Origin of the sequence: Nocardiopsis sp. FR4, from assembly GCF_009830945.1 — a bacterium.
Classification (GTDB): Bacteria; Actinomycetota; Actinomycetes; order Streptosporangiales; family Streptosporangiaceae; genus Nocardiopsis.
Window position 1 is genome coordinate 1 of the sequence record NZ_VWVV01000008.1, and the last position, 57,671, is coordinate 57,671.

At 72.5% G+C, this 57,671-nt stretch carries 43 protein-coding genes and 3 tRNA genes (1 of these 46 running past the window's edge); 35 read left to right on the top strand and 11 right to left on the bottom strand.

Translation table 11 applies throughout. The features are described from left to right. Positions 1-139: 139 nt before the first annotated feature. The 6 genes from FYW95_RS09405 (at position 140) to gatA (ending at position 8,688) form a co-directional block, all read left to right on the top strand. Complete coding sequence (locus tag FYW95_RS09405; RefSeq protein WP_159941858.1) at positions 140-682, top strand: DedA family protein; 543 nt, start codon at positions 140-142, stop codon at positions 680-682. Positions 683-794: 112 nt separating this feature from the next. Continuing rightward, a complete protein-coding gene (locus tag FYW95_RS09410) occupies positions 795-1,835 on the top strand; it encodes a methionine synthase (RefSeq protein ID WP_159941859.1) in 1,041 nt (346 codons plus the stop codon). Between the two features lie 52 nt (positions 1,836-1,887). Then, entirely contained in the window at positions 1,888-4,131 is a 2,244-nt protein-coding gene (gene ligA, locus FYW95_RS09415) for an NAD-dependent DNA ligase LigA (protein WP_160050274.1), read from the top strand. A gap of 575 nt (positions 4,132-4,706) precedes the next feature. Further along, a complete protein-coding gene (locus tag FYW95_RS09420) occupies positions 4,707-6,755 on the top strand; it encodes a putative bifunctional diguanylate cyclase/phosphodiesterase (protein ID WP_160050275.1) in 2,049 nt (682 codons plus the stop codon). Between the two features lie 131 nt (positions 6,756-6,886). Beyond that, complete coding sequence (gene gatC / locus FYW95_RS09425; RefSeq protein WP_159941862.1) at positions 6,887-7,186, top strand: Asp-tRNA(Asn)/Glu-tRNA(Gln) amidotransferase subunit GatC; 300 nt, start codon at positions 6,887-6,889, stop codon at positions 7,184-7,186. A gap of 2 nt (positions 7,187-7,188) precedes the next feature. Further along, complete coding sequence (gatA, locus tag FYW95_RS09430; protein ID WP_159941863.1) at positions 7,189-8,688, top strand: Asp-tRNA(Asn)/Glu-tRNA(Gln) amidotransferase subunit GatA; 1,500 nt, start codon at positions 7,189-7,191, stop codon at positions 8,686-8,688. A 492-nt stretch (positions 8,689-9,180) separates the two neighbouring features. Here gatA and FYW95_RS09435 read toward each other — a convergent pair whose 3' ends face one another. The 3 genes from FYW95_RS09435 to FYW95_RS09445 all read right to left on the bottom strand — a co-directional run bounded on the left by FYW95_RS09435 (position 9,181) and on the right by FYW95_RS09445 (position 13,748). After that, the gene (locus FYW95_RS09435; RefSeq protein WP_159941864.1) at positions 9,181-10,452 is read right to left on the bottom strand and encodes a thioester domain-containing protein; all 1,272 of its coding nucleotides are present in this window, start codon (positions 10,450-10,452) and stop codon (positions 9,181-9,183) included. A 437-nt stretch (positions 10,453-10,889) separates the two neighbouring features. Further along, on the bottom strand, positions 10,890-12,158 hold the full coding sequence (locus tag FYW95_RS09440; protein ID WP_160050276.1) for a thioester domain-containing protein: 1,269 nt from the start codon (positions 12,156-12,158) through the stop codon (positions 10,890-10,892). 408 nt (positions 12,159-12,566) lie between these two features. Beyond that, a complete protein-coding gene (locus tag FYW95_RS09445; protein WP_159941866.1) occupies positions 12,567-13,748 on the bottom strand; it encodes a Cys-Gln thioester bond-forming surface protein in 1,182 nt (393 codons plus the stop codon). A 296-nt stretch (positions 13,749-14,044) separates the two neighbouring features. Here FYW95_RS09445 and gatB point away from each other — a divergent pair, with 296 nt between their 5' ends. From gatB to FYW95_RS09510, 13 genes are all read left to right on the top strand, one after another. Next, the gene (gatB, locus tag FYW95_RS09450; protein WP_159941867.1) at positions 14,045-15,541 is read left to right on the top strand and encodes an Asp-tRNA(Asn)/Glu-tRNA(Gln) amidotransferase subunit GatB; all 1,497 of its coding nucleotides are present in this window, start codon (positions 14,045-14,047) and stop codon (positions 15,539-15,541) included. 478 nt (positions 15,542-16,019) lie between these two features. After that, the gene (locus FYW95_RS09455) at positions 16,020-18,725 is read left to right on the top strand and encodes a putative bifunctional diguanylate cyclase/phosphodiesterase (protein ID WP_159941868.1); all 2,706 of its coding nucleotides are present in this window, start codon (positions 16,020-16,022) and stop codon (positions 18,723-18,725) included. A gap of 431 nt (positions 18,726-19,156) precedes the next feature. Continuing rightward, the gene (locus FYW95_RS09460) at positions 19,157-20,917 is read left to right on the top strand and encodes an acetolactate synthase large subunit (protein ID WP_159941869.1); all 1,761 of its coding nucleotides are present in this window, start codon (positions 19,157-19,159) and stop codon (positions 20,915-20,917) included. 20 nt (positions 20,918-20,937) lie between these two features. Further along, the gene (gene ilvN, locus FYW95_RS09465; protein ID WP_159941870.1) at positions 20,938-21,462 is read left to right on the top strand and encodes an acetolactate synthase small subunit; all 525 of its coding nucleotides are present in this window, start codon (positions 20,938-20,940) and stop codon (positions 21,460-21,462) included. Positions 21,463-21,528: 66 nt separating this feature from the next. Beyond that, entirely contained in the window at positions 21,529-22,524 is a 996-nt protein-coding gene (gene ilvC, locus FYW95_RS09470) for a ketol-acid reductoisomerase (protein WP_201294787.1), read from the top strand. A 157-nt stretch (positions 22,525-22,681) separates the two neighbouring features. Further along, positions 22,682-24,271 (top strand): phosphoglycerate dehydrogenase, encoded by a 1,590-nt coding sequence (gene serA / locus FYW95_RS09475; protein WP_159941871.1) that lies wholly within the window; start codon positions 22,682-22,684, stop codon positions 24,269-24,271. A 667-nt stretch (positions 24,272-24,938) separates the two neighbouring features. Continuing rightward, positions 24,939-26,003 (top strand): 3-isopropylmalate dehydrogenase, encoded by a 1,065-nt coding sequence (locus tag FYW95_RS09480; RefSeq protein WP_159941872.1) that lies wholly within the window; start codon positions 24,939-24,941, stop codon positions 26,001-26,003. A gap of 205 nt (positions 26,004-26,208) precedes the next feature. Beyond that, positions 26,209-27,324 (top strand): branched-chain amino acid aminotransferase, encoded by a 1,116-nt coding sequence (locus tag FYW95_RS09485; protein ID WP_159941873.1) that lies wholly within the window; start codon positions 26,209-26,211, stop codon positions 27,322-27,324. Positions 27,325-27,420: 96 nt separating this feature from the next. Then, positions 27,421-27,966: a hypothetical protein gene (locus tag FYW95_RS09490; protein ID WP_159941874.1), complete on the top strand. Its 546-nt coding sequence runs from the start codon at positions 27,421-27,423 to the stop codon at positions 27,964-27,966. A 372-nt stretch (positions 27,967-28,338) separates the two neighbouring features. Continuing rightward, complete coding sequence (gene cimA, locus FYW95_RS09495; protein ID WP_159941875.1) at positions 28,339-29,949, top strand: citramalate synthase; 1,611 nt, start codon at positions 28,339-28,341, stop codon at positions 29,947-29,949. 283 nt (positions 29,950-30,232) lie between these two features. Beyond that, complete coding sequence (locus FYW95_RS09500; protein WP_159941946.1) at positions 30,233-31,174, top strand: carbohydrate ABC transporter permease; 942 nt, start codon at positions 30,233-30,235, stop codon at positions 31,172-31,174. Beyond that, complete coding sequence (locus tag FYW95_RS09505; RefSeq protein ID WP_159941876.1) at positions 31,171-32,073, top strand: carbohydrate ABC transporter permease; 903 nt, start codon at positions 31,171-31,173, stop codon at positions 32,071-32,073. The genes FYW95_RS09500 and FYW95_RS09505 overlap by 4 nt, the downstream gene beginning before the upstream one ends. Before the next feature lie 59 nt (positions 32,074-32,132). Beyond that, positions 32,133-33,533 (top strand): ABC transporter substrate-binding protein, encoded by a 1,401-nt coding sequence (locus FYW95_RS09510; RefSeq protein ID WP_159941877.1) that lies wholly within the window; start codon positions 32,133-32,135, stop codon positions 33,531-33,533. A gap of 79 nt (positions 33,534-33,612) precedes the next feature. On the opposite strand, the gene FYW95_RS09515 is transcribed toward FYW95_RS09510, so the two are convergent. Then, positions 33,613-34,470 (bottom strand): DUF3152 domain-containing protein, encoded by an 858-nt coding sequence (locus tag FYW95_RS09515; protein WP_159941947.1) that lies wholly within the window; start codon positions 34,468-34,470, stop codon positions 33,613-33,615. A 370-nt stretch (positions 34,471-34,840) separates the two neighbouring features. Here FYW95_RS09515 and FYW95_RS09520 point away from each other — a divergent pair, with 370 nt between their 5' ends. From FYW95_RS09520 to FYW95_RS09560, 9 genes are all read left to right on the top strand, one after another. Beyond that, positions 34,841-35,641 (top strand): fumarylacetoacetate hydrolase family protein, encoded by an 801-nt coding sequence (locus FYW95_RS09520; RefSeq protein WP_159941878.1) that lies wholly within the window; start codon positions 34,841-34,843, stop codon positions 35,639-35,641. Positions 35,642-35,715: 74 nt separating this feature from the next. Then, positions 35,716-36,732, top strand: a complete 1,017-nt coding sequence (locus tag FYW95_RS09525) for a GDSL-type esterase/lipase family protein (RefSeq protein WP_159941879.1) — start codon at positions 35,716-35,718, stop codon at positions 36,730-36,732. Between the two features lie 55 nt (positions 36,733-36,787). Further along, positions 36,788-38,233, top strand: a complete 1,446-nt coding sequence (gene gltX / locus FYW95_RS09530; RefSeq protein ID WP_159941880.1) for a glutamate--tRNA ligase — start codon at positions 36,788-36,790, stop codon at positions 38,231-38,233. A gap of 143 nt (positions 38,234-38,376) precedes the next feature. After that, a tRNA-Gln gene (locus FYW95_RS09535) sits at positions 38,377-38,448 on the top strand. 50 nt (positions 38,449-38,498) lie between these two features. Continuing rightward, positions 38,499-38,574, top strand: a tRNA-Glu gene (locus FYW95_RS09540). A 102-nt stretch (positions 38,575-38,676) separates the two neighbouring features. Continuing rightward, positions 38,677-38,749 (top strand) — tRNA-Glu (locus tag FYW95_RS09545). Positions 38,750-38,969: 220 nt separating this feature from the next. Next, on the top strand, positions 38,970-39,233 hold the full coding sequence (locus FYW95_RS09550) for a hypothetical protein (protein WP_159941881.1): 264 nt from the start codon (positions 38,970-38,972) through the stop codon (positions 39,231-39,233). Between the two features lie 154 nt (positions 39,234-39,387). After that, positions 39,388-40,305, top strand: a complete 918-nt coding sequence (locus FYW95_RS09555) for a helix-turn-helix transcriptional regulator (protein ID WP_159941882.1) — start codon at positions 39,388-39,390, stop codon at positions 40,303-40,305. Positions 40,306-40,626: 321 nt separating this feature from the next. Beyond that, positions 40,627-41,580 (top strand): GNAT family N-acetyltransferase, encoded by a 954-nt coding sequence (locus tag FYW95_RS09560; RefSeq protein ID WP_159941883.1) that lies wholly within the window; start codon positions 40,627-40,629, stop codon positions 41,578-41,580. A gap of 115 nt (positions 41,581-41,695) precedes the next feature. Here FYW95_RS09560 and FYW95_RS09565 read toward each other — a convergent pair whose 3' ends face one another. After that, positions 41,696-42,430, bottom strand: coding sequence for an IclR family transcriptional regulator (locus FYW95_RS09565; RefSeq protein ID WP_201294789.1), 735 nt, complete (start codon positions 42,428-42,430; stop codon positions 41,696-41,698). Between the two features lie 99 nt (positions 42,431-42,529). On the opposite strand from FYW95_RS09565, the gene leuC reads away from it, so the two are divergent. The 3 genes from leuC to FYW95_RS09580 all read left to right on the top strand — a co-directional run bounded on the left by leuC (position 42,530) and on the right by FYW95_RS09580 (position 45,205). Beyond that, positions 42,530-43,936, top strand: a complete 1,407-nt coding sequence (gene leuC / locus FYW95_RS09570; protein WP_159941884.1) for a 3-isopropylmalate dehydratase large subunit — start codon at positions 42,530-42,532, stop codon at positions 43,934-43,936. A gap of 29 nt (positions 43,937-43,965) precedes the next feature. Beyond that, positions 43,966-44,562, top strand: a complete 597-nt coding sequence (gene leuD, locus FYW95_RS09575; protein WP_159941885.1) for a 3-isopropylmalate dehydratase small subunit — start codon at positions 43,966-43,968, stop codon at positions 44,560-44,562. Positions 44,563-44,923: 361 nt separating this feature from the next. Beyond that, positions 44,924-45,205: an HU family DNA-binding protein gene (locus FYW95_RS09580; protein ID WP_159941886.1), complete on the top strand. Its 282-nt coding sequence runs from the start codon at positions 44,924-44,926 to the stop codon at positions 45,203-45,205. A 95-nt stretch (positions 45,206-45,300) separates the two neighbouring features. On the opposite strand, the gene cofC is transcribed toward FYW95_RS09580, so the two are convergent. Next, positions 45,301-46,011 (bottom strand): 2-phospho-L-lactate guanylyltransferase, encoded by a 711-nt coding sequence (gene cofC / locus FYW95_RS09585; RefSeq protein WP_159941887.1) that lies wholly within the window; start codon positions 46,009-46,011, stop codon positions 45,301-45,303. A gap of 222 nt (positions 46,012-46,233) precedes the next feature. On the opposite strand from cofC, the gene FYW95_RS09590 reads away from it, so the two are divergent. From FYW95_RS09590 to FYW95_RS09605, 4 genes are read left to right on the top strand one after another with little or no spacing between them, the layout of a single operon-like run. Continuing rightward, positions 46,234-47,037, top strand: a complete 804-nt coding sequence (locus FYW95_RS09590; RefSeq protein WP_159941888.1) for a lysophospholipid acyltransferase family protein — start codon at positions 46,234-46,236, stop codon at positions 47,035-47,037. Positions 47,038-47,045: 8 nt separating this feature from the next. Continuing rightward, a complete protein-coding gene (locus FYW95_RS09595) occupies positions 47,046-48,101 on the top strand; it encodes an NAD(P)H-dependent glycerol-3-phosphate dehydrogenase (protein WP_159941889.1) in 1,056 nt (351 codons plus the stop codon). A gap of 11 nt (positions 48,102-48,112) precedes the next feature. After that, entirely contained in the window at positions 48,113-49,324 is a 1,212-nt protein-coding gene (locus FYW95_RS09600) for a trans-sulfuration enzyme family protein (protein ID WP_159941890.1), read from the top strand. Between the two features lie 54 nt (positions 49,325-49,378). Then, entirely contained in the window at positions 49,379-50,503 is a 1,125-nt protein-coding gene (locus FYW95_RS09605; RefSeq protein WP_159941891.1) for a D-alanine--D-alanine ligase family protein, read from the top strand. A 203-nt stretch (positions 50,504-50,706) separates the two neighbouring features. On the opposite strand, the gene FYW95_RS09610 is transcribed toward FYW95_RS09605, so the two are convergent. The 5 genes from FYW95_RS09610 to FYW95_RS09630 form a co-directional block, all read right to left on the bottom strand. Next, positions 50,707-51,540, bottom strand: coding sequence for an EI24 domain-containing protein (locus FYW95_RS09610; RefSeq protein WP_159941892.1), 834 nt, complete (start codon positions 51,538-51,540; stop codon positions 50,707-50,709). A 99-nt stretch (positions 51,541-51,639) separates the two neighbouring features. After that, positions 51,640-53,409 carry a thiol reductant ABC exporter subunit CydC gene (cydC, locus tag FYW95_RS09615; RefSeq protein ID WP_159941893.1) on the bottom strand — a complete coding sequence of 590 codons (1,770 nt, stop codon included), beginning with the start codon at positions 53,407-53,409 and terminating at the stop codon, positions 51,640-51,642. Further along, positions 53,406-55,139, bottom strand: a complete 1,734-nt coding sequence (gene cydD / locus FYW95_RS09620) for a thiol reductant ABC exporter subunit CydD (protein ID WP_159941894.1) — start codon at positions 55,137-55,139, stop codon at positions 53,406-53,408. Before cydD ends, cydC begins: the two co-directional genes overlap by 4 nt. 131 nt (positions 55,140-55,270) lie before the next feature. Then, positions 55,271-56,353 carry a cytochrome d ubiquinol oxidase subunit II gene (gene cydB / locus FYW95_RS09625; protein WP_159941895.1) on the bottom strand — a complete coding sequence of 361 codons (1,083 nt, stop codon included), beginning with the start codon at positions 56,351-56,353 and terminating at the stop codon, positions 55,271-55,273. A gap of 13 nt (positions 56,354-56,366) precedes the next feature. Beyond that, positions 56,367-57,671, bottom strand: partial view of a cytochrome ubiquinol oxidase subunit I gene (locus tag FYW95_RS09630; RefSeq protein ID WP_159941896.1) — the 3' portion only. Its footprint extends 141 nt past the window's final position; 1,305 of the gene's 1,446 nt are visible here — the last part of the coding sequence; its start codon lies beyond the right edge, outside the window; its stop codon occupies positions 56,367-56,369.

Consider the following 57,671-nt stretch of genomic DNA (forward strand, 5'->3'; position numbering starts at 1 on the left):
AGTACTACGACGAAACCCACCTGGCCATCGCCGGCCTGGTCTCCGACCGCACAGCTATGCGGTAATCACCCACCAGCCGACTCGCTGGGCCAGCACGCCCCAACCTCAATCGCGCACCACGTCGTAAGGGAGCCTGCCCATGCCGGAGTTCGGATTTCTCGACGGCCAGCCGTTCTGGATCGTCTACTTCACCCTGCTCGGGGTGGTGCTGTGCCGCGCCCAGGCCACGTACTGGATCGGCCGCGGGCTGGGCGCCGGGGTCACCCGAAGCCGCCTGGGCGCCGGGCTCGGTCCGCGCCTGGACGCCGCCCGGCGGCGCATCGACCGCTACGGCGCCCCGGTGGTCACCCTGAGCTTCTGCACCGTCGGCGTACAGACCGCGGTCAACCTGGCCGCGGGCGCCATGCGGATGCGCTTCCCGGTCTACCTCGCCGCGATGTTCGTCGGCTGCCTGATCTGGGCGGGCCTGTGGGGCGTGGTCATCGGCGGCCTGGTGGGCACCTGGCTGACCCTGTACCTGGACTCGCCGTGGGCGGCGCTGGGCGTGGGCGCGCTCGCCGCCGCGATCGTGGCCGTACTGGTGCTGCGCTCCCGCCGGGCCGGGGCCGCGGGCCGGGAGGCGGCCCCGGCCGAGGGGGAGGGCTCCCCCGGTTCCCACTCCGCCCGCGCCGCGCAGGAGTAGCGCCCGCGCCCGCCGTCCGCGTTCCCCCGGAAGCCGCCCCCGCCCCGGGGCCGCGCCGGGGCGGTCCGCCGGTAGCGCCCGGCACCGCCGCGTTGCCCTAACCTTGGGCGATGTGAGCCAACAGCACTCCTACCCCTGGCCCGACGCCTCCGCCACCGGGGTCGGGTCCTGGCCCGGCGAGGACCCCGACGAGGCCGTGCGCACGGTCCTGGGCGAACTCCCCGGCCTGCCGCACCTGCCCGAACTGCCCGCGCGCGGCGTCGGCGCCGACATGGTCGGCCGCACCGGCGGCCTCCTGGTGGAGTTCCCCATCGAGGTCCAGCCCAGCGGGTGGAGGGTGGCCGACACCCCCGGCCGCGACCTGGGCCGCGCGGCCAGCCTCATGTCCTACGACCTGGACGCCCTGACCGAGCACGCCCACGCCTTCACCGGCACCCTCAAGGTGCAGGTCGCCGGGCCCTGGACCCTGGCCGCCTCGATCGAGCTCCGCAACGGTCAGCGCCTGGTCTCCGACCCCGGCGCCTGCCGCGACCTGGCCGAGTCCCACGTCGAGGGCGTCCTGGCCCACCTGTCCGAGGTCCGCCGGCGCGTGCCCGGGGCCCGGCTCCTGGTCCAGGTGGACGAGCCCTCCCTGCCCGCGGTGCTGCTCGGCTCCCTGCCCACCGCCAGCGGCTACGGCCGTCTGCCCGCCGTGGACCGGGTCCGCGTCGAGGCCTCCCTGCGCGTGCTGTTCGCCGCGATCGCCGACACCGGAGCGGTTCCGGCCGCGCACTGCTGCGCCGCCTCCGTGCCCATCGACCTGCTGCGGCGCAGTGGCGCCCGCGCGCTCAGCCTCAACGCCCTGCTGCTGGAACGCGCCCACGACGAGGCGGTCGGCACCGCCGTGGAGGCGGGGGCGGGGCTCCTGCTCGGCGTCGTTCCCCCCACCGACGGCACCTTCGCCCGGAACGCCCGAATGTCCGACCCCGCGGCTACCGTCGATCCTGTTCGCGAGTTGTGGAACCGGCTGGGGTTCTCCCCTGACCTGCTCTCCCGCGCGGTGGTCACCACACCCACGTGCGGGCTCGCGGGCGCCTCGCCCCGGCACGCGCGCGCGGCCCTGGACGCCTGCCGCGCCGGTGCCCGGGTGCTGCGGGACGAGCCCCGCCGGTAGGCGTCCCGAGTCCGCGACCGCAGCAGGCGAGCACGAGAGCAGAAAGGCACCAGTGAGCGCGCCCGACACCACCACCGACATCCCCGACGAGGTACGCGACCGGCACACCGAGCTGTGCCGGGAGCTGGACGACCACAGCTACCGCTACTACCTGGGCACCCCCGTCGTCTCCGACGCCGAGTACGACGCCCTCATGGGCGAGCTGCGGGGCATCGAGGAGTCCTACCCCGCCCTGGTCACCCAGGACTCGCCCACCCAGAAGGTCGGCGCGCCCATCAGCGTGGACTTCGCCGCGGTCGAGCACCTGGTGCGCATGGAGAGTCTGGGCAACGCCTTCGACATCGACGAGCTCAACGCCTGGGCCGACCGCGCCAACGCCGAGGTGCCCGTCACCGGCTACCTGTGCGAGCTCAAGATCGACGGCCTGGCCGTGGACCTGGTCTACGAGCGGGGCCGCCTCGTGCGCGCCGCCACCCGCGGCGACGGCCGGGTCGGTGAGGACATCACCCTCAACATCCGCACCATCGCCGTGGTCCCCGAGCAGCTCGACGAGAGCGTGCGCCCCGCCCCCGAGCTGCTGGAGGTGCGCGGCGAGGTCTTCCTGCCGGTGGAGGACTTCGAGAAGCTCAACGAGCGCATCACCGCCGACGGGCACGCCCCCTTCGCCAACCCGCGCAACGCCGCCGCGGGGTCGCTGCGCCAGAAGGACCCGCGGGTGACCGCCACCCGGCCGCTGTCGATGATCGTGCACGGCGTCGGCGCGTACACCCCGGCCGACGACGGCGGTCCGGACGTGGCCTTCACCAGCCAGTCGCAGGCCTACCGCCTGCTCGGGGAGTGGGGACTGCCGCTCAGCGACCGCTACAGGGTGGTCGAGACCATGGCCGAGGTCCGCGAGTACGTCGCCCACTACGCGGCCGACCGCCACGAGCCCGCCTACGAGATCGACGGCATCGTCATCAAGGTGGACGACTTCGCCCTCCAGCGCCGCCTGGGCTCCACCAGCCGCGCCCCGCGCTGGGCGATCGCCTACAAGTACCCGCCCGAGGAGGTCACCACCCGCCTGCTCGACATCAAGGTGGGTGTGGGCCGCACCGGCCGCGTCACGCCCTACGGCGTCATGGAGCCGGTGGTGGTGGCCGGGTCCGAGGTCGAGTTCGCCACCCTGCACAACGCCCGCGAGGTCGAGCGCAAGGGCGTGCTCATCGGCGACACCGTCGTGCTGCGCAAGGCGGGCGACGTCATCCCCGAGATCGTGGCCCCCGTGCTCGACCGCCGCGACGGCAGCGAGCGCCCCTTCGTCATGCCCGAGGCGTGCCCCGAGTGCGGCACGCCCCTGGGTCAGCAGAAGGAGGGCGACGTCGACCTGCGCTGCCCCAACGCCCGCTCCTGCCCCGGCCAGCTGCGCGAACGCCTGTTCTTCGTGGCCAGCCGCAAGGCCCTGGACATCGAGGCGCTGGGCTACGTCGCCGCCACCGCCCTCACCCAGCCTCTGGAGCCCGCCGAGCCGCCCCTGCGCGACGAGGGCGACCTGTTCGACCTGACCGTCGACAAGCTGCTGCCCATCCGCACCTACGTGCTCGACCCCGACACCAGTGAGCCCAAGACCGATCCCAGGACCGGCGAGCCCAAGGTGGTGTCCTTCTTCGCCAACAAGCAGGGCAAGCCCAAGAAGACGGTCGAGAAGCTCTTCGAGCAGCTGGAGGAGGCCAAGTCCAAGCCGCTGTGGCGGGTGCTGGTGGCGCTGTCCATCCGCCACGTGGGCCCGCGCGCGGCCGAGGACCTGGCCCGCCACTTCCGCTCCATGGACGCCATCCGCGCGGCCAGTGAGGAGGAGCTGGCCGCCGTCGACGGCATCGGCCCCACCATCGCCGCCTCCATCCGCGAGTGGTTCTCCGTGGACTGGCACAACGAGATCGTGCGCAAGTGGGCCGCGGCCGGGGTGCGCATGGAGGACGAGGACGACGGCTCCCGTCCGCGCCACCTGGAGGGGGTCACCGTGGTGGTGACCGGATCCCTGGAGGGGTTCACCCGCGACGGGGCCAAGGAGGCGATCGCCGAGCGCGGCGGCCGGGCCACCTCCTCGGTGTCCAGGAAGACCGGGTTCGTGGTGGTGGGCGACAGCCCCGGCTCCAAGTACGACAAGGCGGTCAAGCTGGGGGTTCCGGTCCTGGACGAGGAGGGCTTCCGGGTACTGCTGGAGGCCGGTCCGGACGCGGCCGCCAGCAGGCGGCTCAACCCCGAACCCGAGGAGCCCGGCACCGGGGCCGCCGAGGAAGCGGGCGACGGGGAGTAGGGGAGCCGGGGAGGCGCGGCGGCCGACCCCCGCCCGCCGCGTCCCCCGGTCCCGTGTCCGCGCCCCGCCCCCCGATCCCGCCCCCTGATCCGACCCCGGTACGCGCCTCACCACCGGGAATTCCGACGTCCTCCCGGTCGCCGGATCCCGCCCCCCCTTCCCGGAGCCGTCCCCGGGCGGGAACCGCACACGTATCCGCACCCCGTCCACCGCACTGACCAGCAGTTATCCCCGCTGCGCCGTGCAGGCGGGGCCGAAACCCCTCGTCCGAAACGCGGTACCCTCACCGCCACGGATCCGTGGCCGTGTCGGGCCCGGGTACCTTTTTGGCGATCTCTCCTCTCGCGAGGCCCTCACCTTGGTTAACTGATAGTCCTTGACACGCGACAGTTGGTAACGAAACCGCGTAAGGTGGACAGAGACGCTTCGAAATAGTGGGCGCACCTAAAAACCAGGATTCGGTCATGAGGGGTGGTCGGATTGTGGAGACGGCGGGTTATGGAGACTCCGAGCAAGCAGGACCAGGCGGTGCCGCAGGCGCCGCCCGGTCCGCGGCCCCCTCACGAGGACCACGTATGAAGGATCCGATCAGCACACGGGACATCGGTCCCCGGGCGGGAACACCGCTGTGGCTGTACATGCTCGGCGCCACGGCCGCGGGCGCCGGTGTCCTCGCGGCCTCCCTCCTCGGGCTGTCCGTGGACGAGGTGCGCGCGCTGTCCCTGGAACCGCTCACCTGGGTCCTGCTGTGCATGATGGTCCTCGGCGAGCTGCGGCCCGTCTCCCTCCCCGGACAGCCCCCCGGCAACGGGGTGCCCACCTCCCTGCCCTTCGCCTTCGCGCTCGTCATCCTGCACGGGCTCGCCGTGGCCGCACTCCTCCAGGTCGCGGCCACCGTCGTCGCCGGGTTCGCCCGCGGCCACGCCCCCCACCGCACCGCGTTCAACGCCGCCCAGTACACCCTGGCCCTCGGGGTCGCCGACGCCGTCCTGCGCCTGACCGCGCCCGGCCTGGTCCAGAACCTGTGGTTCCCCTCCGTGGGCGAACTGCTCGCCCTCATCCTGGCCGCGGCCGCCTACTTCGCCACCAACCGCGTGCTGGTCACCAGCGCCGTGGCCATGCACGAACGCGTGCCGCTCAGACAGGTCATGTTCAAGGGCGCGAGCCAGCAGGCCTACGTCAACGCGGTCCTGCTCAGCCTCGCCCCCCTCGTGGTCGTGGCCGCCAACCACTCGGTGCTGTTCGTCCCGCTGTTCGCCCTGCCCCTGTGGGCGCTCTACACGAGCGCGCTGCTCTCGGTCAAGCGCGACCACCAGGCCAACCACGACGAGCTCACCGCGCTGGCCAACCGCAAGCTCCTCACCCTCCGCGCACGCCAGGAGATCTCCCACGCCCAGCAGCGGGGCGGCGGCGTCGGCCTGCTTCTGCTCGACCTGGACCGGTTCAAGGAGGTCAACGACACCCTGGGCCATCCCACCGGCGACCGCCTCCTGCAGACCGTCGCCCGCCGGCTCACCCACAGCGTCCGCCCCGGCGACCTGGTCGCCCGGCTCGGCGGCGACGAGTTCGCCGTCCTGCTGCCCCAGGTCAGCGACGCCTCCGCCGCCCGCGAGGTGGCCTCGCGCCTGCGCGGCGCGCTCGCCGAACCCGTCCGCCTGGACGGTATGGACTTCGACCTGCAGGCCAGCATCGGCATCGCGCTCTATCCCGGGGACGCCCCCGACTTCGCGCTCCTCATGCAGCGCGCCGACGTGGCCATGTACGTGGCCAAGGCCGACCGCACGGGCGTGGAGTCCTACGATCCCGGCAAGGACCGCAACTCCACCGCCCGGCTGAGCCTGTACTCCGAACTGCGCCGCGGCCTGTCCGAGGGCGCCCTGGAGATGCACTACCAGCCCAAGGTCGGTCTGTCCGACGAGCGCGTCATCGGCCTGGAGGCCCTGGCCCGCTGGCGCCACCCCAGCCGCGGGCTGCTCACCCCCGACGAGTTCATGCCGGTCGTGGAGCAGTCCAACCTCTCGCGCGCCTTCACCTCCCAGGTGCTCGACGTCACGCTCGCGCACGCCGCCCGCTGGCACCGGGAGGGCCAGGACCTGCCCGTGGCCGTCAACCTCAGCGTGCGCGAACTCCTCGACCCCGAGCTGCCCGGGACCGTGGCCGCCGCCCTGCGCGAGTACGGCCTGCCGTCCCGGCAGCTGGTCCTGGAGGTCGGCGAGCACGCCCTGATCACCGACACCCACGCCGCCACCGAGGCCGTCCGGGTGCTGCGCGGCCTGGGCGTGGGCCTGTCCCTGGACGACTTCGGCACCGGCCACTTCACCCTCGCCCAGCTGGCCGGCCTGCCCCTGGACGAGGTCAAGATCCACGAGTCCTTCACCGCGCGCCTGGTCGACCGCTCCGACAGCGGCCACACCGTCGTCCGCGCCGCCATCGCCTTGGTCAAGGCGCTGGGCATGCGCGCCACCGCCGAGGGTGTCCAGAACGCCGAACTCGCCCGCGCCGCCCGCGACACCGGCTGCCACGCCGCCCAGGGCCACCACTTCTCCCCGCCCCTGAGCGCCGACGAGGTCACCGAGTGGCTCGCCGCCCACGACGGCGGGACGGCCGCGGGCACCCGGGTCTGACCCCGCCGCCCCGCCCCGGCCCTCCTCCGTCCCCGCCCGTGTCCACAGTCGGAAGGGACCGGCACCGGGAGCGGCGAGGGCGCCCTAGGATGAATGGGATAGTCCTTCCGCCGAAGAAACGGTTCTCATCCATGACCGCCATCACCCGCGATGAGGTCGCACACCTCGCCCGGTTGTCGCGGCTGGCGCTCGACGAGAGCGAGCTCGACACGCTCGCCGCCCAGCTCGGTGACATCCTCACCGCCGTGGCCAAGGTGCAGGAGGTCGCCCAGGGCGACATCCCGCCCAGCTCGCACGCCCTGCCGCTGACCAACGTCTACCGCCCCGACGAGGTCAAGCCCGGCCTCACACCCGACCAGGCCCTGGCCGGAGCCCCGGCGGTGGAGGAGCAGCGCTTCCGGGTTCCGCGGATCCTCGGGGAGGGCGAGTAGCCGTGAGCGACGTCATCAGCCTGACCGCCGCCCAGCTCGGCGCGGCCATCCGGGACGGACAGGTCTCCTCCGAGGAGGCGACCACCGCCTACCTGGACCGGATCGAGGCCGTGGACGGCGAGATCAACGCGTTCCTGCACGTGCGCCGCGAGACCGCGCTGGAGCAGGCCCGCGCGGTGGACGCCCGCCGCGCCGCCGGTGAGGCCCTGGGCCCGCTGGCCGGTGTGCCGGTGGCCCACAAGGACGTGTTCAGCACCAGGGACATGCCCACCACCGCCGCCTCCAGGATCCTGGAGGGCTGGCAGCCGCCCTACGACGCCACCGTCACCGCGCGCCTGCGCGAGGCCGGGCTGGTCATCCTGGGCAAGACCAACATGGACGAGTTCGCCATGGGCTCCTCCACGGAGAACTCCGCCTACCAGGTCACCCGCAACCCGTGGGACACCGACCGCATCCCGGGCGGCTCCTCCGGCGGCTCCTCCGCGGCGGTGGCCGCGTTCGAGGCGCCCCTGGCCACCGGCACCGACACCGGCGGCTCCATCCGCCAGCCCGCCGCCGTGTGCGGCCTGGTCGGGGCCAAGCCCACCTACGGCGGCTCCTCCCGCTACGGGATAATCGCCTTCGCCTCCTCCCTGGACACTCCTGGCCCCTTCGCGCGCAACGTGCTCGACGCCGCGCTGCTGCACGAGGCCTTCTCCGGGCACGACCCGCGCGACTCCACCTCCATCGACGCCCCGGTCCCGCCGGTCGTGGACGCCGCCCGCCTGGGCGACATCGACGGCCTGCGCGTGGGCGTGGTCCGGGAGCTGGACAGCGACGGCTTCCAGGCGGGCGTGCGCCAGCGCTTCCACGAGACCCTGGAGCTGCTGGAGTCCCTCGGCGCCAAGATCGTCGAGCTGTCCTGCCCGAGCTTCGACGCCGCCCTGTCGGCGTACTACCTCATCGCGCCCAGCGAGTGCTCCTCCAACCTCGCCCGCTTCGACGCCATGCGCTACGGCCTGCGGGTGGGCGACGACGGCACGCGCAGCGCCGAGGAGGTCATGTCGCTGACCCGGGCCCAGGGCTTCGGCCCCGAGGTCAAGCGCCGCATCATGCTGGGCACCTACGCCCTCTCCAGCGGCTACTACGACGCCTACTACGGCAGCGCCCAGCAGGTGCGCACGCTGATCAAGCGCGACTTCGACGCCGCGTTCGAGAGCGTGGACGTGCTGGTCTCGCCGACCACGCCGACCACGGCCTTCCCCATCGGCGAGCGGGCCGAGGACCCGATGGCCATGTACCTGGCCGACCTGTGCACGATCCCGTCCAACCTGGCCGGGAACGCCTCGCTGTCGGTGCCGTGCGGACTGGCCCCGGAGGACGGCCTGCCCGTCGGCTTCCAGATCATGGCCCCGGCCCTGGCCGACGACCGCACCTACCGGGTCGCCGCCGCGGTCGAGCGCGCGCTGTCCGAGCGCGACGGGGACCTGCTGGCCCGGAGCCCCTACGCGGTGAACGCCTAGGCGACCGCCCGGCGGTACCCGGGTGCCCGCCGCCCCCAGGGATGGCGGGCACCCGCGTGTCCCGCGTCCCTACTCGGGGGCGGCGGAACGGCGCCTGCGCGCCAGGTACACCAGCTCCACGCCCTCGGGCGCCTCCAGGGCCACCGGGACGGTCGGGGCGCTGGTCTCCACGGTGACCCCGCCCACCGCTCCGCCCGCGGGCCCTGCGTGACCTTGTCCAGGTCCAGGCCGTTGCTGAAGTCGATGCAGCTGGTGGTCAGGTGCTGGCCGCCCTCCAGGGCCACGTTGAACGTGCTCGTGGTGGTGCCGGCCTCGCCCCGCACGGTGTCCGACGCACTGACCTGCCACGTGCCGGAACCGGACACCGTGACAACCGAAAGGGTCCCCCAACCGACGTGCGCCGCCGTACGCGGACACGACGAGGGCCCGTCCCGCGGTCGACCGCGGAACGGGCCCTCAGGGCGCCGGCTGACGGGCCGGCCGGGGAGGAGCCTAGCCCTCCAGGTCCTGGCCGTTCGCGGTCCTGCGCCTGCGGCTCAGGTAGATCGCGCCGCCACCGGCGGCCAGGGCGGCCAGACCGGCGGCCACCAGGCCGGCGAGCGCGCCACCGGTCACCGGAAGGCTGGGCCGCGGGTTGTCGTCGGCCGGGCCGCTCGGCTTGTCACTGGGAGTGGGGGAGGGCGACGCCGGAGCGCTGGGCGTCTCGGAGGGCGTGTCGCTGGGACCGTCGCTCGGCGGGGTGCTCGGCGTCTCGCTGGGCTCGTCGGTCGGGGGCGGGGTCTGGCCCGGTTGCGCGGTCCAGGTGGCGGACGCGGAGGCGGAGACGCTGACCTTCTCGCCCTTGGCCGTGATGAGGGTCTGCGTGGGCACCTTCTCGCTCTCACCCTGGAACAGGCGCCCGCTCAGGACCTCGGCCTCGGTGGCCAGGGAGAAGCTGGCCTCGCCCGCCTCGGCGTCGGCGGGGACGGAGAAGCCGACGGTGTCGCCGTCGCCGACCGTGGTGACCTCCTGGCCGGTCTCGACGTCGACCAGCTCGACACCCTCGGGAACGTCACCCAGCTCCACGGGGATGTCGCTGCCGCTGGTCTCGACGAGGAATTCGCCGACCACCCCACCCGCCTGGCCGGAGGCCTGGCCCGGGGTAATGCTCAGGGCGGGACCCGGCTCCTGGGGCAGTTCGACCGCGGTGTCCACGAGGTAGCGGTAGACCTTGGTCATGGCACCGGCGTCGATGCGCTGGCTGACCTCCGGGTTCGCGGAGAAGCGGGACAGCTCCAGGCCGTTGCTGAAGTGCCAGATCGCGGCCTGGGTGGCGGTCAGCGCCTCGGCTTCGGTCAGCTGCCTCACCTGGGCGGCGGTGGCCAGATCGGCAGCGCTCACGCTGGGGTAGCTGTTTTGCAGGATCCAGTGCACCTTGCCCGGGTGGGCGAAGTCGCCCTTGCCCGGGTAGTTGGCCCAGTCGTCCTCGCGGTACCAGGCGTCGTCCTGGATCTGGGTGCGGAAGTCGATGCAATAGGTCGTGAGGTCGTCGCCGCCCTCCAACCGCAGTGTGAACGTGCTGGCGGTGGTCGTGTCGGCGCCCTGCATGGTCACGCGGTGACCGTCCTGGGTGTTACCGACGTACTGGGCGCGGACGGAGCCCTCGTAGGTCTCGACCTCGTCGGCCGCCGCGGGGACGGCGGCCAGCCCGAAGGCGAGGAGTGCGGCGGCGGAGGCGGCGAGGGTCGCGCGTCCGGCACGGAGGGGGAGAGGCACGTGGGTCACGTCTATTCCTAGGAGTGTTCCGGAGGAGCCCGGCGGGCCGGTCACCGGGGGACGGGTGCCGTGGGGCGCGACCCGGTGGGGCGACTCGCGGGGCCGGGGACAACGATGCGTACCGGCGGAGCCGCGGGGAAGGCGGGTCCTCCGGTGGGGCGTGCGTCTGTTCCGGTGCGGCCGGTCACGGATGTGAGCGCGGGCCGCAGCCGGGCCAACCCTGTCCCGGTGAACCGGCGCGGCACAACCCTCGTGCCGGGCCCGGAGGGCCAGGGGTGTCCGAGGAGGAGACGCGGTACTCCGGCGTCCGGTTGTCCGTCTGGTGGGACGGATTCACTGCGCAGGGTGTTCGCCCAGGTACGGGATCCGAACGAGAAGGGCCCGTCCCGTGGTCTCCCACGGAACGGGCCCGGACGGCCCACGCCCTCGGGCGTGCGGCCGGGGTGCTAGCCGACCAGGTCGTCGGACTGGTTGGCCTTGCGCTTGCGGCTCAGGTAGATCGCGCCGCCACCGGCGGCCAGGGCGGCCACACCGGCGGCCACCAGACCGGCCAGAGCGCCACCGGTCACCGGCAGGCTCGGCTGGTTCCGGTCGTCAGCGGGGGTGCTGGGCTTGTCGCTCGGGGTGTCCGTGGCGGGCGGCTCCGGCGACGCCGGGGTGCTCGGCGTGTCGCTCGGGGTGTCGCTCGGGGTGTCGCTCGGGGTGTCGGAGGGCGTGTCGCTCGGGGTGTCGCTGGGAGTGTCGGTCGGCGGGGTGACCGTGCCCTCCGTCCAGGTGGCGGAGGCCGACGCGGAGACGGTGACGCTGCCGCCCTTGGCGGTGATGAGCGTCTGGGTCTCCTTGTGCTTGCTCTCGCCCTTGAACAGGCGGCCGGTCGCGACGGACGAGCTGGTCTCCAGGGAGAAGCTGGCCTGGCCGGCCTCGGCGTCGGCCGGGACCGAGAAGCCGACGGTGTCGCCGTTGTTCACGGCGGCCACGGGCTCGCCGGTCTCCAGGTCGACCAGCTCGACGCCCTCGGGGGCGGACAGGTCGACGGGGATGTCGCTGCCGTTGGTCTTGATGAGGAACTCGCCGACGGTCTCACCGGCCTGGCCGGAGGCCTCGCCCGGGGTGACGCTCAGGGCGGCGTCGGGCTCGGCGGTCTGCTCCAGGTCCTGGGCGTTCCCGACCAGGTAGTCGTAGACGGCCTTGACGGCGGGACTGTTGCCCTGCGGCTTGAGCTTCATGCCGTTGCTGTAGTGCCAGATGGCGGCCTGGGTGGCGCCCAGGGCGTCCCCCTGGCTCAGCCCCTGGACACCGGCGGCCTCTCCCAGCGCCTCGACGCTCACGGTCGGGTAGGAGTTCTGCAGGATCCAGTGGACCTTCGCGGGCTCGGCGAAGTCGCCCTTGCCCGGGTAGTTGGCCCAGTCGTCCTCGCGGTACCAGGCGTCCTTGCGGATGCTGGTGCGGAAGTCGATGCAGTACGTCGTGAGGACGTCGCCGCTCTCCAGCTTGAGGTTGAACAGGCTGGTCGAGGCCTTGCCCTGGACGCCCTCCAGCTTGACGCTGGTGCCGTCCTGGGCGTTGCCGATGTACTGGGCGCGGGCAGAGCCCTCGTAGGTCTCGACCTCGTCGGCGGCCGCGGGGGCGGCGGCCAGGCCGAAGGCCAGGAACGCGGCGGCGGTGGCCGCCAGGCCCGTGCGCCCGAGGGAACGGGCGAGGGAGGAGTTCTTCACATCGTGTCCCGGTGTGTTCTAGGGGTAACCGGATAAAGGGATCCGCCCACGGGGCGCCGAGGAGCCGAGGGGCGGGTGCGGTGGCCACGGCGAAGTGCGGTTACTGGAAAACCTGCCGACTGCTGAGTTCACCCGTGCTGGGGGTCACCACGTCGGGTTCGGGGGTACGGCGCCGTTGTGGGGTCGCGGCGCGGTCGCCCGGCGTGGAATCGCTGGGACGTGGGAACTGCGGCGTTCGCCGTGGGGTGCCAACGCCCGCCTGATACTAGCGATCCCCTTGGGTACTTCCAACCCGGTTCGCGAAAAATATGGCCGGATACGGGCACGAAAAAATGTGAGCAAGACTAAGGCCGCATTCCGGCCAGAAGGATGCAACCAAAAGCGGAGAAGCGCGTCCCCGTCGTGCGCTCATCCGCGCCGTTTGCGGCCCAAAAGCAGGATGAACAGGCCAGATACCACCAGGGCCCCGGCAATGACCAGGAGTCCCGACAGCCAGGTGCCGGTGCGGGGCAGATCGACCTCCGGGATTCGGTCACCCGCTTCGGGGGATACCTCCTCCTCAGCAGACTCCTCCCGCGCGGCCTCTCCGGCGGAGGGCGCCGCCTCCCCGGACACCTCCTCCGGAGCGGACTCCGGGGTCTGACCGGTGCCCGGGTCGGCGGTCTGCTCCGGGTGCCAGGTGAAGGTGGCGGTGGTGGAGCTGGTCGCCGCGCCGGCCTCCGCCGTCACCAGCGGCCGGGTGCGCACGCCGCCCCTCCCGGTGAACAGGCGCCCCTCCGGCAGCGGCACGTCCTGGCCGCGCACGTGGAGGGTCACCACCCCGGCCGGGACCGAGGGGTCCACGCTCAGGTAGACCTGCTCGCCGTCGTGCACCTGTGTCACCGGTCCGCCGTCCGCGTCGACCAGCCACGAGGCCGGAGCGCCGCGTACGGACACGCCCAGCGGCCCCGAACCGGAGCTGTGCACGGTCAGCGGGCCCAGCGGTTCCTCGGGCGCGATCGCCTCCACGTGCGCGGGCACGACCTCCAGCGACCGGGAGGCGGCGTTGTCGGCCGCCGCCGCGCTGCCCCGCACCAGGTGGTCGTACAGCGCGAGCACCACGGGGTCGTTGGCGCCGCGGTCCGGCTCCGCCCCGTCCAGCACGTACCACAGGGCCGCCTGGGTGCCCGCGATCGCCTGGCCCTCGGTCACCTCCGCCAGCCCGGTCTCCCGGGCCAACCCGGGAAGGTCCACCACGGGGTAGGAGTGGGAGACGATCCACTTCGCCTGGTCGGCGGGGTCCGTTTTCTGGGGGGTTTCGGCCCACTCCGGAGTGTCGGACCACGCTGACTCCACGTAGGCGGCGCGCGGGCGCACCTCCTCGTCGGAGACGGCGGCGTAGGCCCGTACGGACTCCTCCCCGGTCACGCGCAGGCTGAACAGCGCCGTGTCGACCTCCCGGCCGTCGGCCAGGGTGAGGACCGCGCCCGGGACGGGGTCGCGGTCCACGCGTGAGAAGTCGTCGGCGTGGGACGCGGGGGCGCCGAGCAGGGTGCCGACCACCGTGGTGGTGAAGAGCAGCGCGGCGCACCGACGCAGGATGCCGGACATGCTTGTGCGCTCCCGTACGAGGGCGGTCGGTGTGGTGGCCGAACCGGCGAAAAACGTCTTGCTGGGCCTCCCACACTAACGGTCCGGCACCCCGGGAGGCCGGGTGTTCCCCCGACAGCGGCCCAATCGTGTACTGGCCGTGATGTGCGGTGACCCTTCCGTGTTCCGGGGCGTGGCACCGCACCCCCGCGCGCTCGGTAGGCTGAGCTGGAAGGTATGTCCTCTACGGAAACGGGTTTGCGGCGATGGCCCACGCGGTAACTCCTAGCCCTGCCACGAACAACGGTCCTGCGCCGGTGGCCTACGAGCGGGCGCTGGCCACATACGAGCCCGTGCTCGGCCTGGAGACCCACATCGAGCTGGGCACCGCCTCCAAGATGTTCTGCTCCTGCCCCACCGCGTTCGGCGCCGAGCCGAACACCCAGGTGTGCCCGGTGTGCCTGGCGCTGCCCGGCTCCCTGCCGGTGGTCAACGAGAAGGCGGTCGAGGGCGCCATCCGCCTGGGCCTGGCGCTGAACTGCTCCATCGCACCCTGGGGACGCTTCGCCCGGAAGAACTACTTCTATCCGGACATGCCGAAGAACTACCAGATCTCCCAGTACGACGAGCCGATCTGCGTCGACGGCCACCTCGACGTCACGGTGGACACCCCCGACGGCCCGCGGGAGTTCCGCGTGGAGATCGAGCGCGTCCACATGGAGGAGGACACCGGCAAGACCTCCCACCTGGGCGGGGCCACCGGTCGCATCCACGGCGCGGACTACTCCATCGTCGACTACAACCGCGCGGGCATCCCGCTGCTGGAGATCGTCACCAAGCCCATCACCGGCACCGGCGAGCTCGCGCCCCTGGTCGCCCGCGCCTACGCCACCGAGCTGCGCGACCTGGTCCGGTCCCTGGGCATCTCCGACGTGCGCATGGAGGAGGGCTCCATGCGCTGCGACGTCAACGTCTCGATCAACCCGCGCGGCGCCTCCGAGTGGGGCACCCGCAGCGAGACCAAGAACGTCAACTCACTGCGCTCGGTCGAGCGGGCCGTGCGCTCGGAGATCGAGCGCCAGGCCGGCGTCCTCGACGCCGGACAGAGCGTCGTGCAGGAGACCCGCCACTTCCAGGAGGACACCGGCCGCAGCATCCCGGGCCGCTCCAAGGAGGAGGCGCAGGACTACCGGTACTTCCCCGACCCCGACCTGGTCCCCGTCGCGCCCTCCGAGGAGTGGATCGAGGAGCTGCGGGCCACGCTGCCCGAGCTGCCCGCCGCCCAGCGGGCCCGGGTGCGCGCCGAGTGGAACCTCACCGACACCGAGCTGCGCGACCTGGTCAACGCCGACGCCATCGGCCTGGTGGAGGCGACCGTGGCCGCGGGCGCCCCGTCCGCCGAGGCCCGCAAGCTGTGGCTGAACGAGCTCTCCCGCCGCGCCACCGAGCAGGAGGTGGAGCTGGGTGACCTGCCCATCACCCCCGCCCAGGTCGCGCGGATCATCGCCCTGGTCGCCGAGGGCACGCTCACCAACAAGCTCGCCCGCCAGGTGGTGGAGGGCGTGCTCGCCGGTGAGGGGGAGCCCGACGCCGTGGTCGAGGCCCGCGGTCTGAAGGTGGTCAGCGACGACGGCGCGCTCGGCGCCGCCGTGGACGAGGCCATCGCGGCCAACCCCGACGCCGCCGACAAGGTGCGCGGCGGCAAGGTCGCCGCGGCCGGGGCCCTGGTCGGCGCGGTCATGAAGGCGACCCGGGGCCAGGCCGACGCGGGCCGCGCCCGCGAACTGATCCTGGAGCGGCTCGGCGCGAGCTGACCGACCGGGGTGTGACCGCTCACAACCGGCGCCGCGGCGCGTTTTCCGCTCCCTTTTGTCGGTGCCTCCTGGCAGCCTGCATGGACCGCGGGCGGCCGGGAGGCCGTCAGGCACTCCCGGGCGGACGGACCGTCCCGCACGGGGCGGGCGCGCCGTCCCCGGGAGGGAGCGGGGCTGGGACGACGTGGAGTAATCACCCTGGGTGATGGTTCCGTCGTCATCTCTCAGCCGGTCCTCAATCGCTGTGTGACCTTGGTTGCGTAGGGTTGCGACCCATGGGGGCGTGCGCGGTACCTCGGGCCGCCCCCGCGACCGAGTCCGTCCCAGTCCCGCGAGATCCTGGGCGGCAGACACGGTGCCGGGCGCCGTGCCGCGCCCGGACTCGAACGACGCGAGGTGGGTGCTCCATGTCCGAGGAGAGAGCGTGACGGCGGCCGGACGCCGGGTCGACCGCGGCGCGCCCACTGACAGATCGCTCATGGGGACCACGGCACGCCGCGTGTGGACCGTCGTCCTGGGCGCGCTGTGCCTGCTCTACGCCGGGGGGACCGTGATCCCCCTGGGAGAGACCACGGCGACCGCCGCACTCGGCGAGTGGCCGACCTCCGCGGCGGCCGGAGCCGCCGGCCTGTCCCTGCTCTACGCCTCGCGCCGCTGGGCGGAGTCCGGGGCCGACCGCGACGCCCACGCCGACGGCGCGGACGGGGCCGCGGCCCTGCGCCACCTCGGCTTCGCCGCCCTGGCCTGGTGCGCGGGCGGCGTCACACACGGACTGACCCGTCTGCTCAGTTCCGGGTCGGCCCTGTCCCTCACCCTCGGTGATCTCTTCGCCCTCGCGGCGCTGCCACTCTTCGTGGTCGGCTTCACCAAGTTCGCCCCCTGGCCGGGCGGGCTGCGCACCGCCGTGCGTCACGTCACCGACAGCTACGTGTGCGCCGCCGCGGTCTTCTCGGTGGTCTGGCTGCTGATGTTCTCCCCGCTCTACCAGGAGCTGGGGGAGGGGGCGGGCTTCCTCGGCTTCGCCCTGGTCTACCCGGTGGCCGACATCGTCGTGCTGTGCCTGCTCGTGCCGCTGGTCTTCATGTCGCCGCACAGCACGCGGCGCGCGGTCCTGCTGGCGATCGGCGCGCTCGTGGTCATCGCGAGCTCGGACCTTCTCGGCGCGCTCACCCGGCTGACCGGCCCGCCCGTCGCCGGGGGGATCGAGCACCCGGTGCGGTTCCTGGGCCTGGCCCTGCTGGGCGCCCTGCCCTGGCTGGTCGGGCACCGGCCGGGGTCGGACCCCCGGCGGATCACCGGCCGGGGCCTGTACCGCTTCGCCCCGGAGCTCGCCGCGATCGCCGCGGTGCTCGTCGCCGCCCTCGTGCTCACCGTGGCCGCGCTGGGCCTGCCGGGGGTGGCCCCCGTGCTGCCGCTGGCCGCGGGCACCGCCGTCGTGGTGCTGCTGGTGCGCGTGGTGGGGATGCTGGAGGAGAACGCCACCCTGTCCCGCATGGTGCGCAACCGCGAGGGGCACTTCCACGAGTTGGCGCGCAACAGCGGCGACGTCATCCTCATCCTGGACCGGGACGGCGGGGTGAACTACGTCAGCCCCGGCACGGCCGAGGCCTTCGGCTACCGGCTCGACGACGTGCTCGCCGCGCCCGTCACCGCCCTCATCCACCCCGAGGACCTGTCGCGGATCGAGGCGGTCACCGACCTGTTCACCGAGCGCGGCTCCCAGGGTGTGCACCTGCGGCTGCGGGTGCGCGCGGCGGACGGCACCTGGCGGCACACCGAGTCGACGATCTCGCTGTACGAGCAGCCGGGCGAGCCCGACCGCCTGCTGGTGACCACCCGCGACATCAGCGCGCAGGTGGCGCTGCAGGACGAGGTCGAGCACCTGACCTTCCACGACGGCGTGACCGGCCTGCCCAACCGCGCCTACCTGGAGGAGCGGGCCAGCGACGTGCTGGCGCACCGCGCCATGAGCGAGGAGCCCACCGGCGACGTCGCGGTGATCTTCCTGGACCTGGACGGGTTCACCGCCGTCAACGACTCCGCCGGGCACGTGCGCGGCGACCACCTGCTCGGCCAGGCGGCCCGCAGGCTGCGCGGGGAGGTGGACTCCGACGCGACCCTGGCCCGCTGGGGCGGCGACGAGTTCGCCGTCCTGGTGGAGGACGTGCCCCGGGCCCAGCGCGTGGTGGACCTGGCCGAGCGGCTGGGCCGGGTGATCGCCTCCGAGCCCTTCCAGGTGGCCGACCGGGACATCCTGCTGACCGCCAGCATCGGCGTGGCCTTCGCCGAACCGGCCACCGACAGCGGTGAGCTGCTGCGCAACGCCGACGTGGCGATGACCCGGGCCAAGGAGCGGGGCACGGGCCACGTGGAGGTCTACGCCGCGCACATGCACGACACCGTGGTCTCCCGTCTGGAGCTGCAGATCCGGCTGCGCCGGGCGATGGCCGACGGCGAGTTCTTCCTGGAGTACCAGCCGATCGTGGACCTGGGCAGCTCCCAGGTGACCTCGGTCGAGGCGCTGGTGCGCTGGAACCGCGACGGGGAGACGGTCGGCCCGGAGGAGTTCCTCGGCGCCGCCGAGGAGTCGGGTCTGATCGTGCCGCTGGGCGAGCTGATCCTGCGCGAGGCCTGCGAGAAGGTCGCCGTGTGGCGGCTCTCGGACTGGGACATCGGGCTGTCGGTGAACCTGTCCGTCAAGCAGGTGCTCTCGCCGCGCTTCGTGGAGACGGTGGCGGGCGTCCTGGTCGAGACCGGGCTCCCGGCGGAGGTGCTCACCCTGGAGGTGGACGAGGAGGTGCTGCTCGACGACCTCGGCGAGGCCGTGCAGCGCCTGGGCGAGCTGCGCGAACTGGGCGTGCGCCTGGCCATCGACGACTACGGGATGGGCTACGCCTCCCTGGCCCACCTGCGCAGGCTGAGCGTGGACGCGATCAAGATCGACCCGTCGTTCGTGGCGGACCTGGGCCGCGACGACACGGTCACCCTGCTCACGCACACGATCATCCAGCTCGGCCGCGACCTCGGCGTGCAGGTGGTGGCCGAGGGCATCGAGCGCCCCGAGCAGCTGGAACAGCTGCGCGCCATGGGCTGCGACCACGGCCAGGGCTTCCTGGTGGCTCGCCCCATGGCCGCGGGCGGCGTGGAGTCCCTGGTCGGCGGCGAGGCCGGGGCCAGCCTCTGACCGGACACGGGAAGCCCGGGGGACCCCGCCTGAGTCCGCTGGGTGCCCCCGTGTTCCACGGTGCGGACGCCCCGGTGTCCGCTCTGTGTCGTGCGCTACACGCGTATGCGCCCTTCGTGGTGTTTGTCCAGTTCAGGGCGGGTGTTCGGGTTCGGGAATGTGGCCGCATCCTGACACGTGCGTCTCACATCCTGGGACATTATGTCGTTCTTGTTGACGCGGACCCTCTCCGTCGGCCAATGTTGTGAGCGTGCAGAGCAACTCCCTGATTCTCGTACTTGGTCGGCGCGCAGCCCGCTGAGTTTCTTCTGCTGCGCGCCACCCCTCAACCGCCACCGGGCGGTGGGGGTTTTTTTATTGCCAGACCCGGAATCAGACCCACCAGGCCAGAGCCCCCGTGCCGCTCTGGACCCTCGCTGAAGGATCATGAGATGACCGAGCAGATGACCGGCGCCCAATCGCTGATCAGGTCGCTGGAGCAGGTCGGCGTTGACACTGTCTTCGGGATTCCCGGCGGCGCCATCCTCCCGGCCTACGACCCGCTCTACGACTCGGCCAAGGTGCGCCACATCCTCATGCGCCACGAGCAGGGGGCGGGGCACGCCGCCGAGGGCTACGCCTACGCCACCGGACGCCCCGGCGTGTGCATGGCCACCAGCGGCCCCGGAGCCACCAACCTGGTCACCCCCCTCGCCGACGCCCACATGGACTCGGTGCCCATGGTCGCCATCACCGGCCAGGTCGCCTCCCCGATGATCGGCACCGACGCCTTCCAGGAAGCCGACATCTGCGGCATCACCATGCCGATCACCAAGCACAACTTCCTGGTCAAGGACGTGCGCGACATCCCGCGCACCATCGCCGAGGCCTTCCACATCGCCGCCAGCGGCCGTCCCGGCCCCGTCCTGGTCGACATCTCCAAGGACGCCCTGCAGGCCTCCGCCGAGCACGTGTGGCCCGAGCGCCTGGACCTGCCCGGCTACCGCCCGGTCACCAAACCGCACGGCAAGCAGGTCCGCGAGGCCGCCCGGCTGATCGCCGAGGCCCGCCGCCCGGTGCTCTACGTCGGCGGCGGCGTCCTGCGCGCCGGGGCCGCCGCGGAGCTGCGCGTCCTGGCCGAGCTCACCGGCGTCCCCGTGGTCACCACCCTCATGGCCCGCGGCGTCTTCCCCGACAGCCACCCGCAGTTCGTGGGGATGCCGGGGATGCACGGCGACGTCTCCGCGGTCGGCGCCCTGCAGAAGGCCGACCTCATCGTCGCCCTGGGCGCCCGCTTCGACGACCGCGTCACCGGCCGCCTGGACAGCTTCGCCCCCGACGCCAAGGTCGTCCACGCCGACATCGACCCCGCCGAGATCTCCAAGAACCGCCACGCGGACGTGCCCATCGTCGGCGACTGCCGCGAGGTCCTGGCCGACCTGGTCGTGGCCGTGCGCGCCGACCAGGAGAAGGGCCGCCAGGGCGACTACGAGGGCTGGTGGCAGCAGCTCAACCGGCTGCGTACCACCTACCCCAAGGGCTTCGAGGCCCCCGACGACGGCAGCCTGTCCCCGCAGGCCGTCATCCAGCGCCTCGGCCAGATCGTCGGCCCCGAGGCCACCTACGTCGCCGGTGTGGGCCAGCACCAGATGTGGGCGGCGCAGTTCATCGACTACGAGCGCCCCGGCTCCTTCGTCAACTCCGGCGGCCTGGGCACGATGGGCTTCTCCGTCCCCGCCGCGCTCGGCGCCAAGGTCGGCGACCCCGACCGCACCGTGTGGTCGGTCGACGGCGACGGCTGCTTCCAGATGACCAACCAGGAACTGGCCACCTGCGCCATCGAGGGAATCCCGATCAAGGTCGCCGTGGTCAACAACGGCAACCTGGGCATGGTCCGCCAGTGGCAGACCCTGTTCTACGAGGGCCGGTACTCCAACACCGACCTGCAGACCTCGCCGCGCGACGAGAAGGTGCGCATTCCCGACTTCGTCCGCCTCGCGGAGGCGTACGGTTGTGTCGGTCTGCGCTGTGAGAGCGCCGAGGACATCGACGCCACCATCGAGAAGGCCATGGCCGTCGACGACGCCCCCGTCGTCGTGGACTTCACGGTCAACCACGACGCCATGGTCTGGCCGATGGTCGGCCCCGGCGTCAGCAACGACAACATCCAGTACGCGCGCGACATGGCGCCGAGCTGGGAACACGAGGACTAAGAGGAGCAGGCGAGACCACCATGAGCAGTCACACGCTTTCCGTTCTGGTGGAGGACACCCCGGGTATCCTCGCCCGCGCCTCCTCCCTCTTCTCCCGCCGCGGTTTCAACATCGACTCACTCAGTGTCAGCAACACCGAGTACCCAGGACTGTCCCGGATGACAATCGTGGTCAACTGCGACCTCCACCCCTTGGAGCAGGTGACCAAACAGCTCAACAAGCTGGTCAACGTCGTCAAGATCGTGGAGATGGACACCACCGCGTCGGTCCGGCGCGAGCTCCTGCTCGTCAAGGTCAAGGCCGACGCGTCCAGCCGCACCCACGTGCTGCAGACGGCCGAGCTCTTCCGCGCCCACGTCGTGGACGTCAGCCCGGACGTCGTCGTCATCGAGGCCACCGGCGACCCCGAGAAGCTCGATGCCCTGGTCAGGAACCTGGAGCCGTTCGGCATCCGGGAACTGGTCAAATCAGGGCTGGTCGCCCTGGGACGCGGACCCCGGTCGATCACCGACCGTTCCCTCCGCGCGGTCGACCGTAGCGCCTGAGGCCCGGACACGGCCGGGCCCGCGCCGCGTCCCCACACAACGTTTGAGAACGAGGAGTAACCCCAAGTGGCAGCACAGATGTACTACGACGACGCCGCGGACCTCTCGCTCATCCAGAGCAAGAAGGTCGCCGTGATCGGCTACGGCAGCCAGGGCCACGCCCACGCGCTGTCCCTGCGCGACTCGGGCGTGGACGTGCGGATCGGCCTCGCCGAGGGTTCGAAGAGCCGGGCCAAGGCCGAGGAGGAGGGGCTGCGCGTCCTCACCCCCGCCGAGGCCACCCGTGAGGCCGACGTCATCATGATCCTGGTCCCCGACCACATCCACCGGGACCTGTACGCCGCGGAGATCGCGCCGAACCTGGAGGCGGGCAACGCCCTGTTCTTCGGCCACGGCTTCAGCATCCGCTACGGCTTCATCACCCCGCCCGAGGGCGTGGACGTGGCCATGGTCGCCCCCAAGGGCCCGGGCCACCTGGTCCGCCGCCAGTTCGAGGCCGGGCGCGGCGTGCCCTGCCTGGTCGCGGTCGAGAAGGACGCCAGCGGGCAGGCCTGGGACCTGGCGCTGTCCTGGGCCAAGGGCATCGGCGGCACCAAGGCCGGGGTCATCAAGACCACGTTCACCGAGGAGACCGAGACCGACCTGTTCGGCGAGCAGGCCGTGCTGTGCGGCGGCACCGAGGAGCTCGTCAAGGCCGGCTTCGCCACCCTGGTCGAGGCGGGCTACCAGCCCGAGGTCGCCTACTTCGAGTGCCTGCACGAGCTCAAGCTCATCGTCGACCTCATGTACGAGGGCGGCATCTCCAAGATGAACTGGTCGGTCTCGGACAACGCCGAGTACGGCGGCTACACCCGCGGCCCGCGCCTGATCACCGAGCAGACCCGCCAGGAGATGCGCAAGATCCTCGGGGAGATCCAGGACGGCTCCTACGCCAAGGAGCTCATGGACGAGTTCGACGCCGGCCAGCCGACCTTCACCAAGCGCCGCGAGGCCGAGCAGAACGAGCAGATCGAGAAGGTGGGCGCCGAGCTGCGCCCGCTGATGAGCTGGCTCAAGGGCTAGGTGAGGCCCCAGTCACCATGGGGACAGGTGGGTGTGCCCACCTGTCCCCATCAGGCTTCCCTACCTCGGCAGTAGACTTTAGACCGGCCATCACCCCCGATCCCGGTAGTGCCCATCACCTGCGCGATCGGGTCGCACCACCCGAAAAGGAACCGTTGTGCCCAAACCCGCCGTACTCGTAGCGGAAGAACTCTCGCCCGCCGGAATCGCGCTCCTGGAGGAGGACTTCGAGGTGCGCCGCGTCGACGGCGCCGACCGCTCCCAGCTCCTCCCCGCCCTCGCGGACGTCGACGCCCTGATCGTGCGCAGCGCCACGCAGGTGGACGCCGAGGCGCTGGCCGCCGCGTCCCGTCTGCAGGTGGTGGCCCGGGCAGGTGTCGGTCTGGACAACGTCGACGTGGACGCCGCGACCAAGGCCGGTGTGCTGGTGGTCAACGCCCCGACCTCCAACATCATCAGCGCCGCCGAGCAGGCCATCAACCTGCTGCTGGCCAGCGCCCGCAACACCGCTCCCGCGCACAACGCGCTGATCAACGGCGAGTGGAAGCGGTCCAAGTACACCGGTGTGGAGCTGTACGAGAAGACCGTGGGCGTGGTCGGCCTCGGCCGGATCGGTGCCCTGGTCGCGCAGCGCCTGTCCGCCTTCGGCACCAGGGTGATCGCCTACGACCCCTTCGTGCAGCCCGCCCGCGCGGCCCAGATCGGCGTGGAGATGACCACGCTCGACGAGCTGCTGGAGCGCTCGGACTTCATCACCATCCACCTGCCCAAGAACAAGGACACCCTGGGCCTGATCGGTGACGAGGCCCTGAACAAGGTCAAGCCCAGCGTGCGGATCGTCAACGCCGCGCGCGGCGGCATCCTCGACGAGGAGGCGCTCTACCGGGCCCTGAAGGACGGCCGCGTCGCGGGCGCGGGCATCGACGTGTTCGCCAAGGAGCCGTGCACGGACAGCCCGCTCTTCGAGTTCGAGAACGTCGTGGTCGCCCCGCACCTGGGCGCGAGCACCGTGGAGGCCCAGGAGAAGGCGGGCACCCAGGTCGCCCGCTCGGTCAAGCTGGCCCTGTCGGGCGAGTTCGTCCCCGACGCGGTCAACGTCCAGGGCACCGGCGTGGCCGAGGAGATCAAGCCGGGGCTGCCGCTGACCGAGAAGCTCGGCCGCGTGTTCACCTCGCTGGCGGGTGCGCTGCCCAGCCGCATCGACGTCGAGGTGCGCGGTGAGATCGCCGCCCACGACGTCAAGGTGCTGGAGCTGGCCGCGCTCAAGGGCGTCTTCGCCGACGTGGTGGAGGACACCGTCACCTTCGTCAACGCCCCCCTGCTGGCCAAGGAGCGGGGTGTCGAGGTCAACCTCACCACCAGCGACGACAGCAGCGACTGGCGCAACCTCATCACCGTGCGCGGACTGCTCGCCGACGGCGCCCGGGTGTCGGTCTCGGGCACCCTGACCGGTCCCCGCCAGGTCGAGAAGCTCGTGGAGATCAACAACTACACCATGGAGATCGGCCTGGCCGAGCACATGGTGTTCCTCTCCTACGAGGACCGCCCCGGCGTGGTCGGCAAGGTCGGCGCCCTGCTCGGTGACGCGGGCGTCAACATCGCGGGCATGCAGGTCATCCGGGACGAGGAGGGCGGCAAGGCGCTGATCGCCCTGACGGTGGACTCCGCCGTGCCCGACGAGATCCTCACCTCGATCGCGGCCGAGATCGAGTCCGACATCACCCGCCAGATCGACCTGGAGGACTAGGGGTCCCGCCGGCCCAGACCGGTGGTTCCCCGGCCGGGGGCCGCACCGCGCGCCGCGCGGTGCGGCCCCCGTGCCTTCCATGGCGCTGGCCAGGGCGAACGCGCGGTTGTCTCACATGGTGAGAAAACCTGGTCATATAGTTGGACCTCCGATATTCTGAAGTCCTAGGAGTCAGGTGCCGCGCCCGCCCCGACCGGGGCTCGCGCAGGCGTTCCCCGGCAGACCGATCCCGCCGGGTCGGACTCCTCTCCTCCGTGGACACCGTCGCCCACGTCCCCGGCGCTGCACCGGCTTCGGCGCGATCCGCCCCGAAACCCGCGCAGCCCACCGCGCAGAGCCTTCCAGCACCCTGGCCGCACCGTTCCCAGGTCCGGTCACGCACCGCATCCGGAGGATCGCATGTACGACATGACCGAGTACCCGTCCGCGCCCGACTCCCAGGACGAGATCAACCGCGCCCTGCAGGACGCGCTCAACCGCCGTTCCTGACGGCGGACCGCCGGGCGCGTACGACGGGTGCGCGCCCGCCGCGGGACCAGCGACAAGTTCGGCCGCGGGGGTCGCGGCGGTGTCCCGGGGCGGTAGGGTTGTCTCATTCAGTGTTCGTCTTGGTCTCACTATCTGAGAAGAAGCCGGTGGGGCCGTGTCCGAAGCAGAGGCAGTCCGTATGGCATCGCGCACCGTGAAACTGGCGGTCATCCCCGGCGACGGGATCGGCCCCGAGGTCATCGCCGAGGGCCTCAAGGTGCTGGAGGCCGCGGCCTCCCAGCACGACCTCGCCATCGAGACCACCGAGTACGAACTCGGCGCCGCACTCTGGCACCGCACCGGTGAGACCCTGCCCGAGTCGGTCCAGGCCGAGCTGGCCGGACACGAGGCCGTCTACCTGGGCGCGGTCGGCGACCCCTCGGTGCCCAGCGGGGTCCTGGAGCGCGGCCTGCTGCTGCGCCTGCGCTTCGACTTCGACCACTACGTCAACCTGCGGCCCGTGCGCCTGTACCCCGGCGTGGACAGCCCGCTGGCGGGCGTGGGCCCCGAGGACATCGACATGCTCGTGGTGCGGGAGGGCACCGAGGGCCCCTACGCGGGCGCCGGGGGCGTGCTGCGCAAGGGCACCCCGCACGAGATCGCCACCCAGGACAGCGTCAACACCCGCTTCGGGGTCGAGCGCGTCGTGCGCTACGCCTTCGAGCGGGCCGCCGCCCGTCCGCGCCGCAAGCTCACCCTGGTGCACAAGGACAACGTCCTGACCTACGCCGGTGAACTGTGGCAGCGCGTGGTCCGGGAGGTCGGCGCCGAGTACCCGCAGGTCTCGGTGGACTACTGCCACGTCGACGCCGCCGCGATGTTCTTCGTCAACCAGCCCGCCCGCTTCGACGTGGTGGTCACCGACAACCTGTTCGGCGACATCATCACCGACATCGGCGCCGCCATCACCGGCGGCATCGGGCTGGCCGCCAGCGGCAACATCAACCCGGACCGGTCCTTCCCCAGCATGTTCGAGCCCGTGCACGGCTCCGCCCCCGACATCGCGGGCCAGGGCAAGGCCGACCCCACGGCCACCGTGCTCTCCGCCGCCACCATGCTGGACCACCTCGGCGTGCCCGAGGCGGCCCGGCGGATCGAGGAGGCGGTCTCCGCGGACCTGAAGACCCGCGCCCAGAGCGGCGCGGCCCGCTCCACCTCCCGGATCGGCGACGACCTCGCCGCGCGAGTAGCCGAGCAGGGCTGACACATCCACCGCCAGCCCTGCCTCTCCCCGCGGCGCGGCTGACGGACCCGCAACACCCCGACGGGCGCGCCGAGAACACAGCGCGCCCGTCGCCGTCCTCCGCGTGCGGCACTCCCGCCCTGGCACCGGGTGCGCTCTTCCGACAGACTAGATCCCAGGTCGGCGGCGCTGCCGGCCTGATGCACCCGAGAGGACCACCGACACCATGAACAACGACACCACCACAAGCGGGTTGGCGTTCGAGATCCAGCTCTCCGACCACCGGAAGACCCCGGCGGAGCGAGAGGCACTGCTGGAGAATCCCGGGTTCGGCCAGGTGTTCACCGACCACATGGTGAGCATCCGCTACACCGAGGGCAAGGGGTGGCACGACGCGAAGCTGGAGCCCTACGGCCCGCTGAGCCTGGACCCCGCCACCGCGGCCCTGCACTACGCCCAGGAGATCTTCGAGGGGCTCAAGGCCTACCGCCACCCGGACGGCTCGCTCGCCTCGTTCCGGCCGGAGTCCAACGCGGCCCGCTTCAACCGCAGCGCGGCGCGCATGGCGATGCCCGAGCTTCCCGAGGAGCTCTTCCTCCGCTCCATCGGGCTCCTCCTGGAACACGACGGCGACTGGGTGCCCACCAGGGAGGGCTTCAGCCTCTACCTGCGCCCGTTCATGGTCGCCACGGACGTGGGCCTGGGGGTCAACCACCCGTCCCGCTCCTACGTCTACCTGCTCATCGCCTCGCCGGTCGGCTCCTACTTCTCCGGCGGCATCAAGCCGGTGACGGTGTGGCTGTCCACGGACTACACGCGCGCCGCCCCCGGCGGCACCGGCGCGGCCAAGTTCGCGGGCAACTACGCGGCCAGCTTCCTGGCCCAGGCCCAGGCCGTGGAGAAGGGCTGCGACCAGGTCGTGTGGCTCGACGCACGCGAGCACCGCTGGGTCGAGGAGATGGGCGGCATGAACCTGTGGTTCGTGTTCGGCTCGGGCGAGAACGCGCGGCTGCGCACACCCCCGCTGACCGGCACCCTGCTGCCGGGCATCACCCGTGAGTCGCTGCTCACCCTGGCCCCCGACCTCGGGATCCCGGCCGAGGAGGCGCCGATCTCCACCGACGAGTGGCGCGCGGCGGCCGAGTCCGGCGAGCTGACCGAGGTGTTCGCCTGCGGCACCGCGGCCGTGATCACGCCTGTCGGCCACGTCAAGAGCGAGGACGGCGAGTTCACCGTCGGCGACGGCACCCCCGGCCCGGTCACGATGCGCCTGCGCGAGGAGCTGGTGGGCCTGCAGACGGGTCTGCGCCCCGACAAGTACGACTGGATCACCCGCTTCTAGGGTGAGGCGCGCGGGCCGTCCGGACACCCTCCGGACGGCCCGCGCCGCGTCCGCGTCCGCTTTCTCGTCTCCGCGAAGAGTTTCCTGGAGTGCCCCGTGTCCGAATCCGAGACCCCGTCCCGCGCCAGCGCCGAGGAGAGCCGACCGCTCCGCGCGCCCAGTCCCTGGCCCGCGCGCTGCGCCCTGCTGGCCTTCGCCGGACTGGTGGTGGGAGGTGTCGCCTACGGCGCCGTGGAGGTCGCCTCCGCCCTGTCGCCCCCCGAGCCCGCCGCCTCCCCGGAAGGCGCCGACACCCCGGCCGGGGGCTCCGACGGGTCCGGACGGCGGACCGTCTCGCTGCTCCCCGAGCCCGAGGAGGAGCCGGTCTCCGCTGCCGAGGACGGGGGGAGTTCCGCGCAGGGTGCCGATGCCTCCGGTGGCGCGGCCGGGACCGGTGACACGGGCTCCGCCGCGGGCGGCGGTTCCGGCCAGTCCGGTGGCGCGTCCTCCGAGGACGGTGCGGACCCGCGCGGTGAGATCCTGCACGAGCTGCTGAACAGCCCCCAGCCGCGTCCTCCGCTGGAGCCCCTGGTGAGCCAGGAGGAGGTCGACGCCGAACGCGAGGCCATCGAGGCCCAGGTGGAGCCCCGGGTGGCCGAGTAGCCCCGCGCGGGCGGCCACCGCCGGCCCGCTCGATCCGGGGCCGCTGTCCTCGGCGGCCCGTGCACGGAAACCCTGGTCGCGGCCAGCGCCAGGTCCGCCGGGGAGCCTGCCAGGGCCTGTGCGAAGCGCGGGATGTGTCCGATGTGAGGAATTCCCGTCTCGGATGGTGGGACAATCCGCCGTTGAGCACCGGGAACTCCGCGCCCTTGTGGCACACTGACCTCATGCCGTCTCAGGTGCTCATTATCGTGAGGCGCGCTGGCTGACTTCCGCATCCCGCCAGCGCGCTGACCTCTCGTACCCACGAGGGGTCTTTTTTGTTGGCGGGCCGGATCGGCCACACCACAGCATCCACCTTCGGGAGTTCCACCCATGAGGGACGACAGTTTCCACGTCTTCGACACCACGCTGCGCGACGGGGCCCAGCGCGAGGGGATCAATCTCCGGGTCTCCGACAAGCTGGCCATCGCGAAGCTGCTCGACGACTTCGGGGTGGCTTTCATCGAGGGAGGGTGGCCGGGGGCCAACCCCAAGGACACCGAGTTCTTCCAGCGGGCTTCACGAGAGCTCCGGCTGGAACACGCGCAACTCACCGCGTTCGGCGCGACCCGCCGTGCCGGTGTGAGGGCCGCCGACGACCCGCAGGTGGCCGCGCTGCGCGACAGCGGCGCGCCGGTCGTCACCCTTGTCGCCAAGAGTGACGACCGGCACGTCGAGCGCGCACTGCGCACGACCCTCGACGAGAACCTCGCCATGATCGCCGACACCGTCTCCCACCTGCGCGAACACGGTCAGCGTGTGTTCGTGGACTGCGAGCACTTCTTCGACGGCTACCACCACAACCCCGACCACGCGCTCGACGTGGTCCGCACCGCCGCCGAGGCCGGGGCCGACGTCGTCGTCCTGTGCGACACCAACGGCGGCATGCTCCCCGCCGACATCACCCGCGTGGTCACCGAGGTCCGCGAGGCCACCGGCGCGCGCCTGGGCATCCACGCCCAGGACGACACCGGCTGCGCCGTCGCCAACACCCTCGCCGCGGTCGAGGCGGGCGCCACCCACGTGCAGTGCACCGCCAACGGCTACGGCGAGCGGGTGGGCAACGCCAACCTCTTCTCGGTGGTCGGCGCGCTCACCCTCAAGCACGGCCGCGAGGTCCTGCCCGAGGGCTGCCTGGCCGAGATGACCCGGGTCTCCACCGCCATCGCCGAGATCGTCAACCTCGCCCCCGACACCCACCAGCCCTACGTGGGGGTGTCCGCCTTCGCGCACAAGGCCGGTCTGCACGCCTCGGCGATCAAGGTCGACCCGGACCTGTACCAGCACACCGACCCCGCGCTGGTCGGCAACACCATGCGGATGCTCGTCTCCGACATGGCCGGGCGCGCCTCCATCGAGCTCAAGGCCCGGGAACTGGGCCTGGACCTGTCCGGCGACCGCGCCCTGTCGGGCCGGGTCGTGGAGCGGGTCAAGGGCCTGGAGCTGTCCGGCTACAGCTTCGAGGCCGCCGACGCCTCCCTGGAGCTACTGCTGCGCGAGGAGCTGGGCCAGCCGGTCCGCTACTTCGACACCGAGTCCTGGAGGGTCATCACCGAGCGCCGTCCGCGCGGCGGCGCCAGCCCGCTGACCACCGACTACGAGAGCCTGACCGAGGCCACCGTCAAGCTCAGGGTCAAGGGCGAGCGGATCATCGCCACCGCCGAGGGCAACGGTCCGGTCAACGCCCTGGACCGGGCGCTGCGCACCTCCATGGAGGGCGTGTACAGCGCGCTGGCCGGACTGGAGCTGACCGACTACAAGGTCCGCATCCTGGAGGGCACCTCGGGCACCAACGCCATCACCCGCATCCTCATCACCTTCAGCGACGGGTCGGGGGAGTGGACCACGGTCGGCGTCGGTCCCAACGTCATCGACGCCTCGTGGGTGGCCCTCGAACAGGCCGTCGCCTACGGCCTGCTCCGCCAGGGCTACCCGCAGGACTGAGACCGCCGGCGCGGGGCGGAGGCGCCGCCGCCCCGCGCACCCGGTACGGAGGGTAGGAAAGGCCTGACCCCTCGGTAGGGCCCGTTTCCCGCGCACCACTCGATACCTCGGATTTCGAAAGACGGATTCCGCTGAGTGACGCATGGTGCCGCATGCCGCACATCACCGCCCCGCGCCCTGGTGTTGTCACGCTGTTCTCCTCCGGGAGAAACGCAGGTCAACTGCCCACTGAAGACTGCGGGGCGTGTCCTCACCCACCATCCTCCACGGCGGGGGCAGCGGCGTGCCCTCCGGCACGGCCGCCCCGGCCCCCGCCGCGAGCACCCCGGCGCCGCGCGGACGCCGCCGCGAACGCGGTCGCGAGGCCGCCCTGGCCTGGGCCTTCCTGGCCCCGTCGGTGGCGGTCTTCGCGCTCTTCCTCCTCTATCCCCTGGGCCGCACCCTCTACCTGTCCCTGCACGGCAACGACATCATCGGACGCCCCGACCGCTTCGTGGGGCTCAGCCACTTCGCCGAGATGGCCACCCCCGAGTTCGGCGGGGTGCTGCTCACCACGCTGCTGTTCACCCTCGGCGTCGTGGTCCCCGGCGTGGTCGGCGCGCTGGCGGTCGTGCTCCTCCTGGAGGGGGTCGTGCGCGGGCAGCGCCTCCTGCGCGGCGCCTTCGCGCTGCCGTTCGCGTTCTCCGTGGCCAGCGCCTCGGTGATCTTCTCGGTCTTCTACAGTCCCGGCAACAGCGTGCTCAACGGCATCCTGTACCAGCTCGGGCTCGACCAGGTCCCCTGGCTGACCTCGCAGGAGATGGCCCTGTGGTCGGTGTGCGTCACCACGGTCTGGATGAACCTGGGCTACGGGGTGCTCGTCCTGGCCGCCGGGATCGGATCCATCCCCAAGGAGATCAACGAGGCCGCCCGGATCGACGGCGCAACCGGCCCGCGCCTGGCCCGGGACGTCACCGTGCCCATGCTCGGCCCGCAGCTGTTCTTCCTGGTGGTCATCTCCACCATCAACGCCCTGCAGAGCTTCGGGCAGATCCACATCCTCACCAACGGCGGACCGGTCGGCTCCACGACCACCCTGGTCTACTCCATCTACCAGTACGCGTTCGCCTACGGCACCAGCGACTTCGGCCGGGCCAGCGCCCAGGCCCTGGTCCTGCTACTGGTCGTGCTGGTGTGCACCGCGGTCCAGTTCGGCGTTCTCGAACGGAAGGTGCACTACGCGTGACGGCCGCCCCCTCCACCTCCGACCCCGCCGCGCGCACCCCGGCCCGCGGCGGCGCCCCCCGGCGCGGGTACCGGCACGGGCCCGGACGCCTCTTGGGCCGCGCCGCGCTCTACCTGGCGCTGGCCGTGCTCCTGGTGCCCGTGCTCTTCCCGGTCTACTACGTGTTCGCCGGGGCCCTGATGGAACCGCGCGAGCTGGCCAGCTTCCCGCCGAGGCTGGTCCCCGACGGCCTGCACCCGGACAACCTCCTGGCCGCGCTGGAGGCCGTCCCGCTGCTGCGCATGTACGGCAACTCCCTGGTGATGGCCGGGGTCATCACCGTCTCGCAGCTGGTCACCTCCGCCCTGGCGGCCTACGCGTTCGTGTTCCTGCGCTTCCGGGGCAGCGCCGTGGTGTTCGCGCTGTTCCTGTCCACGCTGATGGTCCCGGGCGAGGCCACCTTCATCCCCAACTACCTCACCCTGTCCGGGTGGGGGCTGGCCGACACCTACGCCGGACTGGTGCTGCCCTTCCTGGCGTACGCGTTCGGCACGTTCCTGCTGCGCCAGAGCTTCCGGCAGTTCCCCCGGGAGCTGTACGACGCGGCGCGCATGGACGGCATGGGCCACCTGCGGTTCCTGTGGACGGTCCTGGTCCCTCTGAGCCGCCCCGCGCTCACCGCGGTCGGCGTGTACGTGTTCATCACCAGCTGGAACATGTACTTCTGGCCGCTGATCATCACGCGCAGCACCTCGATGCAGACCCTCCAGATCGGCCTGAACAGCCTCAAGACCGGAGAGGCGGCCAACCCCGGCCTGCTGTTGGCGGGCGCGGCGCTCTCCGTCCTCCCCACCCTCGCCCTCGTGATCCTCGGACAGCGCTTCATCGTCCGCGGCCTCACGGCGGGCGCGGTCAGGTAGGGCCCCACCCCGACCGCTCCCGACGCGCGGGGCGGTCCGACCCAGAGGAAGCGAAGAACATGAGAATCTCCCCCCAGAGGCGGGGCGTCGGTGCCGCCGCCCTGCTCGTGAGCCTGGGCTTGGTCCTGAGCGGCTGCTCCGGCGAGGCCGAGGGCGGAACCAGTGAGCTCACCGCCCCCGGGCCGGAGGTGCTGGAGGGCCTCGACGAGGCGGTCCAGGTCGAGTTCTGGCACAGCATGGACGCCACCAACGGACAGGTCCTGGACGGCCTCATCGAGGAGTTCAACGCCCGGAACGAGGGCCGGATCGAGGTCACCGGCTCCTTCCAGGGCAACTACGACGAGGCCCTGGCCAGCCACCGGGCGGCCATCCAGCAGGGTGAGACCGCCGAGCTCATCATGATCTACGACCTGGGCACCCAGTTCATGATCGACTCCGGGCAGACCGTGCCCGCGCAGGCGTTCGTGGACGCGGACGGCTACGACACCAGCCCCATCGAGGACGCGCTGCTCAACTACTTCACCGTCGACGGCGACCTGCGGTCCTTCCCGTTCAACAACTCGACCCCGCTGATGTACGTCAACCGGGACGCCTTCGAGGAGGCCGGGCTGGACCCGGACTCCCCGCCCACCGACCTCGCCGAGATCCGCGAGGCCGCGGAGCGGCTGACGGTCCGCGACGACGACGGCACGGTCGTGCAGTACGGCTTCGGCGCCGCGGTCTACGGGTGGTTCGTCGAGCAGTTCATGGCCCGCGCGGGCGTCCCCTACTGCGACAACGCCAACGGCCGCTCCGGGCGCGCCACCGAGGTGCTCTTCGACGACCCCAAGGTCGTGGAGCTGGTCGAGTGGTGGGAGGGGATGATCGACGACGGGCTCGCCGTCCAGATCGGCCGCAACACCGACGACGGCCAGGCCGCGTTCACCTCGGGCCGCGCCGCGATGACCCTGGAGTCCACCGGCTCCCTGGGCGGCTTCATCGAGCAGGCCGACTTCGAGGTCGGCGCCGGGTACTTCCCGCTGATCAGCGCGGACGACCCGGGCGGCTCGATCATCGGCGGCGCCTCCCTGTGGATCAACGGTGAGGGCCACACGGAGCAGGAGGTCCGCGCCTCCTGGGAGTTCGTGCAGTTCCTGCTGACCCCCGAGTCGCAGTCGGTCTGGCACGCGGGCACCGGCTACCTGTCGGTCAACACCGACGGCTACGGCCTCCCCGAGGCGGTCGAGCGCGCCGAGGAGTTCCCGCAGTTCTCCGTGGCGGCCGCGCAGCTGGCGGACTCCGAGATCAACGAGAACACGGCGGGCTGCATGATGGGTGTGATGTCCGAGGCCCGTGTGGCCGCTGAGGAGGGTTGGGAAGCCGCCCTGACCAGCGACACCCCCGCGGCGGAGGCGATGGCCGAGGCCGCCGGGCGCGTGAGCACGCCCATCCGGGAGTACAACGACTCGGTCGGCGAGTAGCCGACGGGCCGCGCGGGGACCGGGGCGGGCCACCGCTCCGGCCCCCGCCGGCGCCGTCCCCGCGGTTCCGCGGGGACGGTCAGTCCCCGGACCCCCCGCGCTCCTGCGGCTCGGCGGGGTCGTTGTCGGGGTGGACCCACCCGTTGGGCTCGCAGCCCTGGAGGTCCAGGGTCTGCTGCTGCATCACCGGGGCGGGCTCGCCCTCGCCCGGGCAGTTGACGTGGCCGTGGCCCAGAGTGTGGCCGACCTCGTGGTTGATCAGGTAGATCCGGTAGGTCTCCAGGTCGTCCCCGAAGTGCGGGACGCCCGACACCCAGCGGTTCTGGTTGATGATCGCCCGGTTGCCGTTGGCACAGGAGACGTACCCGCCGGTGTTGAGCGGGGCGCACAGGCGGTCCACGGTGTCGGGGGCGGCCAGCAGCACGCGGATGTCGGCGTCGTCGCCGTCCACCCGCTGCAGGGAGCGCTCGCCGTCGTTGCCCCAGCTGCGCGGGTCTCCCAGGATCTGCTCCACGGCGTCCACGAAGTCCTCGGCCTCGCCGGGAAGCCCGTCCTCCACCTCGACGGCGAAGGTGGTCAGGGGACCCTCGCCCATGACCTCGCCCTCGCCCTCCATGACGCTGAGCTCGCCGTCGGCGCTGTCGACCTCCTCCTCCACGGACCGCTGCAGCACCGGGAGGTCCTCCTCCTCGGCCGCCTCCTCCGGGGAGGACTGCCGGTCGCGCGTGGGGGAGCCGGAGGGCCCGTCGGCCGAGCCCCGGGCCTGGTCCTCGGCGGTCGCGGGTCGTTCCCCGCCCGTCTCGGGGGCCCCGTCGACGACGGGGCCGGACGCGGAGGTCTCGGTGGTAGGACCGATTTCGCTCCCGGGCTCGGGAACGCTGACCATGAGCACGGCGGAGGTTCCGGAGACCAGGCACAGCCCCAGCGCCAGTCCCAGCGGGTACCGGCTGCGGCGGCGGTGCCGGGCACGGGGCCGCCCCGTGGGCGAAGCGGGCGTGGGCACGGTGGATCCACCTCTCGACAGCGGACGACGGACCCAGCATGCCAGAGTTCGTTTCAAGGAAAGGCCAAGGCAGTGTCCGGGAAGGCCAGATCCGTCCGGCTCTGGGGAGCCTTGTTCCACCTCAGAAGCCCGCGCGCGGAGGTCGGACCAGCGGATCTCCTCCGTGTGGCCTTGGCAACTCCCGCCCCGGCCGGGGGAGGGGACCGCCCCGGGCGCCGTCCCGCGCCCGCGGCCCCCGCGCTCCCCGCCGCACGGATACCCTTCAACGGCAAGCGAGACAACAGGGGCTGCTGGGAGGCACCAAGTGCGCATCGCGCGGTTCGCGTCCGGTGACGAGGTCGGGTTCGGCCTGGTCGAGACCGATTCCGACAGCGGGGAGGAGTTCGTCGCCCGGCTGAGCGGCCACCCCCTCCTCGGCGACATCAAGCTGACCGGTGAGCGGGCCAAGCTCTCGGACGTCCGCCTGCTGTCCCCGGTCCTACCGACCAAGGTGGTCTGCATCGGCAAGAACTACGCCGACCACGTCGCCGAGATGAAGGACATCACGGGGGAGTCCACCGAGGAGCCCGTGGTCTTCCTCAAGCCCTCCACCGCGGTGACCGGTCCCCACGACCCGATCTTCCACCCCGAGACCTCCGAGCGGGTCGACTACGAGGGCGAACTGGCCATCGTCATCGCGCGTCCCTGCCGCGAGGTGCCGCGCGAGCGCGTCAAGGACGTCATCTTCGGCTACACCGTGGCCAACGACGTCACCGCGCGCGACCTGCAGAAGCGGGACAAGCAGTGGACCCGGGCCAAGGGCTTCGACTCCTTCTGCCCCATGGGTCCCTGGATCACCACCGGTCTGAGCATCGAGGAGGCCCAGGACCTGGCCCTCACCACCACCGTGGACGGCGAGACGCGGCAGGACGGCCGCACCTCGCAGTTCATCCACGACATCCCCGGCGTCATCGCCCACATCACCTCCTTCATGACCCTGCTCCCCGGTGACGTGGTGCTCACCGGAACACCCGCGGGCGTGGGCCCGGTCCGGGTCGGCCAGGAGGTCGCGGTGACCGTGGAGCGCCTGGGCACCATCCGCAACAGGGTGGTCTCCCGGGACTGAACCGGCCCCGCGCGGCAGACGCCCCGTCGGGGGCGTCTGCCCCGTCGCCGCCCCGTACGACTGGAAGGCAGTACGTGAGCATCCCCCACCGACGCCGCACCGGCCTCCTCCTGCTCGCCGGTGCGCTCGCCCTCGTCCTCGTGGCCGCGGGAGCCGTCCTGCGGACGTCCGCGCGCTCCGACGGCGGCGGCTCCGACACGGAAGCGGAGGGACCGGTGAGCGAACCGCGCCGTCTCATGCTGGCGGGCGACTCGATGACCCAGGGGGCCAACGGTGACCGCACCTGGCGCTACCACCTGTGGAACCACCTCAACCCGAGGGTGGAGGGGCTGGACTTCGTCGGCCCCTACAGCGACCCCGCGACCCGGGACATGATCCTGCCGGTCCCCACCACCGGGGACGAGCCGCCGCCCTCTCCCGACGGCGACCCGGCCGAGGACACCGCCTCCTCCGCTGACGGGGCCTCCGGTGGGACGCCCGCCGACGCCTCCCCCGAGGCGGTCGAGGGCGCGGGCTGGCCCGGCCTGGACGGCGACCCCGACTCCCCGGAGTACCGCGACCCCGACTTCGACCAGAGCCACAACGCCCTGTGGGGGCGCACCCTGCGCGACGCCGCCGCCACCATCCGGGGCGAGGTGCGCGAGCACGAGCCCGACGTGCTGTGCGTCATGCTCGGCGTCAACGACCTGCTCTGGCCGGTCAGCGAGCAGGAGATGGAGCAGCGGCTGCGCGGCTACGTGGAGGCGGCGCGCAAGGGCAACCCGAACCTGCGCGTGGTGCTGGCCGAGGCCCTGCCCATCGCCCTGGCCGAGGCCGACGAGGGGTTCGCGCTGCGCCTGTACGTCTACAACACCCTGGTCCGCGAGGTCGCCGCCGACATGTCCACCGAGGAGTCGCCGGTGGTCAGCGTGAACGTCGCCGAGGCCGTGGACTGGGACGTGTCCGCCGACACCTACGACGGCACCCACCCCAACGCCTCCGGCGAGGTCAAGATCGCCGCCGCCTTCGCCGACGCCCTGGCCGACGCCTACGGGCTCGGAGCCCCCTACCCGCGCCCCCTGCCCCCGCCCCCCGAGGCCGTCGGGGGGTGAGGCGGCGACCAGCGGGTTTCCCCGGGCCACCGCCCGCCGCCGATACCCTGGGCGCGTGACTGACACTTCCATCCGCACCCGCTTCGCCCCGTCCCCCACGGGCATGTTCCACGTCGGTGGCGCGCGCTCCGCGCTGTTCAACTGGGCCCTGGCACAGCAGCGGCCCGAGGGCCGCATGGTGCTGCGCGTCGAGGACACCGACGCCGCCCGCAACCGGCCCGAGTGGACCGAGGGCATCATCCGCGCGCTCGCCTGGCTCGGCATCGGCGAGCAGGACCCGCACTTCGAGGGCCCCTACTTCCAGTCCGAGTACGCCGACAAGCACCGCGAGACCGCCCAGCAGCTGTACAAGGACGGCCGCGCCTACTACTGCGACTGCACCCGCGAGCAGGTGCAGGAGCGGCGCGACAACCCCAACCTCGGCTACGACGGGTTCTGCCGCGACCGCAACCTGGCCCCCGGCCCCGGACGCGCGCTGCGCTTCCGCGTGCCCGAGGGCGGCCCCACGGTCGTGGACGACCGGATCCGCGGCCGGGTGGAGTTCGAGCACTCGGCCATCGAGGACTTCGTCATCGCCCGCGCCGACGGCTCGCCGCTGTTCGTGCTGGCCAACGTGGTCGACGACGTCGAGATGCGCATCACCCACGTCATCCGAGGCGAGGAGCACCTGTCCAACACCCCCAAGCAGCAGCTGCTGTGGGAGGCGCTGGGCCTGACCCCGCCGGTGTGGGCGCACCTGCCGGTCATCGTCAACGAGCAGCGCAAGAAGCTCTCCAAGCGCCGGGACAAGGTCGCCCTGGAGTCCTACCAGGAGGAGGGCTACCTCCCCGAGGCGATGGTCAACTACCTCATGCTGCTGGGCTGGGCGCCGGGTGACGACCGCGAGATCATGCCCTGGTCGCAGATGCAGCCGCTGTTCCGCGTCGAGGACGTCAACAGCTCCAGCGCCTTCTTCGACGAGAAGAAGCTGCGCGCCTTCAACGGCGAGTACATCCGCGCGCTCTCCGTGGAGGAGTTCACCGAGCGCTGCCAGCCCTGGCTGACCGGGGAGGCCGCCCCGTGGGACCCGGCCGACTACGACCCCGGGGCCTTCGCCGCCGTGGCCCCGCTCGCGCAGAGCCGGGTGGCGGTGCTCAGCGAGATCGTGCCCAACGTGGACTTCCTCTTCCTCAGGCGGCCCGTGGAGGACGAGAAGAGCTGGGCCAAGGCGATGAAGCCGGGTGTGGGCCGCGAGATGCTCCAGGCCGCGCTGACCCGCTTCGCCGACCCGGAGCTGCCTTGGAACGCCGAGGCGCTCAAGACCGCCACCGAGGAGGTCGGCGCGTCCCTGGGCCTGAAGCTGGGCAAGGCGCAGGCCCCCGTGCGCGTGGCGGTCACCGGCCGCACCGTCGGCCTGCCGCTGTTCGAGTCGCTGGAGCTGCTGGGCCGCGAACGGGTCCAGGCCCGTCTGGCGGCGGCCCTGGAGCGGCTGGGCGAGCAGGAGGACGCCGCCGGGGCCTGACCGGCTCCGGGACCCCTGGGGTGGCCGGGACCACAGACCGGCCACCCGGAATTCGGTTCGCGACCACTCGGAATGTCCGCTAGAGTTATCCACGTCGCCGAGGGGGACAGGGAAGCGAAAGCGACCGGGTCCTCCCAAAGCACTGGGGTATGGTGTAATCGGCAGCACGACTGATTCTGGTTCAGTTAGTCTAGGTTCGAGTCCTGGTACCCCAGCGCAGGTTCGCGGTTCTCCGCGAGCAGCGCGGGCCAACGGCCCGAAACGCGCCCCCGTCGTCTAGTGGCCTAGGACGCCGCCCTCTCAAGGCGGTAACGGCGGTTCGAATCCGCTCGGGGGTACCACAGGGAGAGGCTCCCACCCGCGTGGGGGCCTTCTTTCTGGCCGGTGCACGCCACCGGTGTCCGGTTCGAGCGGGTATCGTAGAGTCCGTTCGCACCATTCCGGCCCCCGTCGTCTAGTGGCCTAGGACGCCGCCCTCTCAAGGCGGTAACGGCGGTTCGAATCCGCTCGGGGGTACTTCGAGGCTCCATCCGTCAGGGTGGGGCCTTTGTCGTTTTCCGGGGTCTTTCCCCGGAGCACGGGCCGCTCCCGGTCCGGAGCACGCCGCCGCCGGGGCCCTGGGATACTGGGACGGGCACGTCCCCGCACCCCCTCCTCCCCCTCCCGGAGCGCATGAAGAACCCCTCTCCCCGCCACGCGCCCCCGCCCCCGAGTCCGGCGGGGAGGCCGGTGCGCCGTGACCGGCCGTGAACGCGGGCCCGGCGACCACCAGGACAAGGAGGTGCGCCAGGTGCTCAAGGAGCTCTGCGACCAGGGGTGGGTGCTCCGGCGGGAGGGGCACTGGGGGCGCCTGTACTGCGACTGCGGCTGCACCCGCATCCAGGTCCCCGGCACACCCCGCAACTCCGGCCGGGCCGCCCGCCGGATCAGGCAGGAGGCGCGGCGCTGCCCGATGCCCCCGGACGACCCCCGGCGCGGTGCGGCCAACTCCGGGACGTGAGCCCCCCTGGCGGGTTCGGCCGCGACCGGTATCCTTGTGTTGACATTTGTCAACGCGCGCTCCTCGCCCGGCCCCGCGCCGGGCGCGCGGGGCGCTGACCGCGGCCGCCACCCCCGACACACACCGGAGGACGCTCCGGAGGAAGGCGAGGCCGATGGCCGAGTACGAGTTCGTCTTCGTCACGGACGGGATCTCCCTCGACGACCACGACGCAGTCCGGGTGCTCAGCGACGGGTTCGACGCCCTCGTCTCCTCCTGGAACGGCACCGTGCGCGTGTCCGTGGCGGCCCCCGGGCCGGACGCCGTGAGCGCGGCCAGAACGCTGCTGGAGCGCCTCCACGCCGCGCTGCCGGGGGTGCGGCTCGTACGCCTGGACCGCGAGTTCGTCGGGGTCTCCGACATCGCCGAGCGGACCGGCCGCACCAGGCAGAACGTCACCCAGTGGATCCGGGGGCAGCGGCGCGACGGGGTCCCCTTCCCCGCCCCCGAGGCGACCGTGGGCCGCTCCCAGGTGTGGCTGTGGTCGGAGGTCAACGCGTGGCTGCGCGGGATCGGGCTCGACGACGGCGAGCTGCGGCCCACCCGCGCCGAGATGACCGAGATCGACTGGCTGCTGCAGACCTCGCGCAAGGTGGAGCTGGCCCTGGTCCGCCACTCGGGCAGCTCCGACGTGCGCCGGGTGGCCCGACTGCTGGCCGCGCACGCCCGTACCACCCGCGAGTTCATCCACTACCTGGTCAAGAACCCGCGGGTGCGCGACGCCCGCGGCCGCTACACCGTGCTGGTCTGCTCGCCCCGCAACGAGGCGGTCGAGGTCTTCCGCCGGCTGGCGGCCTTCGACCATCCGGTGGTGCTGGCCACGGTCACCAACCGCATCCACGCCCTGATCATGGTGGACGGCCAGGGCGGGGGCAGCCCCACCGAGCTGGTGCCCGGGATGACCGTGCGCGACTGGCTGGGGATGATCGCCCTGTCCCCGGAGAGCGAGTTCACCGTCGCCGGGCCGGAGGGCGCCGCCACCAAGACCGCGACCATCGCGGCGCGCTCGCCCATGGACCTGGTCGGCGCCTGAGCGGGGGCCGGGCCCCGTCGCCTGAGGAGCGGAACGCCCCGGCCCGGTGCCGGTGGCCGCGGCGCTCTCCGGACCCCGGCCCGCAGGTCGGGCCGTACGGCCACCCGCGTACCCGGCAGCCGTCGGGGAGGCCGCGGAAAAGGGCTTGTGCCGCCGGTGCGAACACCGCTACAACTGGCATGGCCCCGACCACAGCGGGACCGGGGCCGCGACGACGAAAAGGAGGCTGAGCCGTGTTCACCGCAACCACCGCGCTCGTGTCCTCCCGGGGGACTTCCGACGACTGACCCCGGGGCGGGCGCACACACCGAAGGTGCCGCCTTGACCGTCAGTACGTATGACCTGACCATCCGCCCGATCACCGGCCCGGAGGAACTGGGCCTGTTCAACCGGCTCCCCTACGTCCAGAACTCCGAGATCGGCGACGACCTCGCCGAGGGCCGCCGCCGTCCCTCCTGGATGTGGGTCGTCCTGGACGGCGACCGCCTCCTGGCACGCCTGTCCTGGTGGTGCCGCGGCAGCGACGTCGCACCCCTCCTGCTGGACGTCCTCGACGTGGACGACGCGGCCGACGACGTCGACCGCGTGGAGGTGGCCGAGCACCTGCTGCGTACCGCATCGGCGGCGACCCTCCCCGAGGGAGGGATCCCTCCCGAGTACCTGCGCTTCGTCCCCGCCGACTGGCGGCGGGACCCCCGGGAGCGGCGCGCAGTGGAGGATCGCATGGCCGCTGTCGAGCGCAACGGCGGGTCACTGCTCGTGGAGCGCCTGCGCTTCGAGTGGACCCCCGGCGGTGCGGTTCCCCGGCCGGGCGACCGCCTCCGGTTCCGGCCGGTCCGGGACGAGGAGGAGATCCTCGGCCTGATGACCCGGGCGCTGCGGGGGACCCTGGACGCCCACGACCGCGCCGAACTCGCGCACCGGGCGGCGGACGAGGTGGCCGCCGAGAACTACGCCGACGAGTTCGCGCGGTACACGACGCCCCGGGAGTGGTGGCGGGTCGCGACGCTGCCGGACGGTGAGCCGGTCGGGTTCGTCCTGCCCGCACGCAACGACTACCACGCGATGATCGGCTACATCGCGGTGCTGCCCGAGCACCGCGGGAACGGGTACATCGACGACATCCTCTCCGAGGGCACCCGTGTCCTGGCCGAGGAGGGCGTCGAACGCGTCCGCGCCGCCACCGACATGGGCAACGTGCCGATGGCGCGGGCCTTCCGGCGGGCGGGGTACGCCACGATCAGCGCGGTCGTCAACATGGACTGGAGGAGGTAGCCCACCGGGCGGGCGGGGCCGGGGCGCCGCCTCCGCACCGCTCACTCCCCGGCCCGGACCCGGCGGACAGGGGTCCGCGCGGATCCGGGCCGGCGGGCACCCGCCACGGTGTCCCTCAGCGGGCGCCCTCGTAGGTGTGCAGGGACTCGCTGATCTTCTCCGCGGCCGAGAGCACCGCCTGCGAGTGGATGCGCCCGGGGGAGCGGGTCAGGCGCTCTATCGGGCCGGAGACCGACACCGCGGCGATCACGCGCCCGCCGGGTCCGGACACCGGCGCCGAGACCGAGGCCACGCCCTGCTCGCGCTCGGCGACGCTCTGGGCCCACCGGCGGCGCCGCACCTGGGCCAGGCTGGCCGCGGTGAAGCGGGCCCCGACCAGGGAACGGCGGATCCGGTCGGAGTCCTCCCAGGCCAGCAGCACCTGAGCGGCCGAGCCGGCGTTCATGGGCAGCTCGCTGCCGACCGGCACCGTGTCGCGCAGACCGCTGCTGCGCTCGGAGGCGGCCACGCACACCCGCATGTCCCCCTGGCGCCGGTAGAGCTGGGCGCTCTCCCCGGTCAGGTCGCGCAGCTGCACCAGAACCGGGGCGGCCACGGCGAGCAGCCGGTCCTCGCCGGTGGCGATGGAGAGTTCGCCCAGGCGCGGTCCGAGCACGAACCGCCCCTGGCTGTCCCGGGTGACCATGCGGTGCCGTTCGAGGGCGACGGCCAGGCGGTGCGCCGTCGGCCGGGCCAGGCCGGTGATCTGGACCAGTTGGGCCAGGGACGCCGGTCCCGACTCCAGGGCGTCGAGGACGGACATGGTCTTGTCCAGGACACCGACACCGCTGGATGAGCTAGAGTTGTCCATGGCTTGATATTGCCGTCTCGAAATATGGAATGCAAGTCGAGCCGCCAGTCCGCGCAGGGCAACCCGCACCCGTAACGACAGCGAGAGAGGCGACCGCCCATGGCACGCACGATGGCCGAGAAGGTCTGGGAGGAGCACGTCGTCCGGCGCGCCGAAGGCGAGCCGGACCTGCTCTACATCGATCTCCACCTCGTCCACGAGGTGACCAGTCCCCAGGCCTTCGAGGGACTGCGGCTGGCGGGCCGGTCGGTGCGCCGCCCGGACCTGACCATCGCCACCGAGGACCACAACGTCCCCACCCAGAACCTGCTCGCCCCCATCGCCGACCCGGTCTCCCGCAAGCAGGTCGAGACGCTGCGCAAGAACTGCTCCGACTTCGGCGTGCGCCTGCACCCGATGGGCGACATCGACCAGGGCGTCGTGCACGTGGTCGGCCCCCAGCTCGGCCTGACCCAGCCGGGCATGACCATCGTCTGCGGTGACAGCCACACCAGCACGCACGGGGCCTTCGGCGCCCTGGCCTTCGGTATCGGCACCAGCCAGGTCGAGCACGTCCTGGCCACCCAGACCCTGCCGATGGCGCCGTTCAAGACCATGGCGGTCACCGTCAACGGCACGCTCAGGCCCGGGGTGTCGGCCAAGGACATCATCCTCGCGGTCATCGCCAAGATCGGCACCGGCGGCGGCCAGGGCTACGTTCTCGAGTACCGGGGCGAGGCCATCGAGTCCCTGTCGATGGAAGCCCGCATGACCGTGTGCAACATGTCCATCGAGGCGGGCGCCCGGGCCGGCATGATCGCCCCGGACCAGACCACGTTCGACTACATCAAGGGCCGCCCGCACGCCCCCCGGGGCGCCGACTTCGACGCCGCGGTCGAGCACTGGAAGAGCCTGCGCACCGACGAGGGCGCCGTCTTCGACGCCGAGGTCGTGCTGGACGCCGACGAGCTCAGCCCGTTCGTCACCTGGGGCACCAACCCCGGCCAGGGCGTGCCGCTGGACGGCTCCGTGCCCGACCCCTCCTCCTTCGAGGACCCCTCCGCCCGCGCCGCCGCCGAGAAGGCGCTGGCCTACATGGACCTGAAGCCCGGCACGCCGATGCGCGAGGTGCGGGTGGACACCGTCTTCCTCGGCTCGTGCACCAACGGCCGCATCGAGGACCTGCGCGCCGCCGCCGAGATCATCCGCGGGCGCAGGGTGGCCGAGGGCGTGCGGATGCTCGTCGTCCCCGGCTCCATGCGGGTCAAGGAGCAGGCCAACGCGGAGGGCCTGGGCAGGGTCTTCGAGGAGGCCGGTGCCGAGTGGCGCGAGGCGGGCTGCTCGATGTGCCTGGGCATGAACCCCGACCAGCTCAAGCCCGGTGAGCGCAGCGCCTCCACCTCCAACCGCAACTTCGAGGGCCGCCAGGGCCGGGGCGGGCGCACCCACCTCGTCTCGCCGCAGGTCGCCGCGGCCACCGCGGTGCGCGGCACGCTGTCCTCGCCCGCCGACCTGGACGCCCGGTAGCGTCCCGACCACGTAAGGAGAGACCTCCCATGGAGAAGTTCGACGTCCACACCGGTCGGGCCGTGCCGCTGCGCGCCAGCAACGTCGACACCGACCAGATCATCCCGGCCGTCTACCTCAAGCGGGTCAGCCGGACCGGTTTCGAGGACGGCCTGTTCGCCGAGTGGCGCCAGTCCGACCCGGACTTCGTGCTCAACCGCCCCGAGTACCAGGGCGCGTCCGTGCTGGTGGCCGGACCGGACTTCGGCACGGGCTCCTCGCGCGAGCACGCCGTGTGGGCCCTGCAGGACTACGGCTTCAAGGCCGTGCTGTCCTCCCGCTTCGCCGACATCTTCCGCGGCAACTCGCTCAAGGGCGGCCTGCTGACGGTCCTGCTGCCGCAGCCGGTCATCGACCGGATCTGGGCGGCCGTCGAGGCCGACCCCGCCACCGAGGTCACCGTGGACCTGGTCGAGCGCGAGGTGCGCGCTCCGGGCGCGGGCGTGCAGGAGCCGTTCGAGCTGGACGACTACACCCGCTGGCGGTTGCTGGAGGGTCTGGACGACATCGCCCTGACCCTGCGCCACACGGACGCGATCGGGGAGTTCGAGGCCGCCCGCAAGCCGTGGCTGCCCGTGACCCTCTAGACCCGCTCGGCGCTCGCGGAACGGCTTCTGGGCCGGGGATCGCGCCCTGTGTGACGCAGGGCACCCCCGGTCCAGAAATATTTTACCTTCACTTGGTGTGAGCGTTCGCTTACTGACCATCGGCCCTTATGGTCGGCGTGTCCAACGTCCGGAATCCGGTTATACGTAGGCATTTGAGGTTCGCGGAAGGGGGCAAAAGGGGCCTCCGTGCGGGGTGAGTGCGGTCCAGACCACACCCCGCGCGAGGCTGCCGCGCAGGTCGGGACAACCCCGACACGCCCTGTCCGTAGGCGTTTGTATTTGTGTAAGGGCCTCTGCTTCCCCTAATTTCGTGCGAGCAAGGGGGAACCGGAGGAACCTTATGAACAAGCGTGACCTGATCGACGCGATCTCCGATCGTCTCGGAGACAAGAAGACCGCGACCGAAGCGGTCAACGCTGTGCTTGACACCATCCAGTCCACCGTGGCGTCGGGTGACAAGGTCGCCATCACTGGCTTCGGCGTTTTCGAGAAGTCCGAGCGCGCGGCCCGTACGGCCCGCAACCCCGCCACCGGCGCCACCATCAACGTCCCCGCGAGCTTCGTCCCGAAGTTCCGCGCTGGCGCTGACTTCAAGGCTCTGGTCAACGGCGACAAGAAGTAGTCCGCCGCCGCACGGCGACGGGCCGAGTCCGCCCGGGTCCCCCAGGGGACCCGGGCGGAACGTGTTTCCCGGGCCTCCCCGGGCTCTCGGGCCCCTCAGGGGGCGCCGCGCTCGGCGGAGGCGCCGGACGCGCCCGCCCGCCCACCCACCAGCTCCCACAGCGCGCGCGTGCGCGGGCCCACGCCCAGCTCCGCCGCGGCGCACAGGTCCTCGGGGGTGTCCACGTCCCGCCGCACCGAGGCCACGCCTGGGAGCACCAGCTCCCGGACACCCGCGGCCAGGTGGCGGGCGCGCGAGGCCCCCTCGAAGGCCGGGGTGAAGGGCTGCCCCGGCGCCGCCGCGAGCAGCGTCGTGCCCACCCCGGGCGCGTCGGGCAGGAAGGCGCGGCCGTACCCCCCGGCCGCCGCCAGGACCCGCCCCAGCTCCGCCGGGCGCAGCGCGGGCAGGTCCGCCGACAGCGCGCACACCCCCAGATCCGGGCGGCGCCGCCGCGCGACCGCCGCCCCGTGCTCCAGCGCCGGGTTCAGCCCCGTGCCGGGCTCGCCGCCGACCACCACCGCGCCCAGCCGGGCCAGCGCGGCGCCCGCGCGCGCGTCGTTGGTCACCGCGAGCACCGACGCCGCCCCGGGACAGGACAGCGCGGCCGCGACCGTGTCGCAGGCGATGGCCAGGGCCAGGTCCTCGCGCCAGCGGCCCGCGGCCCGGGCCAGTCGCGTCTTGGCCCGGTCGAGCTGCTTGACTGGGATGATCAGGGACCAGCGCGTTCCGCGGCGCGGTGCCCCGCCCCGTTCTCCAATGCCGGTCACGGTTCCCCCGGGATCGATGCGGCCACGACAGTGACGAGGGTAGGCGGTGGGGGAGGAGCGCGGCCCGGGCACCCGGGCGCGGCGGTGCGCGCTACTCCCTCCCCTGGTGGGAAGTGCCGAACAGAAGACGCACAGCAGGGCAAACACCCGCGAAGCGTCCTACACTGAACCGGTTGTGCTGCGCGGTCCGGACGGGCCCGGAGCGATGGAGTGAGGAGTTCCGTGGCCAAGCAACGAGAATCACGGTGGGTGAAGGCGGTCGTCTCCCGGATCGTCCGGGCCGTCCTGTGGCTCATCACCAAACCCGAGTGGCGGGGAACCGAGAACGTCCCGGCCCGGGGCGGGGTGATCATCGCCGCCAACCACCTCTCCGTGGCCGACCCCCTGACGGTCGCCCACTTCCTCTACATCGGTGCCCGGCGCTGGCCCACCTTCACCATGAAGGACGCGGTCATGCGCATCCCCGTGGTGAGCGCGGTGGCCCGCAGCACCGGCCAGATCCCCGTCAAGCGCGGCAGCACCGACGCGGTCAAGGCGCTGCGCGAGGCCGAGCTCGCGCTCACCCGCGACGGGGCATCGGTGATCTTCTACCCCGAGGGCACCTGCACCCGCGACCCGAACCTGTGGCCGATGACCGGCAAGACCGGTGTGGCGCGCCTGGCGCTGACCACGGGCGTGCCGGTCGTGCCGGTGGCGCACTGGGGCGAGCACCGCCTCCTGCCCTACGGCTCCAAGAAGCCCAGCCTCTTCCCCCGCAAGCGGATCCAGTTCCTGGCCGGTCCGCCGGTGGACCTGTCCCGCTTCCGCGACCAGCCGCTGACCGGGACGGTCCTCAAGGAGGCCACCGAGGCGATCATGGCCGACATCACTGCCCTGCAGGCCGACATCCGCGGCGAGGAGCCGCCCGCGATCGCCTACGACCCGCGCGGCGCGCGCAAGGACCGGCAAGCGGTCGAGGAGGGGCCCGCGGGGGCGCGGGCCGAGGGCGAGGCCGATGGCGACGGGCGAGGCGACGCGGGGGCATGACACAGCCGATGGGTACCGACAACGTGAGGATCGCCGTGCTCGGCGCGGGGTCCTGGGGGACCGTGTTCGCGAACATCGTCGCGGACGCGTCCGACCAGGCCAGGCAGCGCGACCCGGAGGACCCCGCCACCGAGGTGGTCCTGTGGGGACGGCGGGCCTCGGTGGTCGACGCGATCAACGAGACCTCCCAGAACCCGGACTACTTCCCCGGAATCGACCTCAACCCCCGGCTGCGCGCCACCACCGACGTCGCCAAGGCCCTGGAGCGGGCCGACGTGGTGGTCCTGGCCGTCCCCTCCCAGACCCTGCGGGCCAACCTCGCCGACTGGCGCTCCCACCTGCGTGAGGACGCGGTGGTCGTGAGCCTGATGAAGGGCGTGGAGCTGGGCACCCGGATGCGGGTCACCCAGATCATCGCCGAGGTGCTGGAGTACCCCGAGGACCGCATCGCGGTCGTGTCGGGACCCAACCTGGCCAGGGAGATCGCCGAGCGCCAGCCCGCCACCGCCGTGGTCGCCTGCCCGCACGAGAAGACCGCCGTACGGCTCCAGGCGCTGTTCAAGGCCCCCTACTTCCGCCCCTACACCAGCACCGACCTGGTGGGCGTGGAGATCGGCGGCGCGATGAAGAACGTCATCGCGCTCGCCGTGGGCGTGGCCGAGGGCATGGGCTTCGGCGACAACACCAAGGCCTCCCTGATCACCCGCGGCCTGGCCGAGACCACGCGCCTGGCGGTGGCCCTGGGCGCCGACGAGCACACCCTGTCCGGTCTGGCCGGGATGGGTGACCTGGTGGCGACATGCTCTTCGCCCCTGTCGCGGAACCGGACCTTCGGTGAGAAACTGGGCGCGGGCAAGACCGTCGAGCAGGTCGTCGCGGAGACCAGGCAGACGGCCGAGGGGGTCAAGTCCTCCGAGTCCGTCCTGGAACTCGGATGGGCCCACGGGGTCGACCTGCCGATCACCGAGGCCGTCGTCAAGATGATGCACCACGACCTGAGCCCGGCCGAGGCGCTGGCCGCCTTCATGGCGCGCACCGCCAAGCCCGAGCGCTACGGGGTCTGAGAGCGAGCACGATGTCACACACACCAGGCGGCGGGGGCGAGTTCACCCGCGCGGTCTCCCTCCCGCACGCGCCGGTTCCCGCCGAGCGCCCCATGCGGATGCCGGTCCACCGGGCCACCACCTACGCGTTCGACACCTCCCAGGACTACGCCGACGTCCTCGCCGGAACCCGCGAGGGCTACTCCTACGCCCGCATCGACAGCCCCACCGTGGACGCCTTCGCCGACGCGGTGGCCGCCCTGGAGGGCGCCGGGCTGCCGGAGCCGGTGCGCGGGCAGGCCTTCGCCTCCGGGATGGGTGCGCTGAGCACGGTGTTCCTGGCGCTCACCGAGGCGGGCGCGCACGTGGTGGCCTCGCGCTCCATCTACGGCAACACCTACTCGCTGCTGGGCACCCTGCTGCGCCGGTTCGGCGTGCGCACCGACTTCGTGGACATCACCGACCTGGACGCCGTGCGCGCCGTCGTGGGTCCCGACACCCGGGTGGTGTTCACCGAGACGCTCTCCAACCCCACCATGACCGTGTCCGACCTGCCCGGACTGGCGGAGATCGCCCGTGAAGCCGGGGCCGCCCTGGTCGTGGACTCCACCTTCGCCTCCCCGGCCGTGTGCCGTCCGCTGGAGCACGGCGCCGACGTGGTCGTGCACTCGGCCACCAAGTACATCGGCGGCCACAGCGACACCACCGGCGGCGTGGCCGTGGCCGGGCCCGCGCTGACCGAGCGCATCCGCTCCGCGCGCGTGGACCTGGGCACGTGCCTGGCTCCCGACGAGGCCTACCTGCTGCACCGGGGGCTGGAGACCCTGCCGCTGCGGGTCCAGCGCCAGTGCGAGAGCGCCGCGGCCTTCGCCGCCGCCCTGGAGGGACACCCCCTGGTGGAGCGAGTGGACCACCCCTCGCTGGCCTCGCACCCGCAGGCGGACCTGGCGGGCAAGCTCTTCGACCGGGACCGCTACGGTGCGGTCGTGACCGTGCACCCGCGCGGCGGGCGGGAGGCCGGAATGGCCTTCGCCGACCGGCTGCGGGTGGCCACCATCGCCGCCTCGCTGGGCGGCACCCACACGCTGGCCGGGCACGTGGCCTCCACCTCGCACCGCAACATGAGCGGGGACGAACTGGCTGCGGCGGGCATCTCACCGGGTGCGGTGCGCTTCTCCATCGGCCTGGAGGACCCCCGTGACCTCGTCGAGGACGCCCTGGCGGCCCTCGGCGGGGAAAGGTGACACGCGGCGCGACGCGTCCCGTTCCGGTTCCATCCACAGATAGGGTCAGGCAGCATGTCGTCCGAGCAGCGAAAGATTCGGGTCGCCGTCGTCTTCGGCGGACGTAGTTCCGAACACGAGATCTCCTGCGTCACCGCGGGCAGCGTGCTGTCCGTGATCGACCGCGACCGCTACGAGGTCGTGCCGGTCGGTATCACGCGCACGGGCAACTGGGTGCTCACCTCGGGCGACCCCGAGAGCCTGCGCATCGACGCGGACACCAAGGCGCTGCCCACGGTCTCCGAGGACGGCGCCGACCTGGCGCTGCCCTTCGACGCGGCGGGCCAGCTCATGGTGGTCGACCCGGTGCGCGGCCCCGAGCGCCTGGCCGAGGTGGACGTCGTGCTGCCGCTGCTGCACGGACCCTTCGGCGAGGACGGCACCATCCAGGGCCTGTTCGAGATGATGGGCGTGCGCTACGCGGGCGCGGGGGTCTTCTCCAGCTCCGCCGCCATGGACAAGGTCTTCATGAAGGCCATGCTGCGCGGCAACGCCGTCCCCACCAGCGACTTCGTGGCCGTCACCGACCGCCAGTGGCGCAACGAGCGCAAGAAGGCCCTGGACGACGTGGCGGCCCTGGGCTCCACCGTGTTCGTCAAGCCCGCCCGGGCCGGCAGCAGCGTGGGGATCAGCAAGGTGGCCGACTCCTCCGACGCCGACGCGGTGGTCGCCGCGGTGGAGGCCGCCCGCGAGCACGACCCCAAGGTGCTGGTGGAGGCCCAGGTCGTGGGCCGCGAGATCGAGTGCGGCGTGCTGGAGGCCGAGGACGGCGGGACGCCCGACGTCTCGCTCCCGGCCGAGATCCACGTAGCCGACGGCTTCGACTTCTACGACTTCGAGGCCAAGTACCTGTCCACCAGCAGCCTGACCATTCCGGCCCGGATCCCGGAGGAGGCCACCGCGCGGCTGCGCGCGATGGCCGCCGAGGTGTTCGAGGCGATGGGCTGCGAGGGCCTGGCCCGGGTGGACTTCTTCTACACCGACAGCGGTGAGATCCTCGTCAACGAGCTCAACACCATGCCCGGGTTCACCCCGTCCTCGGCCTTCCCGCAGATGTGGGCGGCCACCGGGCTGGACTACGCGGCCCTGGTGGAACGGATGATCTCCACCGCGCTGCGCCGGTCCCCGGGCCTGCGCTAGGGAGCGGCCGCGGGCGGGCGAGCGGGTGCCGCCCGCCCTCCGCGTCCTTCGGGACGCCTGATGCGGGGGCCGGAGCCGGATGACAGCCCCCGGTGCTCCCGCCGCGGCCCTGTGCCCACCGCACCCTCACCACCAGCCCTCGCTCCCCTCCGCGGAGGAGAGCGGACCCGGCCGGAGCGCCGTCCGGGCGGGGACCCGCGGGTTCAGTCCCGGGGGGCCGGTCCACCGGGGAAGGGCCCGCCGGAGGCCGGACCGCCCGGGACCGGTCCCCTCGGAGCTCCCGGTCCACCGGGCAGCAGGTCGCGGGTGAGGATCGCGCCGCCCGCGGTGGCGGCGGGGAACACCACGATCGCCACGAACGGGACGGCCAGCAGGAAGTACGTCGGCACCGCGAAGCCCAGCACCCGCATCCTCCGGGTGCCCAGGTGGCGGCGCCGCTCGCGGATGGTCAGCATCCCCCGGCGGTCGAAGCCGCCCGCCACCAGCTCGATGGCCAGCAGCCATCCGCCGAGCACGGCCGCCAGCACCGGTCCGGCCACCTGACCGGCCAGCGGCACGAAGCCGACCACGAAGACGCTCACCGTCACCAGCAGGGAGGTCGCCACGATCGCCAGCGACTGGCGGACCGCCCGCCAGACCGAGGCCATCAGCGGCTCCTCGGGGCCCTCCGGGGCGTTGCCCAGCTCCTGCTCCACGAGTTCTGTGATCTTGTCGTAGATCGGTGAGCCCAGGGTCAGCGTGACCGTGGTGAACGTGACCACCATCAACAGGACCGCCCCGACCAGAGCGGCCAGGGACAGCCCGCCGCGCACCAGCCCCTGCCAGAGCGGATCCCAGTCGTCGGCGAAGGGGGTCGCCCACTCGGCGAGACCGGACAGGTTCACCACCAGCAGCACGAAAAGCGCCAGGAACAGCAGGGACGTGATGAGCGCGGGCAGGGCCCCGAGCAGGAACAGGCGCGGTCGGCGCATCAGCAGGGCGAAGCCGCGCAGCAGGACGCCGACGCCGCCGAGGAACTCACGAACAGGATTGGCCACGGGGGAACCCTAGAGGAACCCGTGCCCCGGTGCCAGGTCCGGGCCGGGGCCCGCCCCGGCTCCGAACCGGTGCCGTCCGGCTGCCGGCCCTCGTCGGCGTCACGCCCGCGTGACGTCGCGGTACCACCCCTCCTGCCGGGACAGCTCCTCGTGCGTTCCCTGTTGCAACACCCGGCCCTCGCGCATCACGTAGATCCGGTCCACCCGGTCCAGGCCGGTCAGGTCGTGCGTGACCAGCAGCGTGGAGTAGCCCTCGGCGGCGGCCAGCAGGTCCGCCACCACCGCGTCCCGCGTGTCCGGGTCCAGGTGGGCGGTCGGCTCGTCCAGCACCAGCACACGGGGCGCCGCCAGCACGGCCCGGGCCAGCGCCAGCCGCTGCACCATCCCCCCGCTCAGCCCCAGCCCGTGCGTGCCCACCTGGGTGTCCAGCCCTCTGGGCATCGCCGCCACATCGTCGGCCAGCCGCGCGCGCCGCAGCGCCTCCCACAGCTCCCCGTCCCGCGCGCCGGGCCGGGCCAGCCGCAGGTTCTCCCGCAGCGTGGACGCGAACACGTGGGGGTCCTGCGGCACCCCGGAGACCACCGCGCGCACCTCGTCGGGCGGGTACTCCGTGACGTCGCGCCCGCCGACCTCCACCCGGCCCCCGTCCGGGTCGCGGAACCTCAGCAGCACCGAGGCCAGCGTGCTCTTGCCCGCACCGCTGGGACCGATCACCGCCACCGTCCACCCGGCGGGGATTTCCAGGTCCACCCCGTCCAGCGCCCACGGCTCCCCCGGCCCGTACCGCACCCGCAGGCCGCGGATCCGGACCGTGGCGTCCTCCCCGGCGTCCAGGCCCGTCCGGGTCGGCGGCGCGACCGCCGCCGGGGTGTCCAGCACCCCGAACAGCCGCGCCCCGCTGGCCCGGATCGCGCCCAGCCGCGCCGCCACGGCGGGCAGCGGCGCCACGATCTCGAAGGCCGCCAGCGTGGTCAGCACCACCACCGCCAGCGACACGGCGTCCAGGGAACCCCCGGCCACGGCGACCACGCCCAGGAACAGGGCGCCCCACACCGTCAGCCCGGTGACCAGAGCGCTGGCCCCCGCGCCCAGGCCCAGCAGGGCCGAGTCCGCGCGGGCCACCCGGGTCAGCTCGGCGTCGGCCGCGTTCACGCGCTCCACCTGGCGCTCCATGGCGCCGTAGGCCACCAGGTCCGGCGCGCCGTGCAGGGTGTCCACCAGGGCCGTCGACAGCTCCCCGCGCACCCTGGCCTGGCGCCTGCCCGGCCCCCGGCCCAGCGCGGCGGCGGCCAGCGGCACCGCGAGCCCGGCCAGCAGCAGCCCGCCCGCCAGCAGCAGTCCGCCCGGCAGGTACACCACGGCCAGCACCAGCACCGCCGTCCCGCCCGTCACCACCGAGACCAGCGGCGGCGTCAGCCCGCGCACCAGCAGGTCCAGGGTGGCCTCGGTGTCGTTGACCAGCCGGGACACCAGGTCGCCGGACCGGAACCGGCCGAAGGGCTCGGTGGCCGCGAGCCGTTCGTAGACCCGCACCCGGACCTCGGCCAGCGTGCGGAACGCGGCGTCGTGGGTGACCAGCCGCTCCAGGTAGCGGCTCACCCCGCGGCCCACCCCCAGGGCCCGGGTGGCCACCACGGCCGCGCCCAGGGCGGTGATCGGCGGGTGGTCGGCCGCGGTGGCCAGCATCCAGGCGGCCAGGCCCAGCAGGGCCAGGCCCGACCCGGTCGCGACCGAGCCCAGCAGCACGCCCAGCGCGAACCGGCCCACCCGGGGCCGGGCCAGGGCCGTCATCCGCACCAGCGGGTCGCGGCGCCGCTCGCGCTCGGGCACGGGCCCGGCGTCGGCGGGAACGGTGGTCCGCTCGCTCATCGCGGCAGGCTCCCCTCAGCTGTCGGCAGCGCGAGCGAGGCGGTCCTCAGGTCGGCTCCGAAGGTCTTCCGGGCCCAGCCCGCGTCGTGGGCGACGATGACGGCGGTCCGGCCCCGGAGGAGCCGGGCCACGGCCGTGCGCACCGCCGCCGCGTTCTCCGGGTCCAGGTGCGCGGTGGGCTCGTCCAGCAGCACCAGCGGGGCGTCCCGGCACATCGCCCGCGCCAGCGCGATCCGCTGCCGCTGCCCGGCCGACAGGCGGGCGCCGCGCTCCCCGAGCCGGGTGCCGTACCCGTCCGGGAGCGCGGACACGAACGCGTCGGCCTCGGCCAGGCGGGCCGCCTCGCGTACCCGCTCCAGGGAGGCCCCCGGCGCGCCCAGCCGGATGTTGTCGGCCACGGAGACGTCGAACAGGTAGGGGTTCTGCGGCACCCACGCGACGCCGAGCCGCCAGTCCTCGGCCGCGATCCCCTCCAGCGGCTCCCACTCCCCGCCGGGGGCGCGCACACTGATCCGCCCGCGCGTGGGTTCGTTCAGGCGCAGCAGCAGCGACAGCAGGGTGGACTTGCCCGCTCCGCTGGGCCCGGTGAGCAGCAGGTGCTCACCGGCGGCCACGCTCAGGTCCACCCCGGACAGGGCGGGCACGTCCCGGCCGGGGTAGAGCAGCTCCACGCCCTCGAAGCGGATGTCGCCGCCCGCGGCGGGGGAGGGTCGGCCGGTCGCCGGGGGCGCCGCCCCGGGGGAGCCGGCGCGTACGCGCTCCAGTTCGGCGAACACCTGGTCGGCCGCGGCCACGCCCTCCATACTGGCGTGGAACCGGGCGCCCACCTCGCGCAGGGGCAGGTAGGCCTCCGGCGCGAGGATGAGCACGAGCAGGGCGGTCTGGTAGTCCATGTGGCCGCCCAGCAGGCGCAGCCCCACCTCGACCGCGACCAGCGCCACGGCCAGGGTGGACAGCAGTTCCAGGGCGAACGCGGACAGGAACGCGACCCGCAGCGTGCCCATCGTCGCCCGGCGGTGCTCGTCGCCCACCGTGCGCAGCAGGGCCGCCTGAGCCCTGGCCCGGCGGAACACGGCCAGGGTGGGCAGCCCCTCGACCACGTCCAGGAAGTGCCCGCCCAGACGGCTGAGCAGCCGCCACTGGCGTTCGGTGCGCTGCTGGGTGTGCATACCGATCAGGGCCATGAAGACCGGGATCAGCGGCACCGTCACCAGGATGACCACGCCCGAGATCCAGTCCGCCCAGAACACCACGGTGAGCACGGCGACCGGCACTATCGCGGCCAGGACCAGCTGGGGCAGGTAGCGGGCGAAGTAGTCGTCGAGGGCGTCCAGCCCGCGGGTGGCCAGGGTGACCAGCTCGCCCGCCCGGGGCGGGCCCTGCTCGCCCCCGTCGCCGGGTTCGGCCGTCCACACCCGACCCGACCCGGTCACGTGGGCGACCAGGCGGCGGCGCAGCTGCGACTTGGTGCGCGCCGCGCTGTGCAGCGCGGAGGTCTCGGCCAGGTAGGACAGCAGGGCCCGGAGCACCGCGATGCCCGCGACCGCGCCGACCACCCAGCCCAGGGTGTCCATGCCCTCGCCCCGCCAGGCCCCGCTGATCGCGCGGGCGAGCAGCCAGGCCTGCGCCAGGACCAGGCCGGTGATGAGCACTCCGCTGGCCACGGAGACGGCCAGGTGGACGCGCACCGCGTCGGCGGTGCGCACCAGGCGCGGGTCGAGGGGTTTCATGGGCGCTGGGACCTCACGGGTGTGGTCGGGCCGGGTGGGCGGCACCCGGCGGGCGGGGTCGTGGACCGGCGCGGCCGCGCCGGGCGGCGCCCCCAGTATCCACGCGGGGGCGCCGCCCGGCACGGAGGCGGTCACGCGGCGGGCTCGGGCCTCCTGCCCCCGTCGTCCTCGCGGGTGAGGGTCTGCCCGGTCACGGTCTGGCCGGTCACGGTCTCCCCCGTCACGGTCTGGCCGGTCACCCGGCGGCGGAACACCCAGTAGCTCCACCCCTGGTAGAGCAGGATCAGCGGCAGGAACACCACGGCCACCCACGTCATCAGGGTGAGCGTGTAGTCGGCCGAGGAGGCGTTGGCCACGGTCAGCCCGAACGCGGGATCGGTGGTCGAGGGCAGCACGTTCGGGAACAGCGCGGCGAACAGCGCGGCGAACAGCAGCAGGACGGTCGCCGCCGTGCCGGCGAACGACCAGCCCTCACGGCGCTTCCAGGCCGCCGCTACCCCGCCCGCCAGGGCCGCGGCGGCGAGGGCGAAGAGCGGCAGGGTCCGCGTTCCGCCTCCGTGCGCGTACTGGGTCCACACGAGGAAGAGCGCGGCGGAGGGAACGGCGGCGCAGGCGGCCCACAGGGCGGCCCGGCGCGCGCGGACCCGGACCGGCCCGTCGGTCTTGAGGGTCAGGAAGATCGCCCCGTGCAGCGTGAACAGGGACAGCGTGGTCAGCCCGCCCAACAGGGCGTAGGGGTTGAACAGGTCCGCGAGCGAGGCGGTGACGACGTGGTCGGCGTCCATGGCCACGCCCCGCAGGACGTTGGCGAAGACGAGCCCCCACAGGAAGGCGGGCAGGGCGCTGCCGGCGAAGATCGCCCGGTCCCACCACAGGCGCCACCCGGAGTCGTCCCGCTTGCCCCGGTACTCGAAGGCCACCCCGCGCAGGATGAGCGCGACGAGGATGAGGAACATGGGCGCGTAGAACCCGCTGAGCAGTGAGGCGTACCACGCGGGGAAGGCGGCGAAGGTCGCGCCGAGCGCGGTGATCAGCCACACCTCGTTGGCGTCCCAGACCGGCCCGATGGCGTTGATGGCGACCCGGCGGTCCACGGAGTCGCGCCTGCCCACGAACGGCATGAGCATGCCGACCCCGAAGTCGAACCCCTCCAGGACGAAGTACCCGGTCCACAGGACCGCGATGGCGATGAACCAGATGACGGCCAGTTCCATTGGTCCTTGGCTCCTAGTAGCTGAAGTGCGGGATCTTGGCCTCGTCCCCGTCGTCCTCCAGGTCGGGGACGAGATGGGAGGGCCCGGCCTTGACGTACTTCACCAGAAGGCCGACCTCGACGGCGAACAGCACCCCGTACAGGGCGGTGAACCCGGCCAGGCTCGCCGCCACGCTCCCCAGGCTGACGCCGGGGGAGACGCTGGCCGCGGTGAGCAGCTCCCCGTGCACGGTCCAGGGCTGGCGTCCCATCTCGGTGAGCACCCAGCCGAAGATGTTGGCGGCCAGCGCCGCGGGCAGGGCGAGCATCGCCCCGTGGTAGAACCACGGGCCGGTGGGCATGCGGTCCCGGCCCCGGGTGAGGTACAGGCCCAGGGCCGCGACCGCGATCCCGAACATTCCCAGGCCCATCATCAGGCGGAAGGACCAGTACACGACGAACACGTTGGGGGTGTAGTCCCCGGGGCCGTAGTACTCGTCGTAGGCCGCCTCCAGGTTGTTCATCCCGTGCACCTCGCCGTCGAACTCGCCGGTGGCGAGGAAGCTGAGCACGTTGGGGATGGTGATGTCGATGGGGTTGTAGCGCTCCTCGGTGTCACCGACGGCCAGTGCGGAGAAGGCGGCGCCCTCCTCGGTCTCCCACAGGGCCTCGGCCGCGGCCAGCTTCATCGGCTCGTACTGGGCGGCGAGCTTGGCCTGGTGGTCGCCGGAGAAGACCACCAGGGCGCCCGCGACGAGGGTGAAGACCAGGCCGACCTTGAGGGTGCCTCGGAAGAGCGCGCGGTCGCGCGGGGGCGGGACCACCCCGGGCACGCCGGTGTCGTTGTACCTGGTGTTGCGCCAGAGCTTGTAGGCGCTGACCGCGACCACGAACAGCCCGGCGGTGACGAAGGCGGCCGAGACGGTGTGCAGGTAGGTGGACCAGGCCTGGTCGTTGCTGAGCACGGCCCAGATGTCGGTGAGCTGGGCGCGGCCGGTCTCCTCGTCGACGGTGAAGCCGACCGGGTGCCGCATCCAGGCGTTGGCGGCCAGGATGAAGTACGCCGACAGGTTGGTGCCGACGGCGACCAGCCAGATGCAGGCCAGGTGGGCCGCCCGGGGCAGCCGGTGCCAGCCGAAGATCCACAGGCCGATGAAGGTGGACTCCAGGAAGAAGGCGAGCAGGGCCTCCATCGCCAGGGGGGCGCCGAACACGTCGCCGACGAAGGTGGAGTACTCGCTCCAGTTCATGCCGAACTGGAACTCCTGCACGATGCCGGTGACCACGCCCATGGCGAAGTTGATCAGGAACAGCTTGCCGAGGAACTGGGTCGCCTGGAG

Coding starts and splice junctions, on each gene's coding strand:
- FYW95_RS09600 (WP_159941890.1), top strand. CDS start 48,113: ATGTCACACACACCAGGCGGCGGGGGCGAGTTCACCCGCGCGGTCTCC.
- FYW95_RS09555 (WP_159941882.1), top strand. CDS start 39,388: ATGGCCGAGTACGAGTTCGTCTTCGTCACGGACGGGATCTCCCTCGAC.
- FYW95_RS09445 (WP_159941866.1), bottom strand. CDS start 13,748: ATGTCCGGCATCCTGCGTCGGTGCGCCGCGCTGCTCTTCACCACCACG.
- leuC (WP_159941884.1), top strand. CDS start 42,530: ATGGCACGCACGATGGCCGAGAAGGTCTGGGAGGAGCACGTCGTCCGG.
- FYW95_RS09580 (WP_159941886.1), top strand. CDS start 44,924: ATGAACAAGCGTGACCTGATCGACGCGATCTCCGATCGTCTCGGAGAC.
- FYW95_RS09480 (WP_159941872.1), top strand. CDS start 24,939: ATGGCATCGCGCACCGTGAAACTGGCGGTCATCCCCGGCGACGGGATC.
- gatC (WP_159941862.1), top strand. CDS start 6,887: ATGACCGCCATCACCCGCGATGAGGTCGCACACCTCGCCCGGTTGTCG.
- FYW95_RS09455 (WP_159941868.1), top strand. CDS start 16,020: ATGGGGACCACGGCACGCCGCGTGTGGACCGTCGTCCTGGGCGCGCTG.
- cydC (WP_159941893.1), bottom strand. CDS start 53,409: ATGAGCGAGCGGACCACCGTTCCCGCCGACGCCGGGCCCGTGCCCGAG.
- leuD (WP_159941885.1), top strand. CDS start 43,966: ATGGAGAAGTTCGACGTCCACACCGGTCGGGCCGTGCCGCTGCGCGCC.
- ilvN (WP_159941870.1), top strand. CDS start 20,938: ATGAGCAGTCACACGCTTTCCGTTCTGGTGGAGGACACCCCGGGTATC.
- FYW95_RS09405 (WP_159941858.1), top strand. CDS start 140: ATGCCGGAGTTCGGATTTCTCGACGGCCAGCCGTTCTGGATCGTCTAC.
- FYW95_RS09510 (WP_159941877.1), top strand. CDS start 32,133: ATGAGAATCTCCCCCCAGAGGCGGGGCGTCGGTGCCGCCGCCCTGCTC.
- FYW95_RS09420 (WP_160050275.1), top strand. CDS start 4,707: ATGAAGGATCCGATCAGCACACGGGACATCGGTCCCCGGGCGGGAACA.
- cydB (WP_159941895.1), bottom strand. CDS start 56,353: ATGGAACTGGCCGTCATCTGGTTCATCGCCATCGCGGTCCTGTGGACC.
- cimA (WP_159941875.1), top strand. CDS start 28,339: ATGAGGGACGACAGTTTCCACGTCTTCGACACCACGCTGCGCGACGGG.
- FYW95_RS09565 (WP_201294789.1), bottom strand. CDS start 42,430: ATGGACAACTCTAGCTCATCCAGCGGTGTCGGTGTCCTGGACAAGACC.
- FYW95_RS09595 (WP_159941889.1), top strand. CDS start 47,046: ATGGGTACCGACAACGTGAGGATCGCCGTGCTCGGCGCGGGGTCCTGG.
- FYW95_RS09460 (WP_159941869.1), top strand. CDS start 19,157: ATGACCGAGCAGATGACCGGCGCCCAATCGCTGATCAGGTCGCTGGAG.
- FYW95_RS09485 (WP_159941873.1), top strand. CDS start 26,209: ATGAACAACGACACCACCACAAGCGGGTTGGCGTTCGAGATCCAGCTC.
- cydD (WP_159941894.1), bottom strand. CDS start 55,139: ATGAAACCCCTCGACCCGCGCCTGGTGCGCACCGCCGACGCGGTGCGC.
- FYW95_RS09605 (WP_159941891.1), top strand. CDS start 49,379: ATGTCGTCCGAGCAGCGAAAGATTCGGGTCGCCGTCGTCTTCGGCGGA.